Origin of the sequence: Spartinivicinus ruber (assembly GCF_011009015.1) — a bacterium.
GTDB classification, from domain to species: domain Bacteria; phylum Pseudomonadota; class Gammaproteobacteria; order Pseudomonadales; family Zooshikellaceae; genus Spartinivicinus; species Spartinivicinus ruber.
Genome location: NZ_CP048878.1, coordinates 1,986,372 through 2,044,042, shown reverse-complemented (window position 1 = coordinate 2,044,042; position 57,671 = coordinate 1,986,372). Strand labels below are relative to the sequence as shown.

General features: G+C 39.2%; 45 protein-coding genes, 3 tRNA genes and 2 pseudogenes (2 of these 50 cut by a window edge). 22 read left to right on the top strand and 28 right to left on the bottom strand.

Going from position 1 to position 57,671, the window contains the following annotated elements:
• Positions 1-413 carry the beginning of a glyceraldehyde 3-phosphate dehydrogenase NAD-binding domain-containing protein gene (locus G4Y78_RS09655; RefSeq protein ID WP_163832818.1) on the bottom strand. The gene continues 601 nt to the left of window position 1, outside the view, so 413 of the gene's 1,014 nt are visible here — the first part of the coding sequence; the start codon lies at positions 411-413; its stop codon lies beyond the left edge, outside the window.
• A gap of 555 nt (positions 414-968) precedes the next feature.
• On the opposite strand from G4Y78_RS09655, the gene G4Y78_RS09650 reads away from it, so the two are divergent.
• From G4Y78_RS09650 to G4Y78_RS09635, 4 genes are all read left to right on the top strand, one after another.
• Positions 969-1,949 (top strand): TAXI family TRAP transporter solute-binding subunit, encoded by a 981-nt coding sequence (locus tag G4Y78_RS09650; protein ID WP_163832817.1) that lies wholly within the window; start codon positions 969-971, stop codon positions 1,947-1,949.
• A 190-nt stretch (positions 1,950-2,139) separates the two neighbouring features.
• Complete coding sequence (locus tag G4Y78_RS09645; protein WP_163832816.1) at positions 2,140-4,797, top strand: TRAP transporter permease; 2,658 nt, start codon at positions 2,140-2,142, stop codon at positions 4,795-4,797.
• A gap of 153 nt (positions 4,798-4,950) precedes the next feature.
• A complete protein-coding gene (locus G4Y78_RS09640; RefSeq protein WP_163832815.1) occupies positions 4,951-5,376 on the top strand; it encodes a universal stress protein in 426 nt (141 codons plus the stop codon).
• Positions 5,377-5,685: 309 nt separating this feature from the next.
• Positions 5,686-6,063, top strand: a complete 378-nt coding sequence (locus G4Y78_RS09635; RefSeq protein WP_163832814.1) for a DUF3461 family protein — start codon at positions 5,686-5,688, stop codon at positions 6,061-6,063.
• Positions 6,064-6,120: 57 nt separating this feature from the next.
• Here G4Y78_RS09635 and dinB read toward each other — a convergent pair whose 3' ends face one another.
• Positions 6,121-7,215, bottom strand: a complete 1,095-nt coding sequence (gene dinB, locus G4Y78_RS09630) for a DNA polymerase IV (protein WP_222937674.1) — start codon at positions 7,213-7,215, stop codon at positions 6,121-6,123.
• Positions 7,216-7,459: 244 nt separating this feature from the next.
• On the opposite strand from dinB, the gene G4Y78_RS09625 reads away from it, so the two are divergent.
• The gene (locus G4Y78_RS09625) at positions 7,460-8,134 is read left to right on the top strand and encodes a response regulator transcription factor (RefSeq protein WP_163832813.1); all 675 of its coding nucleotides are present in this window, start codon (positions 7,460-7,462) and stop codon (positions 8,132-8,134) included.
• Positions 8,135-8,144: 10 nt separating this feature from the next.
• On the opposite strand, the gene G4Y78_RS09620 is transcribed toward G4Y78_RS09625, so the two are convergent.
• On the bottom strand, positions 8,145-11,669 hold the full coding sequence (locus G4Y78_RS09620) for a PAS domain-containing hybrid sensor histidine kinase/response regulator (protein WP_163832812.1): 3,525 nt from the start codon (positions 11,667-11,669) through the stop codon (positions 8,145-8,147).
• 197 nt (positions 11,670-11,866) lie between these two features.
• Between G4Y78_RS09620 and G4Y78_RS09615 the strand changes: the two genes are divergently transcribed.
• Positions 11,867-12,454 (top strand): endonuclease dU, encoded by a 588-nt coding sequence (locus G4Y78_RS09615; protein ID WP_163832811.1) that lies wholly within the window; start codon positions 11,867-11,869, stop codon positions 12,452-12,454.
• 276 nt (positions 12,455-12,730) lie between these two features.
• Here the strand turns inward: G4Y78_RS09615 and G4Y78_RS09610 are convergent, their stop codons facing one another.
• A complete protein-coding gene (locus G4Y78_RS09610; protein ID WP_163832810.1) occupies positions 12,731-15,607 on the bottom strand; it encodes a response regulator in 2,877 nt (958 codons plus the stop codon).
• 204 nt (positions 15,608-15,811) lie between these two features.
• Between G4Y78_RS09610 and G4Y78_RS09605 the strand changes: the two genes are divergently transcribed.
• The 3 genes from G4Y78_RS09605 to G4Y78_RS09595 all read left to right on the top strand — a co-directional run bounded on the left by G4Y78_RS09605 (position 15,812) and on the right by G4Y78_RS09595 (position 16,384).
• A tRNA-Met gene (locus G4Y78_RS09605) sits at positions 15,812-15,888 on the top strand.
• A gap of 305 nt (positions 15,889-16,193) precedes the next feature.
• A tRNA-Met gene (locus G4Y78_RS09600) sits at positions 16,194-16,270 on the top strand.
• A 37-nt stretch (positions 16,271-16,307) separates the two neighbouring features.
• A tRNA-Met gene (locus tag G4Y78_RS09595) sits at positions 16,308-16,384 on the top strand.
• A 66-nt stretch (positions 16,385-16,450) separates the two neighbouring features.
• On the opposite strand, the gene G4Y78_RS09590 is transcribed toward G4Y78_RS09595, so the two are convergent.
• The 11 genes from G4Y78_RS09590 to G4Y78_RS09540 form a co-directional block, all read right to left on the bottom strand.
• On the bottom strand, positions 16,451-17,260 hold the full coding sequence (locus G4Y78_RS09590; RefSeq protein ID WP_163832809.1) for a hypothetical protein: 810 nt from the start codon (positions 17,258-17,260) through the stop codon (positions 16,451-16,453).
• A 214-nt stretch (positions 17,261-17,474) separates the two neighbouring features.
• A complete protein-coding gene (locus tag G4Y78_RS09585; protein ID WP_163832808.1) occupies positions 17,475-18,497 on the bottom strand; it encodes an AAA family ATPase in 1,023 nt (340 codons plus the stop codon).
• Positions 18,485-21,007: an AMP-binding protein gene (locus G4Y78_RS09580; protein WP_163832807.1), complete on the bottom strand. Its 2,523-nt coding sequence runs from the start codon at positions 21,005-21,007 to the stop codon at positions 18,485-18,487. Before G4Y78_RS09580 ends, G4Y78_RS09585 begins: the two co-directional genes overlap by 13 nt.
• Positions 21,004-21,414 carry a hypothetical protein gene (locus tag G4Y78_RS09575; RefSeq protein WP_163832806.1) on the bottom strand — a complete coding sequence of 137 codons (411 nt, stop codon included), beginning with the start codon at positions 21,412-21,414 and terminating at the stop codon, positions 21,004-21,006. The genes G4Y78_RS09580 and G4Y78_RS09575 overlap by 4 nt, the downstream gene beginning before the upstream one ends.
• A 117-nt stretch (positions 21,415-21,531) precedes the next feature.
• Positions 21,532-21,861, bottom strand: coding sequence for a hypothetical protein (locus G4Y78_RS09570; RefSeq protein ID WP_163832805.1), 330 nt, complete (start codon positions 21,859-21,861; stop codon positions 21,532-21,534).
• On the bottom strand, positions 21,858-22,631 hold the full coding sequence (locus tag G4Y78_RS09565; RefSeq protein WP_163832804.1) for a class I SAM-dependent methyltransferase: 774 nt from the start codon (positions 22,629-22,631) through the stop codon (positions 21,858-21,860). The genes G4Y78_RS09570 and G4Y78_RS09565 overlap by 4 nt, the downstream gene beginning before the upstream one ends.
• Positions 22,631-24,529, bottom strand: a complete 1,899-nt coding sequence (gene asnB, locus G4Y78_RS09560) for an asparagine synthase (glutamine-hydrolyzing) (RefSeq protein ID WP_163832803.1) — start codon at positions 24,527-24,529, stop codon at positions 22,631-22,633. The genes G4Y78_RS09565 and asnB overlap by 1 nt, the downstream gene beginning before the upstream one ends.
• Positions 24,517-25,410 carry an alcohol dehydrogenase catalytic domain-containing protein gene (locus G4Y78_RS09555; RefSeq protein ID WP_163832802.1) on the bottom strand — a complete coding sequence of 298 codons (894 nt, stop codon included), beginning with the start codon at positions 25,408-25,410 and terminating at the stop codon, positions 24,517-24,519. Before G4Y78_RS09555 ends, asnB begins: the two co-directional genes overlap by 13 nt.
• A 233-nt stretch (positions 25,411-25,643) precedes the next feature.
• Positions 25,644-27,425 carry a reverse transcriptase family protein gene (locus G4Y78_RS09550; protein WP_163832801.1) on the bottom strand — a complete coding sequence of 594 codons (1,782 nt, stop codon included), beginning with the start codon at positions 27,423-27,425 and terminating at the stop codon, positions 25,644-25,646.
• A 441-nt stretch (positions 27,426-27,866) separates the two neighbouring features.
• Positions 27,867-29,513 (bottom strand): SWIM zinc finger family protein, encoded by a 1,647-nt coding sequence (locus G4Y78_RS09545; RefSeq protein WP_163832800.1) that lies wholly within the window; start codon positions 29,511-29,513, stop codon positions 27,867-27,869.
• 11 nt (positions 29,514-29,524) lie between these two features.
• Positions 29,525-32,614, bottom strand: a complete 3,090-nt coding sequence (locus tag G4Y78_RS09540; protein WP_163832799.1) for a HEAT repeat domain-containing protein — start codon at positions 32,612-32,614, stop codon at positions 29,525-29,527.
• Between the two features lie 276 nt (positions 32,615-32,890).
• Here G4Y78_RS09540 and G4Y78_RS09535 point away from each other — a divergent pair, with 276 nt between their 5' ends.
• Positions 32,891-33,307 carry a hypothetical protein gene (locus G4Y78_RS09535; protein ID WP_163832798.1) on the top strand — a complete coding sequence of 139 codons (417 nt, stop codon included), beginning with the start codon at positions 32,891-32,893 and terminating at the stop codon, positions 33,305-33,307.
• Between the two features lie 15 nt (positions 33,308-33,322).
• Positions 33,323-34,744 (top strand): hemoblobin-interacting domain-containing protein, encoded by a 1,422-nt coding sequence (locus tag G4Y78_RS09530; protein WP_163832797.1) that lies wholly within the window; start codon positions 33,323-33,325, stop codon positions 34,742-34,744.
• A gap of 262 nt (positions 34,745-35,006) precedes the next feature.
• Here the strand turns inward: G4Y78_RS09530 and G4Y78_RS09525 are convergent.
• Positions 35,007-36,469 (bottom strand): ISNCY family transposase gene (locus G4Y78_RS09525; RefSeq protein WP_408022081.1). Its coding sequence is split into 2 segments (ribosomal slippage): positions 35,007-36,011 and positions 36,014-36,469, totalling 1,461 coding nucleotides; the frame shifts between segments, so codons are not numbered across the junction.
• A gap of 224 nt (positions 36,470-36,693) precedes the next feature.
• Between G4Y78_RS09525 and G4Y78_RS09520 the strand changes: the two are divergent.
• Positions 36,694-37,410: pseudogene (locus G4Y78_RS09520) on the top strand (IS1595 family transposase); the annotation flags it as partial.
• 9 nt (positions 37,411-37,419) lie between these two features.
• Here G4Y78_RS09520 and G4Y78_RS31355 read toward each other — a convergent pair.
• Positions 37,420-37,932: an IS630 family transposase gene (locus G4Y78_RS31355; protein WP_163836355.1), complete on the bottom strand. Its 513-nt coding sequence runs from the start codon at positions 37,930-37,932 to the stop codon at positions 37,420-37,422.
• 38 nt (positions 37,933-37,970) lie between these two features.
• Positions 37,971-38,477, bottom strand: coding sequence for an IS630 family transposase (locus tag G4Y78_RS31350; RefSeq protein ID WP_163831121.1), 507 nt, complete (start codon positions 38,475-38,477; stop codon positions 37,971-37,973).
• A 72-nt stretch (positions 38,478-38,549) separates the two neighbouring features.
• Between G4Y78_RS31350 and G4Y78_RS09505 the strand changes: the two are divergent.
• A pseudogene (locus G4Y78_RS09505) lies at positions 38,550-38,777 on the top strand (transposase); the annotation flags it as partial.
• Between the two features lie 91 nt (positions 38,778-38,868).
• Here G4Y78_RS09505 and G4Y78_RS09500 read toward each other — a convergent pair.
• Positions 38,869-39,177, bottom strand: coding sequence for a DUF2288 domain-containing protein (locus tag G4Y78_RS09500; protein WP_163832795.1), 309 nt, complete (start codon positions 39,175-39,177; stop codon positions 38,869-38,871).
• A complete protein-coding gene (locus tag G4Y78_RS09495) occupies positions 39,177-40,016 on the bottom strand; it encodes an isopenicillin N synthase family dioxygenase (protein WP_163832794.1) in 840 nt (279 codons plus the stop codon). The genes G4Y78_RS09500 and G4Y78_RS09495 overlap by 1 nt, the downstream gene beginning before the upstream one ends.
• A gap of 131 nt (positions 40,017-40,147) precedes the next feature.
• Here G4Y78_RS09495 and G4Y78_RS09490 point away from each other — a divergent pair, with 131 nt between their 5' ends.
• The 6 genes from G4Y78_RS09490 to G4Y78_RS09460 all read left to right on the top strand — a co-directional run bounded on the left by G4Y78_RS09490 (position 40,148) and on the right by G4Y78_RS09460 (position 47,220).
• Complete coding sequence (locus G4Y78_RS09490; protein WP_163832793.1) at positions 40,148-41,338, top strand: M48 family metallopeptidase; 1,191 nt, start codon at positions 40,148-40,150, stop codon at positions 41,336-41,338.
• Positions 41,328-41,990: a TIGR00266 family protein gene (locus G4Y78_RS09485; protein WP_163832792.1), complete on the top strand. Its 663-nt coding sequence runs from the start codon at positions 41,328-41,330 to the stop codon at positions 41,988-41,990. The genes G4Y78_RS09490 and G4Y78_RS09485 overlap by 11 nt, the downstream gene beginning before the upstream one ends.
• Positions 41,991-41,999: 9 nt before the next feature.
• Complete coding sequence (locus tag G4Y78_RS09480; RefSeq protein WP_163832791.1) at positions 42,000-42,677, top strand: TIGR00266 family protein; 678 nt, start codon at positions 42,000-42,002, stop codon at positions 42,675-42,677.
• Positions 42,678-42,745: 68 nt separating this feature from the next.
• On the top strand, positions 42,746-43,780 hold the full coding sequence (locus tag G4Y78_RS09475; protein WP_163832790.1) for a TIGR00266 family protein: 1,035 nt from the start codon (positions 42,746-42,748) through the stop codon (positions 43,778-43,780).
• Positions 43,781-44,190: 410 nt separating this feature from the next.
• Positions 44,191-45,957: a trypsin-like peptidase domain-containing protein gene (locus G4Y78_RS09470; protein ID WP_163832789.1), complete on the top strand. Its 1,767-nt coding sequence runs from the start codon at positions 44,191-44,193 to the stop codon at positions 45,955-45,957.
• Between the two features lie 552 nt (positions 45,958-46,509).
• Entirely contained in the window at positions 46,510-47,220 is a 711-nt protein-coding gene (locus G4Y78_RS09460; protein WP_163832788.1) for a substrate-binding periplasmic protein, read from the top strand.
• Positions 47,221-47,532: 312 nt separating this feature from the next.
• On the opposite strand, the gene G4Y78_RS09455 is transcribed toward G4Y78_RS09460, so the two are convergent.
• The gene (locus G4Y78_RS09455; RefSeq protein ID WP_163832787.1) at positions 47,533-48,246 is read right to left on the bottom strand and encodes a L,D-transpeptidase family protein; all 714 of its coding nucleotides are present in this window, start codon (positions 48,244-48,246) and stop codon (positions 47,533-47,535) included.
• Positions 48,247-48,628: 382 nt separating this feature from the next.
• Positions 48,629-49,483 (bottom strand): alpha/beta fold hydrolase, encoded by an 855-nt coding sequence (locus G4Y78_RS09450; protein WP_163832786.1) that lies wholly within the window; start codon positions 49,481-49,483, stop codon positions 48,629-48,631.
• Positions 49,484-50,226: 743 nt separating this feature from the next.
• On the opposite strand from G4Y78_RS09450, the gene G4Y78_RS09445 reads away from it, so the two are divergent.
• The gene (locus tag G4Y78_RS09445) at positions 50,227-50,670 is read left to right on the top strand and encodes a GNAT family N-acetyltransferase (RefSeq protein ID WP_163832785.1); all 444 of its coding nucleotides are present in this window, start codon (positions 50,227-50,229) and stop codon (positions 50,668-50,670) included.
• A 104-nt stretch (positions 50,671-50,774) separates the two neighbouring features.
• On the opposite strand, the gene G4Y78_RS09440 is transcribed toward G4Y78_RS09445, so the two are convergent.
• Together G4Y78_RS09440 and G4Y78_RS09435 are read right to left on the bottom strand one after the other, a co-directional pair.
• Positions 50,775-51,176 carry a MoaF-related domain-containing protein gene (locus tag G4Y78_RS09440; protein ID WP_163832784.1) on the bottom strand — a complete coding sequence of 134 codons (402 nt, stop codon included), beginning with the start codon at positions 51,174-51,176 and terminating at the stop codon, positions 50,775-50,777.
• A gap of 48 nt (positions 51,177-51,224) precedes the next feature.
• Positions 51,225-51,521, bottom strand: coding sequence for a DUF1330 domain-containing protein (locus tag G4Y78_RS09435; RefSeq protein ID WP_163832783.1), 297 nt, complete (start codon positions 51,519-51,521; stop codon positions 51,225-51,227).
• Positions 51,522-51,692: 171 nt separating this feature from the next.
• On the opposite strand from G4Y78_RS09435, the gene G4Y78_RS09430 reads away from it, so the two are divergent.
• Positions 51,693-52,595 (top strand): LysR family transcriptional regulator, encoded by a 903-nt coding sequence (locus G4Y78_RS09430; RefSeq protein WP_163832782.1) that lies wholly within the window; start codon positions 51,693-51,695, stop codon positions 52,593-52,595.
• 222 nt (positions 52,596-52,817) lie between these two features.
• Positions 52,818-53,456: a hypothetical protein gene (locus G4Y78_RS09425; RefSeq protein WP_163832781.1), complete on the top strand. Its 639-nt coding sequence runs from the start codon at positions 52,818-52,820 to the stop codon at positions 53,454-53,456.
• Between the two features lie 195 nt (positions 53,457-53,651).
• Here G4Y78_RS09425 and G4Y78_RS09420 read toward each other — a convergent pair whose 3' ends face one another.
• From G4Y78_RS09420 to G4Y78_RS09405, 4 genes are all read right to left on the bottom strand, one after another.
• Entirely contained in the window at positions 53,652-54,830 is a 1,179-nt protein-coding gene (locus G4Y78_RS09420) for a glycoside hydrolase family 5 protein (RefSeq protein WP_163832780.1), read from the bottom strand.
• A 92-nt stretch (positions 54,831-54,922) separates the two neighbouring features.
• Positions 54,923-55,735: a DUF2861 family protein gene (locus G4Y78_RS09415; protein ID WP_222937673.1), complete on the bottom strand. Its 813-nt coding sequence runs from the start codon at positions 55,733-55,735 to the stop codon at positions 54,923-54,925.
• 44 nt (positions 55,736-55,779) lie between these two features.
• Positions 55,780-56,421: a response regulator transcription factor gene (locus G4Y78_RS09410; protein ID WP_163832778.1), complete on the bottom strand. Its 642-nt coding sequence runs from the start codon at positions 56,419-56,421 to the stop codon at positions 55,780-55,782.
• Positions 56,418-57,671, bottom strand: partial view of an ATP-binding protein gene (locus G4Y78_RS09405; protein ID WP_222937672.1) — the 3' portion only. The gene runs 165 nt beyond the window's last position; 1,254 of the gene's 1,419 nt are visible here — the last part of the coding sequence; its start codon lies off the right edge, out of view; it ends in the stop codon at positions 56,418-56,420. Before G4Y78_RS09405 ends, G4Y78_RS09410 begins: the two co-directional genes overlap by 4 nt.

The following is a 57,671-nucleotide window of genomic DNA, read 5'->3' as shown; positions in this document are numbered from 1 at the left end:
GAATATAAATGATCATTCACTCCCATTACCAAAGCCAGCACTTGCTCAACAGGACGGGTTAAGACTGCCTTGGGTAACAACATTTTTAACGCATGCAAGCTCACTTCTTCCGGCCAGGGCTCTGCAACCAAAACAATGTCCACGCCTAATTTCCGCCAAGGAATTTCAGAAATTTTAGCAAACTGGGTACAAGCAACTAACTTTCCATCAATACTGATCGCTTTTTCTTCAGCCACTACCGACTTTTGCCAACAGCCACGGTTACTATCCTGCTTTAATAACCAGCCAATTTGTTCAGGGGTAGCTGAAGCATCGTTGACTAGCACAAATTCCACTTCAGGCCAATCCCAAGCGGCCCTTATTGCTAATCGACTCAGGCCATTAAACCCATAAATCCCAACCTTCACTGCCATGGTTTATACTCTCTCCCCCCCCACAATTTTCACTCCAGGCATTTTTTCCAGTGATTCTCAATAATTTAATTAACCAGAGCCTATAACCAATGTGAATTTTTTCAGGTATCCCGTCAAAAGGATAAAGTGAAGAAGTAACAAAGCCTAAAAATCATTCACGAAGGGTATATCATCTAATTTGGGGCGGTATGTTAAGCAAGTTTCTGTTAAAAAGAAAACGATTGAATTATATTCAGAAAGGCAAAAGCTAACAGCCTGGTCAATTAGTCAACAAAAATTTACCAAACCTGCTAATTAGGACTAACAACCTTGTTTTTAAGTATTTTTCATCACGTAATAGCAATTCAAAACACTTATGTAGGTAAAAATACTTATAGTTATAAGGGGTATTTGGTAATTAAATTGTTCCTTTTTTGTCAAACAGGCTGCGATTGACAGCGATTTGACTATAGTTAAAGCCATATTTGTATAGTCAATGCATCACTGTTTTAGCAAAAAATAACCAATATACCCGTCATGGGTATACCTACATAAAGTAAAAGAGACGAGGTAATCATGTCCGTGCTAAAAAAACTTTCCTATGGTTTAGTGGGTGTTAGCTTAAGTGTTGTAGGTTTATCAGCAAGCCATGCTGCAGAACAACAATTTATTACCATCGGTACTGGTGGTGTTACCGGCGTGTATTACCCCACTGGTGGTGCAATCTGTCGTTTAGTCAACAAAGGTCGTAAAGAACACGGCATTCGTTGCTCTGTAGAAAGTACTGGAGGGTCTATCTACAACCTCAACACAATGCGTTCTGGTGAATTGGACCTAGGTGTTGTGCAATCTGACTGGCAATACCATGCCTATAATGGAAGCAGCCAATTTAAAGCCCAAGGGCCTTACAAAGATTTACGTGCAGTTTTCTCTTTACATGTAGAGGCATTCACGGTTGTTGCTCGTAAAGATGCCAACATCAAAAGCTTTGCAGACCTGAAAGGTAAACGGGTCAACATTGGTAACCCTGGTTCAGGCCAACGCGCCAATATGGAAGTGTTGATGAAGCAATATGGCTGGAATAAGAAGGCTTTCTCTTTAGTATCTGAGCTGAAGTCTGCTGAACAAGCCAAGGCACTATGCGACAACAAAATTGATGCATTTGTTTTCGTAGCTGGTCACCCAAGTGGCTCAATCAAAGAAGCGACCACTACCTGTGACACAACTATTGTGCCTGTTCAAGGCAAAGAAATTGATAAGCTAGTTAATGATAATAGCTATTATGCTAAAACTGTTATTCCTGGTGGTTTATATGCAGGTAATGACAAAGACATCCCTACTTTTGGTGTAGCTGCTACCTTGGTTAGCTCTACTAAAACCAAGCCTGAAGTGGTGTATAACTTAGTGAAAGCTGTTTTCGACAACTTCAATGACTTCACCGCTCTACACCAAGCGTTTTCTCACTTGAAAAAAGAAAGTATGGTATCTGATGGTATGTCTGCACCATTACATGAAGGTGCTAAAAAATACTTTAAAGAAGCCGGCTTAATTAAATAACATCGGCTACTGTGTGAATTAGCCTAAAAGCATCATTTGGATGTCATAAATGATAGCTGTCAAATGTGAAAGTTTTATTATCTTTATATGAGACAGCTGTCATTTTACATGGCATCTTCGCTGTGCTGCTGTCATTGGCTCAGCAGCCCTACCAGCTTGTTCTCTTTCGTATCTAAAGGCAAATACTGATATGACATCGAAAGACCAAGATCAGTCTCTAGACCAAAACCTGGAGCAAATGATCGCCGAAGCTGATAGTGGAGCCAGAGCACCAAGAGGAATTCCTGCTTATGTGCTGTTACTGGTCCCTATCTGTTGGTCGCTATTCCAATTATGGATTGCTTCCCCACTACCCAGTGGTATTAATACGTTTATCTACAACAACATATCCCAAGACTTCAGCTTTGGTTTATTTAACAGTACTGAATCCCGGGCTATCCACTTAGGCTTTGCGCTATTTTTAGCCTTTACAGCCTACCCTGCATTTAAACGTTCACCACGCTATTATATTCCTATTCAGGACTGGTTTTTTGCTCTTATTGGGGTCGCATGTACCCTTTACTTGGTAATCTTCAAAGATGACTTAGCCAACCGCGCGGGCGCGCCAACCACCGCTGACCTAGTGACAGCAGGTATTGGAATGTTGCTACTGCTAGAAGCGACTCGTCGTGCGTTAGGGCCTCCACTCATGATTGTGGCAGGTGTCTTTTTAGTTTACACCTTTGCTGGCCCCTATATGCCGGATGTGATTGCTTACAAAGGTGCCAGCTTACAAAAAGCCCTTTCTCATTTCTGGATTACATCAGAAGGCGTATTTGGTGTTGCTCTTGGTGTAGCCACTGACTTCGTATTTTTATTTGTCCTCTTTGGTGCATTGCTTGATCGAGCAGGTGCAGGTAGCTACTTTATTCAAGTTGCTTTTTCATTGTTAGGTCACCTTAAAGGTGGTCCTGCGAAGGCAGCTGTTGTTTCCTCAGGCCTAAGTGGCATTGTTTCTGGTTCATCAATTGCCAATGTGGTAACAACAGGTACTTTTACCATTCCACTAATGAAACGAGTTGGCTTCCCAGCAAGTAAAGCGGGCGCTATTGAAGTAGCAGCGTCTACCAATGGCCAATTAACACCGCCTGTAATGGGTGCAGCGGCCTTCTTAATGGTAGAATATGTAGGTATTGATTATATTGAAGTTATCAAACATGCTATTTTACCTGCCTTAATTTCTTATATTGCCCTGTTTTATATTGTCCACCTTGAGGCATTAAAATCCGGTATGCAAGGCCTGCCAAGACCTTACAAGCCCACCTTGGTCCAGTCATTACTTACCTTTATCGGCACTATCCTTGGTTTGTGTTTACTCAGCCTAGCAGTTTACTACGGTATTGGCTGGACCAAGTCGCTGATGGGGGATACTGCTATTTGGGTCATCGGAGCGATAACGTTTATCACTTATGTTGCACTGGTTGCTTACTCCACTAAGTATCCTGCCCCTCATTTAGATAACCCTGATCAGGAAGTTATTGAAATGCCTCCGGTAGGCCCTACGGTTAAAAGTGGACTGTACTTCCTATTACCGATTGTAATTTTGGTTTGGTGCTTAACCGTTGAGCGTTTATCAGCCTCATTATCAGCTTTTTGGGCAACCGTCTTTATGATTTTTATTGTGGTTACCCATCGGCCGTTGAAAGTATTTTTTGCTCACAAAAGCAATGAACAAACAGCCGCCAACGAATACAAACAAGCGCTACGTGAAAATACCAAGCTTGGCTTTAGTGATTTAATGTTTGGTTTTGCCAATGGCGCACGTAATATGATTGGTATTGGTGTAGCTACTGCAGCAGCTGGCATTATTGTGGGTGTGGTTACCTTAACAGGTATTGGTCAAAAGCTAACTGAGGTAATTGGATTACTCTCTCAAGGTAGCATTCTGTTGGTACTGATATTTACCGCAGTAATCAGCTTAATTCTTGGAATGGGTTTACCTACTACCGCAAACTATATTGTGGTATCAAGCTTGATGGCACCCGTAATTGTATCATTAGGTGCAGAAAATGGCTTAATTGTGCCGCTAATTGCAGTGCACTTATTTGTGTTTTATTTCGGTATACTGGCCGATGATACGCCACCTGTCGGGTTAGCCGCTTATGCAGCAGCAGCCATAGCTCAGAGTGACCCCATAAAAACAGGGATACAAGGCTTTATCTATGATATTCGTACTGCCATTCTTCCCTTTATGTTTATTTTTAACACACAATTGTTATTAATAGACATTGGCGGTCCACTTGATCTGATATTGGTTATCCTCAGTGCATTGGGAGCCATGTTGGTTTTCTCAGCTGCAACCCAAGGGTTTTGGCTTGTTAAAAACCGTTGGTATGAAACCTTGGGGTTATTACTAATTGCTTTCACCCTATTCCGCCCAGGCTTTTGGTGGGATTACATTTATGAACCAATCAACTTTGTACCCGCTAAAGAAATCTATCAAATGGCGGAACAAGTAGGTGAAGGCCAAAAACTTCGACTGAGAGTACAAGGCGAAAACATTGACGGTAAGCTCAAGGAAAAAACCGTAATGTTAGCCCTACAAAAAGGTGACAATGGCGAAGCAATGGTCAAAGCCAGTGGTCTGGAATTACTCATTGAAGGCGAAAAAGTCACTGTTGATATGATTGATCTCAGTTCCCCGATTGGTAGACAAGGTTTAGACTTCGACTGGCAAATATTACACATTGAGCAAGAAAATACTGACAGCCCAGATAAGCAGTGGATGTTTATTCCTGCCCTCTTATTATTAGGTGGTGTTTTCTTAATGCAACGCCGACGCAAGCACAACCAACTGGCAGCTGCTTAACTCACTTGTAAAGTAGCGAAAAATAGCTAGATTATCAGAATCTAGCTGTTAAATGACACATGTCAAAGCAGAAGCGCTTCTGCTTTGACAATCTCACTACCATTATCCCAGTGAGTTACCGCCTGCTTTAAGGTAGTTATTTAAGGTGTCCCAATGTATAAAAATATATTACTTCCTGTCGACTTAAACGAAACCGAGCTAGCCCAAAAAGCTATTGATACTGCCGTTTTCCTCGCCCAGTCATGCAATGCAACACTGCATGTATTTACAGTCATTCCCGGCTTCAATATGCCAATGGTATCTAGTCACTTCCCTCCGGAAGTAATGCGAGAGGCTCTAACTGACTTACAAGTTCGCTTGAAAAAATATGCAAAACAGCATCTACCAGAAGGAGTTAACTACCAAACCGATGTAGCAGAAGGAAAAACCTATAAAAAAATTCTTAAGAAAATTACCCAAAGCAATATTGACTTGGTTGTTATTGCCACTCATAACAGCAAGCTTAACCATTTTTTTCTCGGTTCAGTAACAGCTAAAGTAGTAGAACATAGCAACACCAATGTACTTGTTATAAAGTAAGCACTTGCATTTAATTTTTATCTAATAGAAACTACTGTAGCTTCTTCCACAAAGAGGAGGCTACAAAGTGGTTTTACATAACATACTTATTAACCATCCTTGATATATAAGTATTTATCTCTTCAATATCGTCTCCTAATAACAACTCACTAGCAAATGATACCTACTTCATAAGTACCCTTAACAAAGTGATAAAACAATTTTTCGTATTAGTCCGGAGTGACAAAACGCCATAAGCCAGTACACTTATTAATATACCTAACGCCAAAGGTATTAAGTAAGCAATAAAGATCAGGTTCAGGTGGGATTATGTACGAGCACTTAAAAAGTATGGGTATTACAGCTATCGAAAATATTGATCGCTACAGCCTTCGCTCAGAAGCTGAGTACGACATACTTAAAATTTACTACAAAAAAGAAAAAGGCACGCTGTTTGCTCGTAGCGAAAAATTTAAGTACCCCCGCCAAAAGAAAACCGTATTGGTTGATAGCGGTACTCACAAATATAAAGATGTAACAGAGATTTCTCCTATTTTACGGCACGTGGTAGATGAGCTAGATCGCGTCACTAAACACGATAAAGAAATCATTGATCACAAGAAAAAAATTCTTCAGGATCTGCAGCATCTAGAGAAGGTTGTTAGTAATAAAATTGCTGAAATTGAAGAGCAGCTCAAGCATCTTTAAGGCAGTTTATTCAGGTCTTTTTGCACAATAACACGTACTTAACAAGTTAAGTACGTGTTATTGTTTATGCAGCGGAAATAGCTCCAACTGCTCGACAGGGTGTCTGGCATACAAGTCAATTAACCCCACACCAATGCCCAGCAATCTTACTGGTTTTTTCCCCCGTTGAAATGCTTTGGAAAATAACCCTTGATAATTATCAAGGGTTAACACCTCTGGTAATGATAGGGGCAGGCAAGCTTCTTCTAAAGTAGTTTGAGTAAAATCGTAAAACTTTACTTTTACCTGCCGTTTACCAATTGCATACCCTTCTGCTAACTTAGGTGCTAGTCTTTTCTCCAAATCTGCCAATAGCGTTGGAATTTGTCCTTGTACAGCAAACCAGTCAACTAAGTCATTAGGGTAGGTATGCTCAACACTTAACCACTTTCGTCTCCTAATAGGCTGCACCTGACGGTTATCAATACCTTTTGCTAGCTCAAATAAGCGTTCACCAAATACACCAAATTTACTGAGTAACGTATCCAATGAAATTTGTTGTAAATCACCACAAGTAACTACTCCCATTGCCTTCAGCTTGGTTGTTGTAACTTTACCTACCCCATAGATTTTGTTAACTGGCAGCTGTTGAATAAACTCTACTACCTGTTCTGGCGTAATTACAAATAAACCATTTGGCTTTCGCCAGTCACTGGCAATTTTGGCTAAGAATTTATTGGGTGCCACCCCAGCCGAAATAGTAATATGCTGCGTTTCAAACACTCTCTGGCGAATTTCCTCAGCAATTAGCGTAGCACTACCTTTACAATGAACACTGTCAGACACATCTAAAAAAGCTTCATCCAAAGAAAGTGGTTCAACCAAATCCGTATACTCATGAAAAATTGCCTGGATACCCTGGGATATATCGCGGTAATAAGACATCCGAGGTTTTAAAATAATCAACTGAGGACAGCGTTTTTTCGCATAGACAGAAGCCATTGCTGAACGCACTCCATACTGACGTGCTTCATAATTACAGGTCGCGATAACCCCTCGCTTCTCTGGCGCGCCTCCAACCGCTACTGGTTTGCCTGACAATTGAGGGTTATCTCGCACCTCAATCGCGGCAAAAAAGCAGTCACAATCTAAGTGAATAATTTTCTGCTGCACTACAATTTGTCACCCGTTGCTGGTCTAGCTCGAATATCTCAGCAGACCACAGAAACTGTCCATCCCACCCTGTGAAGTTTAGGAATACTTCATACACGACAGTACTATCTATTTTTTTAAATAAGAAGCATAATATCTTTACATAAGTCTATAAGTAGTACCCCATGGTTGCTACATCAACCATGCCAAGATTCACTACCCATGGACTAACTGGCTACAGGACACGACACTAGAGGTAAGAAGGATGATAACTCCTTACACAATTGCCATTGCAGATGACCATCCTTTATTCAGGTCTGCTTTAAAGCAAGCCTTAAGCCAAGGTTTTCCAGAAGCAACACTATTGGAAGCAGACTCAATGCTAAGCCTGCAAACAGTAGTGCGTCAATTTCAAAATATCGATTTAATTTTATTAGACTTAATGATGCCTGGTGCTGATGGTTTATCAGGGCTTATTTATTTACGCAGCCATCATCCAGCCATTCCTGTTGCTGTTGTATCAGCATCTGAAGATCAAAGTGTTATCCAGCAGGTGATGAACCAAGGGGCAGCAGGCTTTATTCCCAAGTCTGCTCCGTTGCCTTTGATTAATAAGGCACTGACATGTATTTTTAATGGCGAAATATGGCTGCCAGAACAATATGCAAACCAGGTGACTAACACTAACCCTGAGCGACACAATTTAACAGACAAGCTGGCCTCATTAACCCCCCAACAATATCGAGTATTGATCATGATGACCGAAGGTTTGCTAAATAAGCAAATTGCTTTTGATCTAGGGGTTTCTGAGGCAACAATTAAAGCCCATGCTACGGCTATCTTTAAAAAACTGAATGTGCGTAACCGCACTCAAGCTGTTATTTTAATGAAGCAACTTGCTGTTAAATTGCCTGAAGTCAATACCGCAAATGCCTCCTGACGGGGGCATTTTAGTTTATTTCTACAGCCTCGATTATCTGCTTTGCCATTAAGGCACGTAACGCAGCAGGCTTAATAGGTTTAGCTAAATAACCAATACCTGCACTTTTTGTTCGTTGGATTACCCCTTCGTCATTATCAGCTGTAATCAAAATAGCTGGTATAGTTTGTTGATACTGTTTCCACAACTTATCTACCACTTTCAGTCCATTAGTAGAATCAGCTAAATGGTAATCCACTAGAATCAAGTCAGGTGTAAAATCAGGCTCATTTTCCAACTCTTCTTGCAATAAAGGCCAATTAGGAGCGGCTACAGTCTTTAATCCCCATTTTTCCAACAGTCCCATCATTCCTTCTAAAATCAATAAATCATTATCAACACAAATAACTTGTTTACCCGCTAATGTGTTAGTCCAATTATTGGCAGGTGATGCTTGGGGAGACAGAGCAGTGATACACTGCTGCGCCTGTACAGGTACTTCTACCGAAAACACTGTACCTTTATTAACCCACGAGTCTACTGACAGATTATGCTCCAATACCGTAGCAATTCTTTTGGCAATGGCTAAGCCTAAACCTAGCCCTTCAGCTTGCTCATGTTGAAGGGGGTTGAGCTGCTTAAACTCTTCAAAAATAATCTCGCGCTGGTGATCTGGAATACCCACACCATTATCCCATACCTGTAAACTTAACATCGTTCCCTGCCTTCTAGCTCCTAGCAACACCCTCCCCCGGGAATAGCGAAAAGCATTGGTTAGATAGTTCTGTAACACTCGTCGTAATAACCGTTTATCACTATAAATACAGCTATGACAAACGACTACTGCAAAATCAATTTGCTTTTCTTGCGCCATTGCTGAAAACTCAATGGTTAACTCCTGAAACAACTCAGCTAAACTGAACACATTTTTATTGGCTGTTGTGACACCGGCATCTAACTTCGAAATATCCAATAAGTCATATAAAATACCTTCTGCACTCTTTAAAGCACTATCCAAATGGTCTGCAGTTTGTTCATATTCTGTGCCCACTAATTGCTGGGTTAGCATAGCTGCAAATAACCGGGCAGCATTTAAAGGCTGCATCAGGTCATGACTGGCTGCAGCCAAAAATCGGGTTTTACTATGGTTAGCTCGCTCTGCCTCAGCTTTGGCTTGCATTAATTCGTGATTCAGTTTGGACAACTCTTCGGTACGCTGCTGAACTCTTATTTCCAGAGACTCATTGGTTTCTTTTAACACCTGCTCAGCACGCCGGAAAGGGGTAATATCTGTATAAGTAGAAACAAACCCTCCCCCAAACAGCGGATTGATCTGCACTTCGATTACCGTGCCATTATCCCAACATAACTCAATACGATGGGGCAGCCCCTGCTTGAAGTAATTAAGTCGATTGGCCACATATTCTTCAACCATCACTGGACCACATAACCCTCTAGCCGCATTATAGCGAATCACCTCCGCTATTGATTTGCCCACATGAATAAAACTTTCTGGGTAATCAAAAATTTCCAAGTAACGACTATTCCAAACCACTAAACATAAGTCTTTATCTAAAACAGTAATACCTTGACTGATATTTTCTATCGCAACATGCAGCATTTCCCGACTGAAATGGATAGCAGCGGATGCTTCATCAACGATCATAGCCACATCCGATAAATAAATATGCTGCCGTTTAGTGGCTAAATCCAGAATTAAGCGTGCAGTAGCTGAACCAATATAGCTAGCCAGTAAACGTTCAGTATGGACAACCAGCTCTGGGGAGGCAGGTTGGTTGAGATTCAGTTGCTCATGATTAATGGCTTCAAAAAATTGAAAGCTAGCATTAGCTTTTTCTTCCCCAACAAATCGTGTCGCTAATGCCAATAAGTCATTGGAACTGATTTTACTGGTCTGCATTTTTGGCGGAAGCCACTTAGTGGTATTTTGTTCAAGTAAACTTAACGGTGGATGTATTCGTTCACTTACAACCGATTCAGTTAATAAAGAGCCAACCAAAAAGCCAACCAAATTCATACCCAGGCTTACTAAAATGCCATGATTCAAGGGATCTAGCGAGGAATAAAATAAAAACTGGCTTGGGTTCAGCCAAGTGTATTGAACCAAAGCAAACCACTTACTGGTTTCTACACTACCCCCTTGTTCTAAAAACAGTGGGATAATTAAGGTATAAAGCCAAGTTAACATGCCTAATGATAGGCCAATAATGACACCTTTTTTATTCGCTTTATGCCAATAAATAATGCCAATTAATGCTGGTGCTAACTGACCTATCCCTGCTAACGAAATCAAGCCAATGGATGCCAATGATTCGACTTTACCTAACGACACTTGAAAAACAAAAGCCAGAAATAGAATGAGTACAATTGCTACACGACGGGTATTTAATAATAAACGGTTCATGGCTAATGGGTGGTATTGGTTATTTACCCGATTACGCAGTAACAATGGATTGACCAAGTCATTACTTACCATTGTGCTTAACGCAATCGTTGCCATAATCACCATGCTAATGGCTGCTGAAGAGCCGCCAATAAACCCAATTAATGATAACTGTTCATAACCAAGCGCCATTGGTAAACTAATTAAAAATGTATCTGGGGATACCTGGCCATCAAAATACATTTCCCCCGTTAAGGCCAAGGGGATAATAAACAGTGGAAATAGACATAGATATAAAGGAAACAGCCAACGTGCACGACTCAAGTCCTGACCAGAAGTATGCTCAACCACCATCACATGAAACTGTCTGGGCAAACAAATAATAGCCACCATGGCTAATAGCATATGGCTAGTAAAGGTCATCGGATTGATCGCTTGCTGAAATAAGTCAGACGTCATTTGATGGGTTTTGGCTAATTGCCATGCCTCACTCATACCACCATAAATCGAGTAAGTAACCACCCCACCCACTAACAAAAAGGCCACCAGTTTCAAAATAGATTCAAAAGCAATAGCTACCATCATTCCAGGGTGATGCTCAGTCACATCTAGCTGCCGGGTTCCAAATAAAATCGTAAATACTGCCAACATGATAGTGACAATTAGTGCTGTTTGAGTGCCTGCTACATTTTCTGCTGAAGCATGGGCAGTACCATCCGTTAAAATGGTGTACCCCATAACTATTGATTTGAGTTGCATTGCAATATATGGAAGGATGCTAATAACTGCGAGCAACGTGACCATCACTGCTAAAGACCTAGATTTGCCATATCGCAAAGCAATAAAATCAGCAATAGTGGTAATGTTTTCAGCTTTGGCAACAGCAATAATTTTGGCAAGTAATGAATAGCCAAAACAAAATACCAAAATAGGTCCCAAGTATAACGGCAAAAAAGACCACAAGTTATTTGCTGCTTGCCCTACAGCACCATAAAAGCTCCATGAGCTACAATATACAGCCAACGATAAGCTATACACTAACCAACGATTTTTAGGCCAACGCTTAAACTTACTGTCACCCAAGTAGGCAATTAAAAATATAAACGACACATATAAGATCGTTATGGCAGCTAGCGACCATCCAGAAATCATTTCACTTAACTATTAAACTTAATACTTAAACATGGCGAGTATACATAACACAGCTACCTGATAAATCCCAGTAAATAAAAGTCTAACTGGTGATACAACTGCACTATAGGGTTTTACGCTATATTCTCATCCAAATCGATGAGCTGTTAAACCAGTATTTTGCTATCATCCTTTTAAATAGTGATTATTCACATCAAATGAAGACACTTGAACAACTGATTGCATTAAACAAACACATCCGAGCAATTGGATTTGATGATGCGCCTTTTAAAAAGCACCAACATCAGCAAGTTAACATCAGTGGTATAATCTGTAACAACACCCGTTTTGAGGGTATGTTATGGCAAACGATTACCCGAGATGGTTTTGATTCAACTGAAGTGCTAATCGACTGTGTTAAGGCGAGTAAATTTCATCCACAAATTAATGTCATTTTACTTGATGGTATTGCCTTCGGTGGTTTTAATATTGTGGATTTGCCTCGCTTAGCTAATGAATTGGAACGCCCTTGTATTACCGTCATGAGAAAACAGCCAGATTTAACAGCAATTAAACAAGCACTACAAAACCTATCTAACTGGCAAGCCCGTTGGCAACTTATTCAAAATGCCGGGCCTATTCATGCGATACATCCTTTTTATTTTCAAACTCAAGGGACATCTCCTAATATAGCAGCACAAATTCTCTCTAGACTAACAGACCAAGGGCATGTTCCTGAAGCATTGAGAATTGCACATCTAATAGGTGCAGCCATTAAAACAGGGGAAAGTAGCCGTCAAGCTTAAATCTACGCTAGGGCCTGTTAACACTATTTGAAATCACCGTTGTAACTGTAACAGCACTAATCGAGGCGCGAAGAGAGAAATTTAGTGGTTCTAAATGAACAATGAGCTACAACGAGTCTTGCTTTTACAGTCATAACCCTTCGGGCCGTGATTATTTTTTCACCCAGCAGTGTGACAAGTCATTTATGTAGAATGACTACACGTCATTCCTTGTGCCTTACTGGGCGACGGCAGTAGTAATTCAAATAGTGTTAACAGACCCTAGGCAACTTTTAGTTAATTAATCGCAGTTTGTTTGCAACAATACTGTTCGATAGCCTCAATTGTCTTCTTACTGGTATCAATTAAAGCAGCTAATATCTTCTCACTTGGTAATTGCTGCTCTCTTAACTGGCGTTCAACATTGGACGCTAGCTGTTGTAATTGAATGGCAGACAAATTTGCTGCAACCCCTTTTAGCGCATGGGCTTTATCTACTGCTTGTGTTAACTCATTAGTATGAATATCTTCAACAATCATTTCAGCCATTTGAGTATATTCAGCAATGAACATTTTTAGTAGATTACAATACATCCCCTGATCACCTGCTAACCGGTTAATAGCATCCTTGATATCCAATAAAGGATATAACCCATCACTCTGGTTGTTAGAATACTCTGTATAAAGCCTAGCAGCATAGACATTATCAATGCTGCTATTGCTCATGGGTTTGTCCTCTGTGTTCACCTGTGATGATTTTGTTTGTAATGCCACCGATAATTGTCGTTGCAGCACTTCAAATAATAAGTCTTTTTTTATTGGTTTTGATATATAATCGTTCATTCCAGCAGCTATACAACGTTCTCTGTCACCCTTCATTGCATTTGCAGTCATAGCAACAATAGGGAGCAATTCAGCAGAGTACATCTCACGTATTTTTCGGGTTGCTTCATAACCGTCCATAACAGGCATTTGTACATCCATTAAAATAATATCGAATGAATGTTGCTCAACCATGTTCACAGCTTGCAGACCATTGAAAGCCACATCCAATACAGCACCAGAATTATTTAGAAACTCTTTTACTAACAACTGATTAATTTTATTATCTTCTACTAACAACAGCTGAATGCCTTCTAAACTTGTTACCTGTTTTGCTGTTGGCTGGTTTACTTGAGTCTTTCTCCACAAACCAATCGCTTGAGAAATAGACTGCCAAAGTCCATAAGTCGTGAAAGGCTTAACCAAAAAATCTTTGGCACCGACTTGAATAGCCTGTTGCTGAACCTTTTCATTACCAAAAGCCGTTATTATCACAACAGGTAATTTTTGATAGATAGGGATAAGTCGTAAATGCCTAACTAACTCAATGCCATTCATTTCTGGCATACACCAGTCAATAATCAATAAGTCACAAAGAGGTTGCTTAGCCAAATAAGTCAAGGCGGCGGCGGCAGAGTTAAAGGTTATTACATCTGCTTTAGTCGCTTTTAACATATGTTCCACAACATCACTGACCAATGAATTATCATCAACCAAGACAATATGCTTGTCAGCTAATTCAGGCGCTCTCAGGCATATCACTTCCGTTAGTTCCATTTTTAAAGGCAGACAAAAACTAAACTGACTGCCCTTACCAAGCTCACTGGTAACACTGATTCCCCCCCCCATTAGCTCAACTAACCTTTTGCAAATACTTAAACCTAAACCCGTCCCCCCAAATTGTCGTGTCGTAGAACTGTCAGCTTGAGCAAAAGCTTGAAATAACTTATTCTGTTTCTCTGGTGGAATGCCAACCCCTGTATCACTCACACTAAACCGCAAATAAGCTCTGTTTTCAGTTGGTGATTCTCTTTCACTAGCTTGACTTTTATTATGAATTAGTTGATCAAAGGCCTGTTTATCCAAATTTTCGATTGTAATAACGACCTGCCCTTCTTCGGTAAATTTTATTGCATTACTTACTAAGTTAATGAGTATTTGGTTAAGTCTTAAGGGATCTCCAATAAGCTGATGAGCTAGTTCTGTTTTATCATCAATAATCATTTCAATTTGTTTTTGCTCACAGCGACGTGCAAACATATTGCATAATATATCCAGCTGTTTAGTTAAATCAAAAGTGACTTGATCAATCTCTAACTTTCCTGCCTCTATTTTTGAAAAATCCAAAATATCATTAATAATCAGCAATAATGACTCTGCAGAGATTTTTATTTTACGCACAAAATCAACTTGTTTTTTATTTAAACTACTTTGTAATACTAGCTCGGTAAAACCAATAATTGCATTCATTGGTGTGCGTATTTCATGACTCATATTTGCCAAAAACTGGCTTTTAGCCCGGGTTGCAGCTTCTGCTTGTAAACTTTTTTGTGCCAACTCACGGTTTTTTCGCAAACTAAAAACAAGTACTAATCCCAAAATAGTTACAATAAAGGCGCTTACTATAATGGTCTCTAAGCGCTGATAGCTTTGTACATTTTTGTCGTGATAACTTAAAATTTGAGTTAACAAATCTACCATCGGGTTATTTTTCAGTTTAATAAGTTGCGCCTCTTGTAGCTCCAAGTTTTCTAGCAAAAACCCCGTGTAAGATACCATTTGCCACAGATTATTAGAGAGCGAACGAAACCCCGGCTCATCTGCCGAGCGAGCTAAAAACTGGGTAACCTTTTGCGCTTGCTGCTTAGCAGTAGGAAGTAAACGTAATTGATACAACAGTAAGCTACTTGAAAGCTGTACAATATGAGGCGCTAAATGTCTGTTATTTTTAAGCTGAGTGCTGAGCTGAGAATATTGTAAAAAAGCCTGATCGATATCATTTTTTAAATCATTGAAACGCTTATACTGCTCCAAAAACTCATAGCTTGCAGCTAAAAACTGTTGATGTTTAACTTCATCATGCCATTGATAAACATCATTTACTTGCTGCTGATATTGCTCGATGACCAGCTGTAACTCTTTCAACTGTTGGATTTGACTATTAATATTAGGCTGCTGCTTGGGCGATAATTGAATATCTTGAGCCATTAGCAAGCTTATGTTTCGCTCAATTTGCATCAACAAGTCAGCATGTTGGCTATTATCACCCGCTAACTGGTGTTTAAACCAATACCCCCCCCCTAAAGCAGCAAACAAGCTGATTAGAGAAATATACCAAATCTTATTGTTCATAGTCTTTTGCTCTAGCCCTGAGCATTATCAGCTTCTTTGTCCTTGCCAAAAATTGCTATTACCTATAAAAAGGCCGCTACAATAACTACTTCTTGAGCAGTAAAGATCAGCACTTCAAAGCTGACTATTTACCGATCATTTTTTTAATTATAGCTATCTGTGTTGACATTCAATTGTAATGTCTTTAGTATAGCCCCATATTGATGCGGGGTGGAGCAGTCTGGTAGCTCGTCGGGCTCATAACCCGAAGGTCGTTGGTTCGAATCCAGCCCCCGCTACCATTTAGTATAAAGCTATCCAAATAGGATGGCTTTTTTTATTGCTGTATTTCCTTGAAACGAAGTTGTTCTAGCTCAATCTCCTACACACTAATTGTGTTATTTCTCATCTAACTCAGTATTGTTACCTTTTAATCTCAGTCTCTGTACTGAAATATTATCTTTTATGAGGCATAGTCGCTTTCTTACTGTTGACTATGTAACAACAGAGATTTTTAAAGAAAATGGCTTAAAACCTACAACCTATTTTCAAAAAAGGTTGACATAAATACTTGCAGCCAATATGATCAGCACCCTCATAACGTTGGTGCGGGGTGGAGCAGTCTGGTAGCTCGTCGGGCTCATAACCCGAAGGTCGTTGGTTCGAATCCAGCCCCCGCTACCATTATTCATTTTATATGAATAAAAGTGTTATTTATCGGTGCGGGGTGGAGCAGCTTGGTAGCTCGTCGGGCTCATAACCCGAAGGCCGTTGGTTCAAATCCAGCCCCCGCTACCAATTTTATTGTTTTCACAAGTTGCCCTTTCCCCACAAAAGATTTTCAAATCATAGAGTTAATTTCAGTTAACTCTCTTGAACTTGAAAAAAAGGCAGCAACTTCTCTACTTCATCCCTTACATTTTTTTCAGCCACTTCTAACACCTCGGTGGAGTCATACCTATCGCCTGGAGTACTATAGAAATACTCCTTAAAAACAAACTTATTATTTTTCAGCTCAAGACAGCTGTTTTCACTCAACTCCACAATAAAAGAGGGTTGTATTTTGATCAACGTTGCATCCTCTTCATAAGAAGAGCCTGTACTTATTTTCATATCTGGAGAAATATTACTTGCACAGTATCCTTGACGCTTACTGTTCCCAATTACACTATATAGCTTTTCATATGTATAAATATCAATGCCATTTTTTTCAAGTATCACACTTTCACTCGTAAAAGCACTTGAAAGACTGTATATTGGCATATACTTCCCATAAAAATCCCGCTTTTGCCCAGTCACTTCAACATGATAAGCAGGGCATTCATACTTAACTACGCGATTCGTTTCAATATTTAATTGCTTGGTTACAACATTTAATAAATGATTACCTATTTTATGGCTAAATTCTTTACTACAATCATTTAGTTTTTTAACCTCTAAGCTAGAGTGGAAAATGGCTGGATATTGGATTTTATATGTTTTATTTGATTTTTCATCTTTTGTCTTAAGCTGTTTAATAGTAATCTCTATAGGTATTTTTTTCTTACTTTCCAATTCGAGTTTTACTGTAACCTGCTCACCAATATAATTATGACTACTGTTAATTTGTACCGGGCTAGCAAATACAGGCATTGAAGCCCAAATAGTCAACAATACACTCAATCTACAATGCATTTTTATATCCTCATGTTATTAAATTGAAATTATCTTCACCATTCAATCATATCAATACGTATAAATCCCTAGCCAAAGAAAGTCAGCATAACTTCATTCACAAATTTTTGTAAATATCTTAAGTATAATGAGCTATTCTGCTTTAGCTGCTTGCTCTATTTCCTTATTAGTTGCTGAATATGCCTACTATTAAAGTGATAAATAGATATTTAACTCAGTGATTTAATACCAGTTTTAATAGAGCTTTTAATGCCATCTCCTGCCTTTGCTGCCAATTTCCTCTGATTACAACTACTTGCTTCCTTTCATCACTCATTAATAAGCATTGTATGCGATCAAAAAATGCTTGGCCTTGTTCAGGTAAATAACGCATAGCATCTTTCACCCAAGGAACATCAGGATAACACAACAAATATAAGTCATATTGAGCTTGCTGAAAAAGTACATCAAGGGTTGATGTACTACAGTTAAATAAAAACTCACTCCATACTTTAGAAGCAATTACACCAGTATCTATAATCTGCAATGGACCTGCTCGGCTTTTAAGTATCTGTTCACTGGCTGCCTGGCCTTTAGCAATTGTTACTAAATCCTCTGTCGTTAGTTCAGCATGGTGATGTTCTAAAAATGTTCGGGCATATTCAGGTACGAAGCTGTCACTCCCTGGATAGCGTGAATCTATCTCCTGTGCCAACCACTCACTTAAAGTGCTTTTGCCCGTGCTTTCTGGCCCACAAATACACACTTGCTTGCGATAATAATTTTTAACTGGCTCAGGTAAATACTGCCAGTTTAGATAAGGGTTTTCCCTAATTTGAGTGGCAGATATTGGGTTTAGCTGACGGCTTGGATCAACAGGTACAAACACTGCCCCCAAACAGTCAGCTAATGGTTCTCCGTAACGCTCTGATGCAAATACAACATCAGGTGCCTGAGGCAACAGCCTCATTAAACTGTTTTGCCAAATCTGCCAAAATTGTGACGTTTCTCCTGGGTCTTGTGGATTATATTCCTCCAGCAATAAAAATTTGACCCCACCAAATAACGATTGCAGCCATTCAATGCGCAGACTTGCAGGTATCTGTTCTTCTGGCATAGCCTCTACCACTACAGTTAACTCATCAACATAGGCATTAGCAAAGGCAATTAAATATTGATGCCCGACATGTGGTGGATAAAATTTACCCAACACCAAACCATGCTTAATATTGTGGGTTGTAATAGTTACTGTTGCCATAAAGATTCCAAATATACTTGCAGATAATTATTATCTACTATAGGAAAAGCTAACTTTAATACTTGAGCATAGTGATCAGTAACATCCGACACTATTTTCATATTTGTCATTTTAAATAAACGCAAGGGATCCGTAGGGTTTTCAGGCTGCCAAATAAGCTGGCTTCGATTGTTTGATTGAGCACCAATCAGTAATGCTAAATCACTTGCTAACACAGGATTGGAATTGCAAATATGAAAAGTGCCCGACTCACTTTGCTGGCTAATACCCAACATTAATTTTGCAGCATAGTTAACTGGAGTAAAATCAACACAGACATTGGCAGGCAATTGACTAAAATCTGGCTTTAACAGTAAACGGGAGTTAAACCAATCTTTAATTGGTAAAGCACCTTGGTTGATGTTACCTGTTGCCATTAATTGCAATACATAATAGGTACCAGTAACATTCGTTTTTTGTAATTGCTGATAGTCTTTTAGCAGACTGGTATCTGCCGCACAGAGGTAAATATCACTGACTTGTTCAGCAACCGTCGTCCATTCTCTTTTAGTTAAGTTTAGGTATGGCTGACAAATATCTCCTGCTAAGATTACCACCCTACTCCAATTAATATTTACTCCTTGATTTTGACAATGTTGATACAGCCTTGATTTATCACCACGCACCAGACAATAAATAGTTCGTTCTTGCAAACTCAATAAACTAAGTAATTCAGCCCCTAACAACCCTGTAGCGCCAGTTAATAATACAGCATTATACTGTTTTTTTTTCGTGGTTAGCTTAATAACGGGGTATTGTAGTAACATTTGATTTAACAAATCAGCACTTATCCCGTTACTATTATTAGTTACACCTTCAGGGCGATTCTTACGTTGTATACTATACCACTCAGTAATTGCCTTTATGGATACATTTTTCAATAATTGCTGATAAGATATTTGTAAACCCAATCGCTTTAGTCCCATTAATAATTCTAACCATTGCATTGAGCTGAGTGACCATTTTTGTAAATTATCTTCAAGCTGAATGGCAGGTTGCTGCAACACCTGTCGAATCAGTGTGAGTTCAGGACAAGCAGGTGTTTTAAGTTGTTGTTGCTCATAGCCACTAACAAGTTCTGCTTGACTGATTTTTTGGTTTTGACTTCTGGGTAACTTTGGCAGCAGCAGCCATTGCTGAGGACACATCCATTGGGGAAATCGTTTTAATAACCAAGCCTGCAGCAACTTATAATCCAACTCAGGTGCAACAGCAGCGACTAGTTGTTGTTTATATTTAAAGACATAAGCTTCCGATACATAAGCATAGCGTAACAACATCTGCTCAATTTCTTCAGGACAAATTAATTGACCATACAGTTTGAATTGACGATCGAGTCTTCCTAAAAACTGAAAGTTTTGCTCAACCTGACGTACTAAATCACCTGTTCGATACCCTTTTCGTCCTTTAAATTGAACAAACCGCCTAATACTTCTATTGCCATTTAAATAACCTACAGCAACACCTAAACCAGTAATTAACAGTTCACCCTGTTGCCCTGGAGATACTGGTTGCAACTGATCATCCACCACCCAATACTGTAGGTGTTTTAGTGGTTGACCAATCCAGTTAGCAGCTGACTCTTTGCCTGATACCAAATACATACTACTACAGATTGTTGTTTCTGAAGGACCATAAGCGATCACCAAACGTTTTAACTGTCCCCAATTGCGTAATGCTTCAAAGTCACAAACTTCTCCACCCACTAACAGAGTATGCAAACAATTCGGAGCCAATTGAATATCAAGGGTAGATAATAGCACAGCAGGCAAATCAACATAGTTAATATTATTATCTGCAATAAACTGCAATAGTTTGTCAGGTGATATATTATTATCAGCAATTAAAGTTGCTCCTGCTAATAAAGTTACCCAAATATCGGCAATTGAAGCATCAAAACCAGGATGATGAAGCCATAAACAACGTTCACCGGGTTTTAGCTGAGTAAAGTCGATTTGTTGGGTAATAACAGCAGGCAAACCAGCAAATGGCACTAAAACTCCTTTGGGTTCACCACTAGACCCTGAAGTAAAAATCACATACGCTATATCACTTGAGAGCGGTTCTCTATAACTATTATTTGTAACACTATTTTTCCCATTATCAATATTAACAACCAGCCACTGTTTAATACCATTATTCATTAAATCAATTACAATTGAATCGGTAATAATACCAACTGCTTGAGAATAAATGAGAAATTGCTGTTTTCTTTTGACTGGCCAGTCCGGTGGAAGCGGCATAAAAGCAGCTCCTACTAACCAACAAGCTAGTTGATTAACAACCAAGTTATTGCTTTTAGACAAGTGTAAACCTATGACCTGCCCCGGCTTAACACCCTGCTGTTTTAAAAAACAGGCTATGGTATTGGCCTGATTCCATAGTTCATAATAAGTCAGTTTAAACCCACCAATAACTAAAGCTAATCTTTCAGGATGGGCCAGTACTTGCTGATAAAATAAGCTGATCATAGCCTAATATAATCTTGTAAAGCAGCACCATGGGAACGATTATCAACATTTGGCGCACCCAAGTGCTGTTGTTCATCTATCAAATAAACTAAGCGAAAGTCAATACTAAAACGTGACAGGTTACGTGTTTGCTTAAGTGTACGGTGATAGTGCGCACCAGAAAAAAATAAAACTTCAGCTTGCTTACAGCAAATATTTATTCGCTTTCCTAATATTACATCTGTCGTAGATTGGGGATAAACAGCCGACAAACCAGTATCTTTTTTTTGCCAGCCAATTATTTTATGATTATTACCACTACGCCATTGGTCATAGTTAAATACTTCAGAATTGTTTGGTACAGACTGGCTAAACCAATCTGGATAAATTTCAAATGTTTGATGGCTGGCTTGATCATGTAAAGGCAACCAACCAACAATTACACTTTGACCATGCCCATACCAAGTATCTCGATAGAGATAATAAACTGCTTTTGCTTGCTCTGGGAGATGTACATTATGGCGAATAGCACGTAGCCTAAGTGGTTAAAAAGCCACCTCACCTGACTTAAAACCCAAACTTAACAAGAAATCTGACAATAGCCCATTATATTTTTGTTGTTCAAAAAGTTTACGTCGAATGCACTTCATACCAGCAAAAAAATCAGCTTCAGATAATAGGCTATGGATATTTACCAACTCACTAAAACCAAACACATCAACCTTAAATGTTTCCAATAATAATTGCTGAACAGAATTCACTAGGTCAAGCGAAGTTTGATTGGCGGGTAGCTTATATATTTCCCCTTGATATAGACTGCTCCTCCATACTTCATTGTTTGTAACAACATAATCATGAGTAATAATGTTGATCATAGCCGCTGTCCTACTACAATGCACCTTGGACTATCCAACGACAATGGCTGCCCATCAACATCACCAAATAATCTCACCCGAGAAAAGCCAGCCACTTCAAATAATGACATCAGTTGAGCAGGAGAATACAACTTTACTTCACTCTGATAATGAACACGTTCACCTTCTTCTATAAAGTAGTACCAATCTTTTTTGAGAATATCATGCTCAAAGTCGATCTCACTATGCCGAACAAGCACAAGTTCCTCACAGTTATTATTCCTTTTGATTTTTGTCATCACATCAGCTTGAAAATCTCGATATAGCTTAGGCACATTCATAAAGTCCAAGGCAAAATGGCCCTCTACTTTTAAAGATTCATAGGCTCGGTTAATCATCTGTAGGTTAAGGTTATCATCTGCCGTATAGCCAAAACTTGTCCACCAATTGATGGCTACATCTGCTGTCTTTGGTAAAGCGAAGTTAAAAGCATCATCACAATAAAGCTGTATTTCCAGTTTATGTTTATTGGCTTTTTTGGCTGCAAGCTCAATATATTCAGGGACTATATCAACACCAACTACTTCATGTTGTTTCGCAAGTTGCAATGCGAGCCGACCAGTGCCACAACATTGATCTAAAACTTTCTGACCAGAATGTAAACCAAGCTCCTGCTGTAAAAAATTTATTATTTTTTTAGCATTTAGCGAGTCAGTATTTTCTAACAAAATATCAGCTAAGTTCTTGTCGTATAGCTGGTACCACCATTTTTTTTGGGAGCAACCAAACACTAACATAGCTCCATATCAGTTAATTTAAAACGATTTTGTAGTGCAGCAAATGACAGTAGCATCATTAAAACAGGGTCTCGCCGTTTTTGCTCGGACACAGGAGCTACCCACCCTTCCTTTAGCCAGCGTAATACTTTTGCTTGATCAAACACAGGGTTATACTTAAATGATTCGGTTGATAAACAATCAATAATTCTTTCATAACGCGAGTAGCTCAATCCGCTCAAGATAGGTGGTGCAATAAATGGATGTTTTTGCCTATTGATGATGGCACTTGGCAATACACCAGCTAAACTTTCACGCAAAACTTGCTTAGTATTCAAGCTATTAAGTTTGCTTTCAGTACTCAATCCTGCAGCAAATGTAAATAGTTGGTGATCCAAAAAGGGTAGTCGGCCTTCGATTGAAAAAGCCATTTCCATTCCATCGCCTAAGGTACGCAAAATATAATTAGCCAATGCAAGCTCAGTCCAGATTAAATTTGCTAGTTGACTAGGAGGCAGTTTGTTCGAATACTTGGCTAATAAGCGCTTTTGGTAAAAATGTTGATTAGTGGCATCAGCAAATTCCCCCTTAAAGAGTTCACCCAGTATTTGGATAAAATTAAATTTTGCTGCTAAAAAACTAGGAACAAACTGATTAAACTTTTTTTTATCATGATTATCAGCAAGCATTAATCCTGCTTGTAACGAGTGTGTTGTTGTCAGCTGAGCAAGTTTATCTTTACTTTCACTACCCACCAGCTCATGACGACAATAATCTTGTAGTAAGTGTGCATACCCCATAAATGCCTCATCAGCACCTTCACCAGACATCACCACTTTAAAGCCGTCAATTGCTATTGCTTTATTTAACAAAAATTTTCCCACATACTGACCATTAATCGCTAACCCTTCTGAAAAATATGCCGCATCTTCAATATAATCAATTAGGTCGTCTCTACTAACCTTAACCTGATGCAAACGATAACCTTGTTGTTTAGCGAACTGTTGAGCTAACTGATATTCGTTATAATCATTCTCATCAAAAGCAACACTATAACAATCTGGTTCATAAGTTAATTCTCTAGCAGCTAATGCGACAATAGCACTGGAATCTAATCCACCACTTAAGCTAAAGGCGCAACGTTTTTGTGAAGGTATACGAATATTGATAGCCTGAATAATGCGTTCAAGTGTCTGTTCCGGTTTTGACTTTTGTGAAAAGTCCATTATCCAATACTGATACAATTGAGCATTACCTTGTTTGATAAGCAACATATGGCCAGGGGGTAATTGCTTTAAACCAGAAAATAAACTGCTACCTGGTAATAAATATTGGTGGCTGAAGCTTTCCGCTAATCCCTGTTGACTCCATTTTCTGACAAACCCTGCTGCAAATAATGCTTTTGCTTCAGAGCCTAAATACCAACGCACATGCTTGTTACTACTATTTTTTTCTCCATATTCTGCTTGGCCATATAACAATGGCTTAATCCCAAACCGATCACGCACGGCAATTATTAATGCTTGCTTTTTATCCCAAAGTACTAACGCAAACTCTCCACGCAAATGATGGACAAAGTCAAGTCCATAGCATTGATAAAGTGCAATAACCAATTCACTGTCGCATTGAGTTTGAAATTGATAGCCTTTCTGTTGAAGTGATTGCCGAAGAGCTTGATACGGGTACAGCTCACCATTAACTACCGCAATATATTGGCCGTCTGCACTATATAGCGGCTGTAAATCTTCTTTAGCACCCTCAATCGCTAAACGATTATGACACATCAATAAATCAGGCTGATAATAATGAGCACAGCCATCTGGACCACGATGATGCATAGCACAGTGAATAGCAGGAATGAGTTTTCTATTAATCCGATGATAACTATCTTGTATAACGACTAACCCGCACATGGCATTAAAAAGACTTTTTTTGCTGAGTCAGCCTTAAATGCCTCAGCAAATCGATCCAGTGAAAAGCTAGGGCCAAGAAAGGACATAAGCATCTGGTGGTGACTTTCAATAAACTTTAGCACTTTAATAAATGGTGCATAGTTTACGCCTAACAAGGTCAATCGTCGTTGCACAATTTCGGCATAACACACTTTAGATAAAAAAGGTGAACGGCTCTTAATAATTATTAAACCACCTGGCTTTACCAGGTTTATGGGTAACTGCTCATTGATAAATGAGGTAATTATCAGTACATCTACCGGATATTCTTTGTTTGCAGTGACAACATCCAAGCCTGCTGTTGATAAAATAAACTGACATAACATTGCAATACGGTCTGAACCAATTACACCAACTTGTTGCTGTGATTGAATACCACAGTTTAAAATAGATAACATTGCCGCAACCGGTTCAGCATAAGCAACAAGCTTATCAGGTATATTATCTGACACCTGATAGCATTGAGTTGCTGATACCTTAATATATTCAGCAAATGCGCCAGGTGCGTTAATTCCCAGTAAGCCACTGCTACCGCATAAATAGTCATTACCAGACTGGCAAACACTACACTTACCGCAAGCTAATACTGGGTTAACAGCCGCCCGTTGCCCAGGAAAAAAATTAGTTACCTTATTTCCTGTTGCGATCACTTTACCACAAAACTCATGGCCAAAAGCACTTCCCTCACAACCAGGAATAGCACCCTCAGCCACTAATAGGTCAGTTCGACATAACCCCGCTTGCAAGACTTGTAGCAATACTTCATCGTCACCTGTTATTGTGGGCACAGGTAGCTGAGTAATAATAGTCTTACCTGACTGATATACCAACGCTTTCATCATTTGGTATCACTACTCTCCTTGTCAACATATGCATGCTTTTAATAATTTTATCTTAGGGCCTGTTAACACTATTTGAATCACAGCCCTAGTTACAATAAAAAATCCTTTATCTTAAAAATTCGCAGAAATAGGTTGTAAATGTATTTATAACATAAAACAACTATGTTCAACGGTAAATTTAAAAAAACTAAAAAGTTATTACACACTTTATATTATAACTTTAAAGGTCAGTTTTAGTTAAAAATCATCAGTAGCAATAACAACAAGCCAATCCAAAAAATGACCCAATAATGATGTTTGTCAAACTGAAACTGTTGTGTTTTTGGTTTAGTATGTATTTGTACTGGCGGCTGAACTTGCTCAACTAAAGGCTGTTTTTTATCAGCTTGCTGCTCTGCTGAACATTCAACTTTTTCCTGTTGTTTTTCAGCTTCTAGTTGCAGTGATGTTAATTCTTTTACTGGGGGCTGCTTTTCAGCAGGTTGCCACCAACTATCACGTGGTGCCTCACCTTTCATTGCTTTTTGTTTAAATAACTTACGGTTTAAAGCCATTACTCGTTTTGGACTTACTTGAAAACCCTGTTGCTGTTTTATTTTTGCCACTTGCTGTTGTAGCTTTACTCCTTTTTCAGGTGAAACCATGGCTACATAATTGGCATACCCATCAATCGATGGAATTAATGCTGCAGACTCCTTCCCAGATTTTGTTCCCCAAGATTTCCCCGTGATACCATCCTTTTCAATTTGAAATAATAACGCACGGAACCTCTTTAAAGTCCGCCGGTCAACCGAAGGTTTATCATTTACTACCACCCCCGTAACCTCCTGTCGTTTATGTCGGTACATCACTCGGGTTTTATTAGGGTGAACAGCAAACCCTTCTTCTTTAACAATTCGTTTAATTCGCCACAGCAGTTGACGTACTTTTGCTGGTTCTCCCTGCTCACTGGAAAAGCTCAGATCATCAGCATATCGCGTATAAGCAAAGCCCAGCTTTTGTGCAGTCCCTAAAATGCGTTTATCCAAACGGCGGCAAATAATATTGGTTAATGCTGGGCTGCTAGGGGCACCTTGTGGTAAATGTCGTACTCCTTGCCCAACAAAGTACTGCTTACCATCCAGTTCTACCGGGGTGACTGTTTGTGCGGTGGTGATTAAGGCCAATACAGTTGCAATACCTTCCCCATAGCCCAAATGACTAAAAACACCTTTCACTCTTGGGTAGCTAATAGTTGGGAAAAAATCAGCTAAATCCATATTAATCACTACCGCTTTTCCTACATGGGGTTCAGCATTTGATACGATAGAGCGCTTGGTAACAAAGCCATGGGCAGCATCATGTAATGCAACAGACTCTAAAATATTAGCTTGAACCCAATATTGAACTCGTTTTAACCGTGGCATTGGTGCTGATATAAGTCGGGTACCACCGTTTTTTTTAGGCAACAAAAAGTGTTGATAATGGGAAACTTGACTGACATTACGTGAAAATGCCAAAAATCTTAATTCAGCCAAACTAACACCCATCATGGTTGCTAACTGCAAGTAACTCTTAATGATAGGTAAATGATTGTCTAATAAACGTGCTTGTTGGGCTTCTACACTATCCAGCCGACTGGATACTTTTTCGCCTAAATATGACAGCGTTTGTTGGCTTTTATTATACCAGGCAAGGCTTCGTTGATAACGCTCCTCTGCTTGATGTTGCCGCGTCACCTCACGCTTATCTCTTGCCTCCTTCATACGTTGTTTATGCATTGCTTTCAATGCTTTTTCAGGATTTTTTAACTGCCGCTGCTTCGCCAGTAGTTCACGCAGTTCCCGCTCTAACTCACCCTGCTTTATGATTAAAGATTCCGATAAGCTAGGACGATCTTCTGATGCATCCCAAAAACCCAGCCGCTTCATTTCCGCTAAAATATATTCATCTTTACTGCTTTCACGAATTCGGTCGTACAACTGTTGACGAGTCAGCCTAGAGGGTGATGCTGGCGTGGATTGTTGGTCAGACATAACAAGCACTCCGAAAATAACTGGCTTTTAGAAATAATAAAATGGAGAAAATAGTAATCAAACAGTGCAATAAAGGCCTATAAAACCGCAGAAATTTTAGCCAGCGAGAAATAAAAGAGGGAATAAAGGAGAATAAATAAGAAAAAACTATAGCGCAGCGAGCAGCCTTCGTAGAATCCTGAAGACTGGATTGCTCAACTCGACGCCGAACTGCACTACTATCACTCATTCGCTTCAGGGAAGCCATACCGCAATAGTGATAGTAGTGTATGTTCGGCCCAGTTAAGAGCAAGCCAGTGATGCGTGGGCTGTCATTAAGTAAGAACGGCGATCCACCGCTCATAACGCAAGGTAGTTGCTCTACTACACTACAGTTGTTATCTAGTATATCAGTCTTTTGCTGACCTCGCAAAGCCTGGGTGGAGAACATAGCGCACATCATCAGCTTTCACTACCTTGCTCTGCTTGTAACAACCTTAATGCCAAGATGTGTTCACATGGTCCCTTATACAACTTATTGCGTATATAATGACTACACTCACAGGTGGCTTGGGTTAAACGGCGATCACCATCAATGACTAATTCAACAGGTAATAGTTTGCCATTATCTGTCACTTGGCCTACTACTTTAATACCATCTGCATAAGCTTTTTTCTGTTTCAATTTTACCAGATGCGCTTTTAAAAAACGTTGTGCTTTTTCCTCTTGCGGGCTGGCAAACCGTAGGGCATCAACAGGTAAAGGATTTCGACTTAACTCTCGACAACGAAATACATCAGCAGCCAAGTCATAAATCACTTTACCTGTCTGACTATAGGCACTCAAAGCACTGATAATAACGCTCCGTTCAAGTTTCAGACTTGCAGCTAATTGGTCAGTGCTTGCTGCCCAACATTTTTGCAACTGTTTAAATACCATTGCTTTAGTTTCAGTATCAACATCATCTCGGCTGGTCATTAGATTAAATTCACCCATGCGAGACCAATCATTACTGGTCCAACCAGATAGGCCTAAAGTAAAACGTAAATCGCCTAAGTCAGCAATAAAAAAAGAAGGCAAGCCTGTGCCCAGCAAACGCATTTTAAATTGCCGGGCATAAGGTAACAAACGCTCTAACATAAATAAGCGTCGACGCCCCCAAATGCGTATTTCCCGTTCCTCTGTTCCTTGGTAAATGGACCGATGAAAGGTAATTGCATGCTCCCAAGGTTCTAAAGTCACTTTTACAGGTTGACCTGGTAACAGTTGAAAGCGTAGTGACCTTGGTCCATGCCGTTCTTTATTTCGTTTGAGTTGAAATAACAGGTTATGTATGTCCATTGTGTGTAAGTCGGCTTCGACCATCGGTAATGTCATAGCAGAACTGACTTGTAAAAAACCTCTCACCCAACTTTCTGGCAAGTCAATTTTTTCTTCAATAAATTGTTCAGATCCAGTGGTAGCCACAGCAAAACCTGTAGGATCTATTTTTAGCTCTGTTTTGCGGTAATCACGAATTTTTTGAAACTCATTATAAAGCCCGGCAGAATAATCAATATTAGTTGTACCATAAGCATGGTCAGTAATATTTTTAAATACATCATAATTACAACTTAAACAGCCGTAGGCAGACTCATCCTGACTAAAACACTCAAACATCACCTGGTCTGGATGAACAGTTATCACCGGATCAAGTACAAACCAAGCATCATAATCATGTTTATAAAGCCACTTAAAATAAGCATTTTGGGCTTTATAATAAGGTGCCATCACTTTACTTTGCTGCTTACGAACATCTGCCAGCCCAGACCTGACTTCATCTATACGACGATTAACTACCTGTTGCTGAGCCAAATAATCAGCTAATAAATGTTGTTCATGTTGTTTTAGCCACTCAAAATATTCAGTGCGGTCTTTAGGATGAAAACGTAAATCAGACACAACAACTGCATTCAAAGCAGATATCGATTCCCTAAAAGGCAAATGCTGAGCTAGCTCTGCGACAAAATAGGTGGGTTCACGCAAGGTATCAGGTGCAAAACTAAGCTCACTTTGGGTAGCACTATGGCTTACTGCCGAACCACCAAAAAAGCGGTAATTAAATTCCATCCTCTGCCCTCTTATACTACAGACTTAATAGGAAAACTGTCTGCATTAATAACAGACGACAGCTGCGGATAATGCTGTTGCAGCCGCAATAATGCTTCAATAATAGTGGCTTTATCTTTTAACACCACAGTCAAAGACAAGTGATTGAATAGCTCAACAGCCATTTTGGCAACCTGTTCGTTGTCTAGAGCTTCTTTAATTAAGAAATTAAATATTCGTTCTTTCGTTACTCTGCTGCGATTGACTTGAGATAATACAGTTATAAAATAGTGTTTAAGCGCTAAAACTCGTTCAGGCTGCCCTGCCGCATAATCATCTAAAAAATTGCTGATAAACAATTGTATATTCGTTGCAGGATGTTGACTTAACTGCATTAGCAGCTGAGGCCCTAATTCTGGAGTAAAATACTGAGTAATTAGCTCACGACCAAACTGTTGTACCGTTTCTTCTACATGATCGACCAAATGCACTAATAGTTCAGGCTCCCAGTCACTCGCTGTGAACTGTTGGCGAAAATAATCCAATGAAAAAATCCTCACCTCATCCCATTCTGTTACTAAAATACGCAAAGCATCTATTTTGGCCGCTTTAATGCGTGAAGGATATTGCCGATAAGCTTGCATCACTTGCTGCCTGACAGCCGCCAGCGGGTGATTCCCTAGTACTGCCCATTGCCGAATAGAAAACTGCTCAAAATGTTGTTCAAATAGCAACACTCCCAATCGTTGGGCACCTCTAGAGCAAGCTTGCAATAAACGCCAAGTAATGTCCTTATCTAACCGCTGAATCGCTGAACTAAGCTGGTCAGACAATAAATAGATAACATCATCATGAATCCCTTCAGCAGTTTCAGACCGAAACAGCACAGGTAACAACTGTTGTACAACTTCATCAGCAAATTGCCGATCAGCCTGTGCTAATCGTACTAATAAGGGTATTGCTGCCTGACGCAAGTCTGTATCAGTTGATTGTGCATAATCCACTATCATGGCAGCCTGTTGACGTAGCTCATGATCAGTCATTTTAGCTAACAGTCGAATCCCCATTGCCCGAAGCTCAGGGGACTCGCTTTGAGCAATCCTCCTTAATAACTGGTCAGGTAAGTCAGCATAACTGATATTATTAGCTACTAATAATCGAGCACCGAATAGTTGTAACGGTGGTTGATCTGAAGCCAACAATTGCTCAATTTTATCAAGCGACAGTTGTCTACTAGTTGTTATTAACTTTTCGCAAAACAACCAGCTGATATCGTCAATAACATCTATTAACAGAGCATTTTCCATATTGTTCAACACTGCTAACAGCTCGGGAAAAAGCGTTGTAGCATTCAGCTGCTGAATTTGATATTGCTGATCTTTTGCCCATTGCCGCACGTCTTGATAAGGGCTGACAATCAAAACTACCCACAGCTGAATTAATGTAACAAGTTCTGGTTGCCTAACAATAGCTAACCAACTCAAAGCTTGTTCCCTTGCTTCAACAATGGATGCATTTAGAAACCCGAAAATAACTCGCCAGTCAGGCTGGTTAGTATCAAAGTGGCTTACCACGTGCTGAAAAGCTAACGTCACTGTTTCCTGATAAGCAGATGCCAGTAAACACAACCAGTCTTCTATTAAGATTTGCTGACAAAATGTGGGATGTCTTTGGATAGCTCTCACGGCAAACTGATGAACCAGGATACAGTGGTTATTTTGTAGTAATCCCAACAGTCGTTCTGGTTGACCATCCCACAATTCCGGAAATGCTTCACCAGTCAATTCTTGCGGTTCTGATGCATCAGTTGTAGATACTCTATGCCAAGCTCGTTTACTGGTACCTAAAGCATACTGCTGATTATGGCGGTGTAAAATAAAGTTAAATGCTAAATAAGTAGCAAAACTATCATAATATTTACTGGCTACCTGCACTCTGCGCCAGTGATGACCTTCCTGAGACCAATGATAATTTTCTGATCGACGTTCATCCTGTCCATCAAAATCTGTTACTGCATTTAATACACCTACCGCTACATCAAGGTAACGACTGTCACCCGCCTCCCCTAAACGCTTCAATAGTCGTATACTACGTCGACGTAAATAGTCTCGGGTACGTTGAGAATAGGCTAAACGACTATCTTTTTTATTTACTTCACTGGCCACACTGACCGATTGCCAAGTACCTGGTAAATACGCTCTCCCATATTCTGAATAAAAGAAAGCGCTGGTTTGATCAAGGCGTTTAAACAGTACTCCCAACATCTTGCCATCTAAACGTAACTCGGCCGCTTTTAACAAGTGACGAAAAGCCTTGAAAAAATTGGGCTGCATTGGCAAACATCCCATTACTAACAATAATGCTTGGTGCCAAATAGGGTTGTGGCTTGCTATTTGATAGGCAGGTAGCAGAATATTAGCCTGTTGTCCTTGTTGACCAATAGTTACTAATAGACAGTCTGCCAGTGTTTTTTCCTGATCAGCCCCCCAAGCAGCTTGTAAAATCTCAGGTAATTCCTTAATCAAATCTTGTAAGTACTTAGTACGGTCTGTAGGGCTAGCACAAAGCAACCACGCTTCACGCGCAATTCGTGCTACTGCTTCATTTTTATGCTGACACAAAGTAAGTAGTACATCACTGACTTTATTATTGGCCAGACGGCCTAATGCCCAAGCAATACAATAATCTTGTCGTGGTTTACTCTTACCTACTAGAGTAACGAGGTGATCAGACGCTTTAACTAAACCCAGCTCACCAATTCGCCAAATAGCACGAGTACGCACTTTTGCAGACTTATCATTAAGCTTGGTTAATAAATGCTGCTCTCGGCTAACACTTTCTGAAGCAATAGCTACTTCATCAGTTTGGCCAGTCTCTTGAGCAATATAACCTTTGTTCTGTTTGTTAACGACTATACTGGTGTAAATTTCCTCAGCTACTGCAAGTGTGACAGGGCTAGGTGTTTTGGTACCCTCCCGCAGTCGTGAGCCTCGTCTTCCATAACGAAAATTGATTAAATAACGTTCAGCACTGGCTGAACCACACTCACACAAGTCTACTTCATATACTTTATCTGAATTACCTTGCTGGTAATACAACGTCACTTTACGCACAAGCTTCATAGGATAACCAGTTGTCAATGGTTTAATTAAACTGCCTAGTATAAGACAAATGAGGTCAGCATGTATTAGTTTAATCCTCGTAAATGGAGAAAAAGGTTTCAAAACCAAATGATAATGATTATTATTGAACTGTTAAAATAGAGCTAATCCACTATGGACTTCTGAAGTAAATAAAAGGATTTTTAACTAAGCAATACAAAACAAACCGCAGATAAATAATCACTCACACACTATCTATACAATTTCTCTTGTATAAAAAACAACAGCAAAGGAGTCATGATGAATTGCCTTAAATCGATCAAATTGAGCAATGGACTGCTATTTATATCCACTCTCACGACAGTATCTTTTCCCTTTTACGCTAATGCAGAGCTGAATAATAATGTTATTGCGCAAAATACAGAGTATCACCAAGATCTTACCGTGAATAACCACTTCGATAACAGCAGCTATTTAGCCACTGATGACTCTGGCATTCTTAATATTGAACACACAGCATTTGCCGTTATTCGACTAAAAAAAACACTACCAGCTGGCGTACAGTTTTCCCTGAATGGTGAAGCTGTTGTCTTCCAAAAGGTCAATTCAGCTGGAACTGTATTAAAGTGCGAAGTAGATAATTTTCGGGATAAATGGCTAGAGATTACCGGGCCACAAATTGATATTCGCCAATTACTCTCATTTAAAGACTGATATAGAGGCCCTATTATGATCAGCAAACTCAAATATCTAGTTACTTTTTTGTTGTTGACAGATCTTCCTTTTGCGTTTAGTACTCCTTATGAAATACACGGCTATCTTCGTATGTCTGTTTTTGAGTACCACACCCGTTATTATGATGAAAATGGTAATATTAAAGTTTATCCCCGACAAACGCAGATTGACTTAACTGCTGATAACACAGAAATTCAATATTTGTTTAGTGATGATACACCTCTTGGTCAGGATATTGTGATTAATTTTACAACTGACTCTAAGTGGGAAAATGCGGTATATAAAGTAGCTAAAACTGATGATCTGAGTAATCCTGCAAGAGAAAGGGAACTCATTTGGCGATTACAGGATAACTCGATAATTATTGATGCTAACTCAACACCTTTAGCTGGTTATAATGGACAACATGAAATCGTGGTCAGAGCTCATGGTTATGCTCCTCGTTATCTGAATATACACCTGGTTCAAGACGCACCTCGTATTTATGTATCTAATGGTAGAAAGCCTACAACCGGTGAAGAGCTTCGACTTAAATTGAAAGATTTTTCCTATCGACTAGTAAATCCCATTTATGAGGTAAAGCTTGATGATCAAGTACTGAATAGTACTGATTATCGGGTGATTTCAAACTTGATTACCCTTGAAAAACATGTCGTGCGTACCCCAGGTTTACACACTATTATTATTAAAGCATGGGGCTTTAAAGATGCCAAAAGAACCTTAAAATTCTACAAAGATCACCCCCCTTTGTCAGGAGCTTCCCTTACAGCCTCCGAAAACTCTGCAATTGATGCCTCCTCTGTAACTTCAGCTGAGTCAGGGCCTTTTATGAATGCAGCGGTGGTATTTAATTTTGACTTGATAAGCAATGCACTTATTTTACAAAAACTAGGTCTGGATACTCAGGCAGTCAATCAAATCATTGATGCTTGGGAAAACACAGATAAAACCATGGTAAGAGCAGCAGGGCAAACCCAATTTTATAGCTGGGAAGATTACACTTATGAAGCCATGGAAGCAGAAGTAACCGGTGATTATCTTAGCTTTGAAGACTTTTTAACGCTTCCACCCAATGAGTATTTAGGTAGACCTTATCAGATTAAGTTTATGCTCAATGATGGACATTTTGGCGAAGCCATTGCATTTAATCAGGCAATTGCGATAGACCCTCCAGCAGTCGATTTTAATATAGAATCAACTACTGGCAATGTTGTTATTCGAGCTGATGCGCCATTCTGGTTAGAAAAAGTTCAGCGGATTAAAGTCGGAGCCACTCAGCTTTGGGACTACGAATATACCATAAATAATAGTGTTATTCGTATTCTTAACCAAGATCGATTTATGTCAGGGGATAATCTAGTGACAATTATCGCTGATGGTTATCGGGATTTAGAATTAACTATTGTTTTAGATTAAAATTACACCTTGTGTGATTATAGTAAAAGCTTTCCTAATTAGTGCCTGACAGAAAAAGCCGTAAATTGCTCTTAGGATTATAAATTGTTTAACAATATGCTTATTAACAATAGCTATTTTTGCTAGCAAAAATAGCTTTCCAGTAAAAATAGGGTTTTTTATCCACAAGAAAGGGTGGAGTTGCTTAATTTTAAGCAGGCTGCCCCCTCTAGAGTGACTTTATGACTAGATGATAATGCTTTGTTTATTGGCAAAATATTTATTACGCGGCTTTTCGACGTGAACTTTTTGCTTGGCGATAGCGTTTTTCTTTTTCTTGTTGGTAAAGAATAACCCCTAACTTTTGGATATTCCGTCCCAACACGGCCAGTGACACATAGCGCTTAAACCCACGAATGCTATGGTCAGGGCATCGATCAAGTCCATGGACTTCTAGGGCATTAATGGCAGACTCTACAGCTGAATGTTGTTTTCTTGCTTTTTTAAACTGGTCTTCATTTTCATCTGCTTTTTCTTTAACTGTTAAACGCCCTTTTTTAGGTAGCACAACCTGATCTAATTCTTTCTCCAATTTCAATTGGTTTTTCGATGAATAAAAGCCTTTATCAAAGCTACACTGACGGAGTAAAGGAAATTTAGCCTTTGTGGCTTTCACCATGTCTACTGCTACGTCGACATCTTGCTCATTTTCCATCACGCGATGGTACAGAATAAAACCTGCTTGGCTCTCTAGTACACAGACTTTGATGCCTAATTCAACAGGCACGCCAGCCTTACCTTTACTTATCCACTCTGTATGTGGTTGAAAAATTGAATACACTTTTTCATCTTGGGGGATGACTTCTCCTTCAATCACCCGTCGCCAGCATTGAGAGGCTTGGCGTTGCCCATGGCTCAGGTAATGATGAATGTTTCGTAACTCCCAGACCGGCGCAGACAATGCTGATAATTTGGCTAAGGTGTATTGGGCCTTTTGCATAAGCCCTTTGGCGTGGGTGACATAGTGCCGATAGGCAGCCTGCTTGGCTGCCGCTGATTTTTTACCTTTCGCTTGATTGCTTTTCTGCGCTTGTCTGAAACATCTTTTAAGTGCCTTTAAATTATACCGATATTGTCGCCAATCACTCAGCCCGTAGCATTCACATAGCCGACTGATCAGCAATATCACTTTTCGTAAAGCATCCCATAATAAATGAATATCGGTAGGGTAATGGACCGTCGTTTTAACTACAAATGAGTCACAGCGGCCCCGCAAGCTTTCTTCAGTGTTTTTTTTAACAGGGCATGACCTGACTCAACCACGAGGGTATTAATTTTATCTAGCATCTCCGGGGTTAGCAGCGGGACATTATCTTTGAGTGTTTGGATATGGTAGGGCGTTAAATCTTCCCAATGCTCTCCATGACCCAACATGGCCCTGATGGTTCGATGTTGATTCACCAGTTCATGCAAACGGTCAAAATCACAATTTAAATTCAGCCGGAGTATCCCCATCACCAGTATTTTCCACCAATCCATCCCAGGGCGCCCTAGCATTGGGTTGGCCCGGCTGGCCATCTCCTCTTCAATAATGCTAAACACCTGGTTTCGAAGCTCATCAGTACAATACAGGTGTTGCAAGCCTCTCAGCGCTTGGGGAATATCATCTCGGGATTTAGGGTCAAAATGAATCGTTGAGATGTCTGTTTGACCAAACTGAAGTTGAGGGTTGTGTACGTGCCGCATACTGTTGTATCCACCGAAGTTTTGCCTATTTTAACTGAAAAATGGCTGATTTTAAGCATTCTCCAAACATAAGGCTGTAAACTTCAGGTGGTGTTTACGTATGGTAAGCCTTGTCAATGAAGGGATTAAGGAGTTTTCGGTCAGGCACTAATTATCACTATACCTAAGCCATTAACTGCTGTATATTTGAACAGCATGGAAACTTAATTGAGAAGGTATAAATAATGGCTATCAACAAAGTTCAATTTCAAAAAGGCCTGAGTTTAAACGAGTTTCTCAAACAATATGGTACAGAAGAACAATGCTTTAATACCTTATACAAATTGCGATGGCCAGAAGGTTTTCAGTGCCCCAATTGTGGATACGACAAATGCTGTCAACTCACTACTAGAAAGCTTCAGCAGTGCTATAAATGTCACCAGCAAACATCTGTAACTGCAGGTACTATCTTTGAATCAACCAAATTACCATTAAAGACTTGGTTCCAAGGGATGTATTTGATCTCCCAAGACAAAAAAGGTATATCAGCCATAGAATTACATCGCCATTTAGGTATTTCCTATCAAGCTGCCTGGAGAATGAAACATAAGCTCATGAAAGTGATGCAAGAAAGAGAAGGCACCAAGCAATTGTCGGGTTTTATTGAAATTGATGATGCCTATCTTGGTGGCGAGCGTACAGGTTGCAAAAGAGGTAGGGGAGCAGATGGGAAAATACCTTTTGTAGCAGCCGTAGAAACAACAAAACAAGGTCAACCGACACGAATTAAACTGAGCATTTTAAAAGGGTTTAATAAAGAAGAAATAACGGCTTGGAGTAGGCAGAATTTGGCCAAGGGCAGTACCGTAATCTCCGATGGACTGGCCTGTTTTAATGGTGTCATAGAAGCAGGTTGTCTTCATGATAAAATTGTATGCGGTGGTGGTCGTGCATCATACCAATCCTGTTTATTAGCTTGTTAAAACAGCCCAACATCTGGAGCACAAGCTTTTAATGTTATTTTTCTTATTCACAAATACATTCCATGCCTCACAACAAGACTCAACAATATCATTGAAATTTTTAAAACAACGGTTTGCCAGTGAATCCTCTCTCAGTTTTTCCCATATCCGCTCTACCGGGTTAAGCTCTGGGGAAACGGGTGGTAAATTTAATAGCGTGATATTCGCAGGTATTTCTAGGCGATGAGTCGTATGCCATGCCGCTTGATCAACGATAACCAGTCCGTGTCTTCCCTTAGAAATGGCTTTTGAAATTTCTGTTAAGTGCAACCTCATTGCTTCTGTGTTAGCAATAGGTAATACAAGAGCCACTCCTCTATCTTTAGCAGGACAAACAGCGCCAAAGAGATAAGCTGACTCAAACTGTTGTTGCTTTACCACTCGTGGACGCGTACCTTTCTCTGCCCAAATACGCGTACAGGTATTTTGCTGACCCACTCTGGCTTCATCTTGAAACCAAATATCAACTTTATCTGGAGAAACGCATGAGGGAAGTACTTTTAAGGCCTCTTTTTCAAAGTTTTTTTAAATGCTTGCTGTTTATCTGGGCTATGATTAGGATGTTTAGATCTTGATGTAATCCAAGAAAGTCCTGCTTTATGCAATACTTCATAAATACTACTTAAGCTGTAGTCTATATTAAATTGTTCCAGCAGCAACTGTTGTATGTCTTTACCCTGAACTCTACCGCCTTGACGATGGTTTTGTAAGGTAATAACGGCTGCTTTAAATTCATTATATTGTGAAGGACAAAGAAATGGTTTTTTTCCTCTACCGGGTTGTTCATAAAGTCCTTCAAGGCCATCTCGTCTAAAACGGTTGAGCCAGTCCTGAATGGTATTGTTTGATTTCCTTAATGCTCGTGCTATTTCAGTTTGAGACCAACCTGCTTGTAAATGAGCCATCGCTAATAAGCGAAGCCGTGTTCTTGGATGTGGCTCTCTGTTCAGTAAGGCATCAAAGTCGTAGTCATACAATTCATCTGGAATAGAAGCAATCCTTGCCATTATTAAATTCCTAGTCAAATTAAGTGAAATACTGTGACCAGGTATTTTACAGATTATTTACCACGATTGGTATCAGTAGAGGAACCTGAATTTTATTGGGTTAACACCATCCTTGGAAACTTAAAAAGTGCTTTACGTAGTACTTATCATGCTATTCGGGCTAAATATGCACAACGTTATCTTGCTGAATTTCAGTATCGATTTAATCGAAGATTTAGCTTAGTAGAATTTATTCCTAGGCTAGCATTTGTAGCACTGAGAACACCTCCACTACCAGGTAAGCTACTAAATATAGCTTAGGTATGATGATAATTAGGAAAGCTTTTAGAGCTTAGTTCCATCTCCTCAAGGGGAGATGGAACTAAAAATATAATAACTGCAACAGATAATTTTAATTTATTTTTTCCTGCACCAACACCCAAGGCCTCACCACCACAGCCCACACACTACTGTCACTTTCATACCATTTCATAGCTTGTTGGTCGGTTACTTTATTTATTTTTCCTTCTGCCAACCAGAATTCAATCTGGCTTTTATTATCTTGTGAAACCTGTGCAGCAACTTCAATTAAATCCAACTCTTCAGTAACCGCTATTACCTGCCCTGCCGCAAAAAAAGGTTGTAAATCTTTCCATGCGATTGTTGAGGTTTCAAGATTTAATTTGGCTTTTAGTAATTCCTGCTCATCAGGCCCAGTCATTATAACACTCCTAGTTCTTTCAACCGTTCTTGCAAATAGCTACCTGCCGTATAATGTTCTGACAATACAACATCTGGATTTGGGTGCAAAAACAGAGGTAAAGAAATACGCGATTTATCGCGTCGTCCCCCAGTAGGATTAATTACTCGATGGGTGGTTGAAGGGAAATATCCTTGTGAGGTTTCCTGCAGCATATCGCCAGTATTAATAATTAATGTACCAAAATCACAAGGCACGTTAAGCCATTCACTATTGCTGCCCTTCACTTGTAAACCAGGCTCATTAGCTGCCGGTAAAATTGTCAATAAATTAATATCTTCATGGGCAGCAGCACGAATGGCTCCCGGCTCTTCTTCACCAGTTAATGGTGGATAATGCAATACTCTCAGTAAAGTACCAACGCTGTTTTCGATCATTTTTGATAGCGGCATTGAGTAATGTTGGGCAATATCTGCTGGGGTATATTCCTCTACCCAACCTAATAGTTCCGTTGCTAGTTGATTGGCCATTTGATAGTAAGTTATGGCCTCTGCTTTTAACTGTGCAGGAATTTGCCCCCAGGGATAGATATGGTAATACTCTTTAATATCTTTAACTTGATGGCCTTTAGCTACCTCTGAAACATTCTGAGGAAAATAGCCATCCTGTGTCTCCACATTGTAATGATACTGATGCTTCTCATCACTGGAAAAAAACTCATACCAATTTTGATAAATTGACTCAACCAACGACTGGGAAATGGGATGATTTTTTAATACTCCAAACCCGGTAGTTCGCAAAGACTCGACAAATCGTTGGGCACAATCAGGGGCTAAATAATCAACAGTTCGTACTTGCATTATTATGGCTCAATTACTACAAAATCTTGACAGTTTAGCCAGGTATTGACTAATTCGCAACCAGCGTAGCTAGTTTATTAAGATCAACTCAGTGCTAAAATCTCACCATATAACATAAAAGCAGAATTAGTATGGTTAATACACAGTCACGCTATACCGCACATGCCTTTTATCAAGCATTACCTAATGGCCGTTGTTCAGGTACTTTAACAGTTGGCAAAGGACAGATTCTGTTTGAAGGAGGAGGCCAGAAAATAATCATCCCTATTGAAGGCAGCGAATTTAAATTGGGCGGTGCTAGCAATCGCTTAGTGTTTATTTCCCACCCAGATCAACCAGAATTTACATGTTATACCAATGACCAAGGGATTATGAAAAACCCATTACTCAACTGCCACCCAGCTATTGTCTCCCAATTTGCCAGCGTAAAACGCAAACGGACAAAAAACAATCTCATTTTTGTCACAATTGCTCTGCTAATACTTGCGAGCCCCCTTTCAGTCTATTTTGCAATGTCCCCTATCGCAGCCTTGCTGGCTCGACAAGTACCAGTCAGTTGGGAGCAAACCCTGGGTGAACAAGCTGTCAAACAATATCAACTCAATAGTAGTTTTATGCCTAACAAGCAAGCCCAACCTTTATTAAGGCCGTTGATCAAACCACTGATCAGTGCCACTCCTGATAACCCTTATCAATTTCAATTTTATGTTGCTAAAGATGAAGAAATCAATGCTTTTGCATTACCTGGTGGCTATATTGTTATCCACTCAGGACTTATTTTAAAAGCAGACAGTCCTGAAGAATTACTAGGAGTCGTTGCTCACGAAATCGCCCATGTTACTGAACAGCATGGACTGCGTAATATTATTAGTGCTGCGGGTACATTTATTATCGTCGATGCATTATTAGGTGATATGTCTGGCCTATTAGCTGTCATTGCTGATGCAGCACCATTATTAATAAACCAAAGTTACTCCCGCCAGTTTGAAGCAGACGCAGACCAACAAGGAGTCGTATTATTAGAGGCAGCTAATATCAACCCACAAGGGTTGCATCAGTTTTTTAAAAAAATTCAAGAGGAAGAAGCCAAGCGCTTAGCCCAAATTAGTAATGAAGATAGCCAAGAGATTGTCCAACAATCACTTGCATTATTAAGTAGCCACCCAGCCACATCAGATCGAATAAGTCAGCTAAAATTATTAGCACAACAAACGAACTCTTCTACCTTTCGCAATTTAAATAGAGAGTTCAAGCAATTGCAACAAGCCGTACAACAGTTTGTCACCAATAGCTCAGCGGAAACTACGGCAGATGAATACTGAAATTAAAGGTGGACGCGCATTTTCTTATTTAGATGTGCAACTGGATTCAGGTGAAACCATCACAGCTGAGTCTGATGCGATGGCAACCATGTCGGCTGATTTAGACCTGACCTCGCGGTTTAATGGTGGCTTTTTTCCCGCGTTGGCTCGTCATTTTCTAGGTGGTGAAACCCTATTTATTAATGAATTTGCCAATAACAGCCAAGGCATTCGACACATGACTCTTGTACAGCCCACACCAGGGGAAATTAAAGAAATTGAGCTAACTGGACAGAGCTTATACTTACAGCCTGGTGCATTTTTAGCTTGTACTACAGGCATCAAAATAGGCGTTAAATGGGCCGGCATCGTTTCTTGGATAGCCAAAGAAGGTCTATTCAAAGTCGTGGTAAAAGGTAATGGTAAAGTTTGGTATGGCGCTTTTGGCGCTTTGTTAGAAAGACAAATTGATGGTGAATATATTGTCGATACCAGCCACTTGGTTGCCTATGAGCCATCCATAAAGCTGAAGCTACAACTTGCTGGCGGCATTTTTTCCAGCCTGTTTGGTGGTGAAGGCTTAGTGACCCGGGTTGTTGGCAAAGGCAAAATTATCATTCAAACCCGTAGTCTGGCAGGATTAGCCGGTTGGATTAACCCTAAACTACCCTAGGGTCTGTGAATGGATATACAACTGTTACACCGTCCAGGCAATACTGCCGCTAAAGTCACCTTAAACCCTGCCGAAATCTGCACGGCAGAATCAGGTGCCATGATTGCCATGAGCAACAATATTGGAATTACCACTACCACCCATAAAAAGGGCAAAGGTAGTATTATGAAAGCAGTAAAACGGATGGTAGCTGGTGAATCCTTATTTATTAACCACTTTGAGGCACAAAAAACACCAGGTGAAGTATGGTTTGGTACTGCACTGGCTGGCGATATGGAGGTCATGCAGCTTGATCATGAAACCCTTATTGTGCAAGGCAGTTCATTTTTGGCGTGTGAACATAATATTGAAATCGACTTAGGCTGGCAGGGATTCAAGTCAATCTTTTCTGGTGAGCGAGTATTTTGGGTACATCTACAAGGCACAGGAAAAGTGATTGTCAGTTCCTTTGGCGCTATTTATCCAATTGAAGTAAATGGGGAATATATTGTTGATACTGGCCATATTGTTGCCTTTAATGAAACCTTGAATTTTAGTATTACCAAAGCAGGCAATAGCTGGTTACATTCATTTTTAGGCGGCGAAGGTTTGGTTTGTAAATTTTATGGCAAAGGCACAGTTTGGTGTCAGTCCCATAACCCAAGTAGTTTTGGCTCGTTACTAGGTAGAGACCTAAAACCCCGCTAATATACCAATAGTTGGTTCAATTGATAGGGTTGTTACAAAAGGATACCAGCCATAAGAGAGCATATAAAATGCCTGATAGTAATAATAATTCATACACAATCATTCTTACTGGAAAACTGGCAGGCTTTACTGACTTACAACAAGCAACCTCTGAATTTTCTCAATTGTTTAAAACTACACCGGAAGTTGCCAAACAAACCTTGCAAAAAGCCCCTGTTGTCCTGAAAAAAAACATCAACAAACCCACTGCACTTAAAATTCGTAATGCCCTTGATAAAATGGGGATTGGCTGTCGTCTTTTAACTGCTCAAGAAGCAGCTACCGAGACAGCAGCCGTTCCCCTCCAGCAAAAGATTCAAACTGAAAAGCCTGCCCCATCATCACCTACTCATCCTACAACATCAACAGATACATTTGAGCCACTGGCAGATCATCCTGGCTTGCACTTTAAAATAGAAGGCAAGCCCGATTACAGTTTTGTCACTGTGCAATTACCTGCAAATCAAACGTTAAAAGTGGAAGCTTCAGCCATGGCAACCATGGATACCCATATTGAAATGAAAACTAAATTAAAAGGAGGACTAGGACGGTTTGTTACCGGTGAGTCAATTTTTATAAATGAGTTTACTGCTGCACATGGCTCTGGAGAAATTGGCATTGCCCCAGGTGCTCCTGGTGATATGATGCATGTCTATTTAAATGACGAAACCCTATATTTACAAAACTCAGCATTTGTTGCCTCTGCCATGACCGTAATTATTGAAACAAAATGGCAGGGGTTTACCAAAGGCTTTTTTTCTGGTGAAAGTTTATTTTTAATCCGAGCCTCAGGCAAAGGTGATTTATGGTTTAACAGTTATGGCGCTATTATAGAAATAGATGTACAAGGTAACTATGTTGTAGATACCGGTAATATAGTAGCATTTACCGAAAATTTAGATTACAAAATTAGTAAAGTCGGTGGTTATAAGTCATTGTTCTTTTCTGGAGAAGGATTTGTCTGCCGTTTTTCAGGTCAAGGCAAAGTGTGGATTCAAACCCGTGGGGTTGATGCATTTGCTTGGTGGGTCCATGCTTATAGACCCAGCAGAAGTAGCGGGTAATATATAATAATTATTACACTTTGGCTTTATACCATTGTTTTGATAATATAAAATACGATATCTGCCAGATAGAATATTTTTCACAGTCTATTTGAATTCCCATTAATTTTCTATAAATACTATACCCTTCTTAAATATTTTCTAGCGATTTATATTTTATTAGCCGACAGTTATATTTAATCAATCTTTAATAAAAGCATACTCAACAATTATTAGCCAGATATCAATTTTAAAAAGACAACCCTAAAAATAACATTTCACATTTAATTAAAAAGCTATAAGCAGCTTAATAGAAGACAAACCGGTTCTCGATTTATCACACTATAAATTCGTTATAGTGCGCCAACATCATTAATCATTTTCATAACACAGTCCTTAGAATATCGAACTATATCATCAAGGCACTTACCATGATCACACCCAAGTTACATCCATTAGCCTGTTTAGTTACTACGCTTGTTACCATTTCACCTTTTGGCTGCCTTTCAGCTCAATCACAACATGAACAATCATTAATAAATCAACTAACAAGCAACTCTCCGATAGCTACTAATACATTAGAAAAAACCAGTTTATTATCCTCATTATTAGCGACTAACGAAAATTCAGTTCAAACTGAAGCAGAGATAGCACAACCCCAAATAATTAAAATTGCTGATAAAGTCGTTACAGCCACCAGTTTAGTGCCTGGCCAAACACTTAAGCAAGATCAGTCTCACACTATTCAGGAACCTGGTGCCAGCTTTATTAAAGTGCATTTCAGCGCCTTTAGCTTACCGAAAAATAGCCAAGTCATTGTCAGTAATCCTGATGGTAGTGAAGTGTATCGTTATGGCAATACAAAACGCGATAATTTTACTTTTGACCCTGATAATGGTGAAGACGGCAAACAGGCTTGGGCTAGTATGTCAATTAATGGAGATACAGCCATTGTTAAAATCGAAACGGATTCCAAATATCCCTGGGTAGAAGGTAAACATCAATTAAAAATCAGCCACTACTGGAAAGGCTACTCAGAAGAGGTGGTTGAAGCGTTAATCCAAACCCGTTCAACCTGCGGTAAAATGCAACGCAAAGATGCAGTTTGTTATAAGGACTCTCACCCTACCGAATATGCACATGCCAAACCTGTCGCCCGCCTGGTCATGGGTGGTGGTTTATGTACAGCCTGGCGGGTCAGTGCAGACAACCGGATGTTTACTAATAACCATTGCATGAGCACACAATCAAAAGTATCCAGCTCAGAAGTCTGGTTTAATTATCAACGCAGTGAATGTGGTAATGGACAAAAAACCAAAGTAGTCAAAGTCTCTGGCGACAAAATGCTTAAAACCAGCCGTAGCAGTAGCTTGGATTATACCTTATTTACCGTAAAAGATTTCGCATCCATCAAATCCTTCAATTATCTAGGCTTGGCAGTAAGAGAGCCTAAACAAAATGAAGATATTTATATTGCTCAGCATGGTGCAGGTAATCCTAAAGAACTCAGTATTGAAGACGACCAAAACTCACGTAATCGATGTCAAGTTGATCGTCCAAACAGCAGCACTAATAATTTAGGGTACAAATGTGATACAACAGGTGGTAGCTCAGGGTCACCAGTACTCGTTAATGATGGCCATACAGTCATTGGTTTACACCACTGGGGAGGCTGTCCTAGTGGCACCAACTCAGCAGCTAAAATTAAAGATATCTGGCCAGAAGTCTCAGAATTTTTTAATAATAAAATTCCTGATGATGGTGTAGGTGGTAACCCAAATCCCGACCCTGATCCGAATCCAAACCCTAGTCCTGATCCTAAACCAGATGATAAGTTTAAACCACTCGCTAATAAACTTAATGCTTGCCTAGGTGTAAATAGCAGCGCCAAAGTCAATGCAAGCAGCTGCCAAAACAGCAAGTCCCAACAATGGGAGCTAGATACGAAAGGTCTCTTACACCCAGCCAGCGCACCCGAAAAATGTTTACAAATGCCCCAGTGGTGGGAAGGCAGTAACCGGGCCGTAATTGGTAGCTGTGATAGCAAGCAATTGCACCAGCGCTGGCAATTAAATGAAAACCGCATTGAAAACCTGGCTTACCCAATGATTTACTTAAAACATTTTAAAGCCTATGGTGACTGGATTGGCGTATGGACTAAAGACAATTCCGAAGGCGAACAATGGCAGTGGAAATAACTTATGCTACTAGTTTTTATTTGATATAAATAAAAGAACTTGAGAAAACGGCTGAATAAAAATTTAGTCGTTTTCTTCAAAAATAAAAAAATTAAAATATTCCCTTTCAATCCCCTCATAAAAAGTAGCATATAACCATTTACTTTATTGAATATTTATATTTTATGCCACTTTAGGTACGAGCGTGGAGTGGTTATATGAGTTCTCATCTATGCACTAAACAGCGCTAAATACTTAATGCTCTTATATACCTCATCACCATTCCTATTCAATGCTGAATTACCTTTTTTGGTAAATATTTATCTGTATCTAACACAATGACGCGATTGTCTTAAAATTGTAACTCCCTCGAATACAATTCACGAAACGTATCAACGAGCTTCGTTTGACAATGAAAAGGTCAGCTTCCATATTAAACATGGGGTTCATATTAAAGATCACAATATCTATAACTTAGGTATGTGGTTGATCTCGGTCAGCTCTGAGAGTAATTCATATATGTTACAGGTTAGTTCTGTACAGTGTAGACATCCAATACTCCTGATACTCTTATTGTCAGCAACAATATCAGCAAAGGACATAACTGTTGTTCGGGGAAATGGCTCTTACCCACCAAACGAGATGGTAGTTGATAATGTTCTTACAGGCTTTCATATAGATTTGGTTGAAATAATAGCAAAAAGACTGGGGTATAATTGCAAATTCAGATCTTTACCTTGGAAGAGAGCTCTTGAAATGGTAAAACAAGGTACCGCAGAAGCAATTACTTATAGCGTGAAAAATAAAGTGCGTGAAAAGTACTTATATTTCTTAAAAGGTAATATATTAAGCACAGTCGAAAATAGGTTTTTTATACTAAAAAAACAACTTAACAGCATAGTTTACTCAGGAGAGTACAGAAGTTTAGTTCCTTATCGTATCGGTGTGCTCATTGCCTATTCTTACGAATCTGAATTTAATAAAGCTGACTACCTAAAAAAAATATATGTAAAAAAAGCAGAAAGTCAGTTAATTAAAATGTTAGTAAATAACCGATTTGACATTGCAGTCGGTGATTTTACACGAATAAAATACCTTGCAACCCAAAGTGGTGATATTAATAAAATCGCTTTCCTGGAGCCACCCATCTCTAAAAATGACGTTTATATCGCTTTCTCTAAATTAGCAGCTAGCGCTAGGCTAGCGAAACAGTTTAGTGATGAAATGCTTATTTTTAAAAAAACTCATACATATAAAGAGCTACGTAATAAGTATGGATTGTAAAATCTTCTATATTATTCAGTGGTAAAAGTGCAAACAATTCCTTAAATTTTCTGAGCCCAAACAAGAGGCACTGTACAAGCCAAGTTATTTGAGAGTTCTATAGCAAATAATTTTTAAATTTTAAGATCACCATCTAAAACCCAACCAAAACCTTATTTAAAATTTAATAAATACTATCCATACATTCCAACACTTCATATCAACCCTTATTTATTAATGATTTATTTTTCACTTTAAATTGTTTAACCTAAATATAGCTTACTCATTCATCGGATAAATTGAAACGTAGCTAATGTCCGCTTCAGTTTCTTATTATATACGTGTAATGTCTAAAAACGCAGATTGAATGGTTTTATATAGATCACCCACCCATGCAGCAGAATGTTGTGGTGGAATAAGTTCCTGAGTTCGTGGATCAACAGGTGAAATAATAACGCTAATATTATTCTTGCCGGTTGCATGCGCTAAAACAAATAGCTCCTCTATAGCTTCATCACCCATAGCCAAACAGCCAATTGATACCGCTTTGCCATGGATAAATATATTTGTGCCTGGAGTTGTTCTACCCTCTATCTTAGCCCAATTCAAATCATACTCGTTCGGATAGTTTAACTTTAGGGAAAGATGATATGAGCTGTTTGGATTCAAGCCTTCAATCTTGTAGACCCCTTCTGGAACCTGCCTATCCCCTTCATTAAGTTTTGGACCAAGTTTTCCACTTGCTGCTTGAACTTGATATGTATGGATTTTCTTCCACGCTCCACCATCGCTAGCCCAAACTTCTAATGCTTTTGATTGTTTTATAGCAAGTAAAGCCACTTCAGAAGGGGGATAGGATACACCAGCTGTTTCAAAGTAAGTCTCCAGCTTTTTCCTTGCATTCGGGCCATACTCATCAATGGCGCTTTGTACTGTACGCTTCCCAGTGATTTCATTGTATATCGGATACCATATCGAGCGCCCAAACACGTAAAACAATATGATGAAAACACCTACAGTGAGTAGTCCTAATATTCTAAACTTCATTTATTACTCCAATTAGGGTTACAGTGGTACATAAACTCATTAGGAACTTTGGTTGATTATAACGAAATTTACAGCCGCATTTCACTTAAGTTTGGCTGGTCAAGCTGCCTTACACCTAATGGTCAATGGAACTTACGCTCACTAAATACAATTTGAATTTTAAAGCCAGCATATGACTGGTCAAATTTGATAGATATAGAAACATTATGTTATTTGTTGAAACAACTATGTCAATTTAGACTGAGTACACACTAGGCTACGTGAAGATTTATGTAGCAGGTAACTGGGGAGAAAGTGAAACACTACAGTTTGATGACCTAATGCTAAAGCAAGTTAATGAAGAGTAATTTTCTCTTTAATAAATTGCAGATAGAATAACACTCTACCTGCCTCCACCTCTCTCGTTATTCAAAAATCCAAGAAGTACCTTATTGAAAATATCCGGCTGATCTATTAAAGGCAAATGCCCAGCTTCTTGAATACAATAAAGCTTCGCATTAGGCATAACCATAGCCGCTGCTTCAGCATGTTCTACAGAAAATAGCTGATCATTTTCTCCCCAAATTATCAATGTATCACTCTTTACCTGCCGAAGGGATTTCTCAGGCATTGGTGAAACGGCAGCACCTCTACCTTGCATAAAGGCATTTTTACCACCCTCTTGTCGTAGTACCTCAATGGAGTAATTACTATGATTTGGATCCCTTTTTGCGGGGTTGAATAGTAAATAACGAGAGAAGAATCGATTTGCTAGTCTAGATGGAGCACTATTCATCCAAAGCATACCAATAAAGGGCAAAAATGAGGGCTTTGCACCAAGTGCACCAGAATCAACCAAAACTAGCTTATCAACAAGCTCTGGGTAGTCCAGTGAAAACTGAAGTGCAATAGCTCCCCCTTGAGATAGACCCACTATATGCGCTTTGGGTATTGCTAAAGCAACCAAAAAATCTTTTAGCCATGCCGAAAAATATGGCCGATCATATGCCCCATTAGGTTTTTCAGACTCTCCATAGCCGACTATGTCAGGAGCAATAACGTGGAGTTTTTCTGAGATAGCGCTAATTGAAGGATACCAAGTAACTGCCCCAGCACCAGCTCCATGCAGTAATATTACTGGCATGCCCTTCCCTGCGGATAAGTAAAACGTCTTTACCGAACCAGCAGATATCTGACCTTGACGTATTGTTGTTGCAATTTTACCAATGAGTGCTTCTCGGTAGTTAACTTTGCTCATTTTTGTAGTCGTAATTTTTGAATAGCTGCTTCAAGACCAAATAGTCGAAGAAGTGGCCTTTAATCACCTTCCATTATCATTTTTACACCTGCTAAATTTACTAAATCGGTAAAGCAATAGGCAATCATTTTCCGATTGGAGCACAGCACATAGCAGTCAAATATTACATTTTATTACAACTAAAAAATATACAACTAAAGTTGCATGCTTGATTCCCTATCCTTCTGCCTTATCCACCACTTCAGTAAAGCTAGATTACTACTGTAAAATGACGATAGAGACGTGCTTTTGAACGGCTGCTTCAATATCCAGTGTAAACTCAAAGTCAATAGCAGCTTTTCGTGTAACGGTGAATCCAAGTTTCCTGTGAAATGCTACAGATAACCTATTTCTTCTCAATACATTACAGACCAATAAGAAGGACTAGATCAATATATTCCTTCATACTTACTGCTCATTGTTGATTGTTACTATTACAATGACGCAATATAACATTGATTTCGCTAAACCCCATCAGAACGAGTCTAATAAATACTAATTAGCAGGAAAGCCTATCCACTAATGTTCATTTCTTAGGCAAGTTATGACACTTTGAAAACAACATAACGGTGCCTTTATCATAGCCATAACTTATAATATGGATGTTTGCTTAAAATAAACGGAAATTGTCTATTTACCCAGGCTTGATTCAATACTAAAATTAATTATTATATTAGTAGTTTATTATTGAAGATATGATAAATATGATTGATATAAAAATTGAGCCGGCAACTCCAGAACATGCTGAGAAGTTATCAGAAATATATCTTGCTTCACTAAAAGAAAGTCTTGAGAGAGTAGGAGCTTTCAACCCTATAAAGTTAAAATCCCAATTTATAGATAATTATAGTCAGTTTAACTTTGAAAAAATAGTTACTGGCAATAAAACTATTGGGTTCTTTTCTATAAAAGAAATGGAGGATCATCTATGGCTTGTTCACTTATACATAGATATTCCACATCAAGGAAAAGGAATTGGGACTATAATACTTGATCGAGTCAAACGGTTATCTAAAGAAAAGAACCTTCCTATTAGGTTAACAGCTATCAAAAACAGTAAGTCTAACTCTTTTTACCAAAAACATGGTTTTATTAAAATCAATGATGATGATTCTAATATAGACTATAAATATGAGCCATCATGTTAGTTAATTTACTCTATTTCAAGCTGTTTATTAGCAGAGCCTCTATTCGTAACAATCGAGGCTCTACTCTAGTTCAAACATTTACAGTGTTGAAAGTTTGAACAAATTTACTCACTAGTTTTTAATGAAATTACTCCTACATTAACAAACAAGTTTTTCTCGCCTGTATCCGCATGAGTTGTTAATTCCCCTGTTTTAAGGTTCATTAAATTATAAAACTGATATCCGCTTTCTTCTTTCCAAGAGAGATAAATAATATTTTTAGCGATTCGACTCGCTACATAAGGGTTGCTTCCTGTACTAGGGCCTTCAAAACTCCCTTTAACCAATGCCCAGTGTAAAGTCTCTTTTGAAGTTATGGTGATTTCATAAGCATATGAGCCGTAATCATAAAGATACGTTTTGCCTACAATATTGGGAACTACGTTTTTCGCTTTACTATTACCAGCTATAAGATTCACTGAAAATAGACATAAAATTGCTACCAACAATGCTCGCATAATATACATAATAGTTTTCCGTTATTTTATTTACTCATCTTAACTGTGAATTTGAATTCACTTTTCTACTCCGTTCATAAAAACAGCACTGAACTCACCTGCAGACTCTCTTAGTTCCTTTAGAGGAGCATATTCTTCAGAGTTATACCATTCATTGGCTGCATCAATACTTGGAAACTTTATTATAACTGGTAGCATCGGAGACCAATCTCCCTCTTTAACCTCAGTGCTTCCACTCATAACAACATATTCCCCACCAAATGACTCAGTGATAGGTTTAACTTTTTCTGCATATTCTTGCATCTTATCGGAATTGGTAATATTTAGATTTTGAAATAAGCAATAGGCTGACATTTCTATCTCCTGGGATTTACTTTCAATTCAATGAGCATGCTGCTCATCCATAAAATGACCTTACAGACAGGGTTAGTCCCCCTACATCTTTTAATCACTATATTATTTTTCATTAAGAGAAAAAATATATAATATAATGCATTCTGCTTTCTCAAAATTAGAAAGGTGTTTATGAATCGATTTGCTGAGATGACAACGTTTGTTGAAGTTGTAGAAGCTGGATCATTGAGTGCTGCTGCCGATCAGCTGGGAATAGCCGTTTCAGCAGTCAGTCGCCGTATTCGGGAGCTAGAAACACGGTTAGGGGTTCGACTAGCGAATCGGTCAACCCGAGGTCTCTCAACCACACCGCTGGGACAAGCTTACTATGAGCGCTGCGTTCAGATACTGGCTGAACTCGAAAATACCGAAGCCCTGATCACAAAAAATGTAAATACATTACACGGAAGATCACGCTTTTCTATTCCTCAAGAACTTGGCAAACAATTCATGACGCCCATCCTCTTTAAATTTTCGCAAAAGCATCCTGATGCTGTTTTGGATATCGATTTAAGTGATAGAACTGTTGATCTGATTGCTGAAGGTTTTGATTTTGCAATCCGGATTGGGCAACAGCAAGACTCTAATTTGAACTCAATTAAAATAGGTAAAATAAGCTACTCTATTGCAGCAAGTCCGTCTTTCTGGGAGCAGCATGGACGACCCCACTCACCTGAAACCATGGCTGGACTGCCTTTATTAGCGTATAGACCAGCTATGTCCCAAGGGAAATTATTTTATGAGAGTCAAAACGCTCAAAGCCATTATGTCCAATTAAAACCTCGATTTTTGTCCAACAATGGAATGTGCTTAATCCAGGCTGCAGTTGCAGGCCTTGGCATCTGTTTGGAACCCGAATTTATGTTAACAACAGCTGTCAATGCAGGGCAGCTTGAACCTGTTCTAACAGACTACTCTTGGTTTAAGCGTGAAATATACGCGGTTTATCCTAAAGGAAGGCCTTTACCTATTTTGGCACAACGACTTCTGGACCAAATTGTCTTAGAGCTAGGACAATCAACAGCTTTCCAATAGTTTTCCATTACTAACAAAGAGTCCTTTTCAGGTACTTAACACAAGAGTCATGACCAACACTCCAGTTAACTTAATCATTAAAATAGGTTAGCTGAAGATACGTATTATCCCTTATGGTTCCCTGAGCTGTTAAACTGTTATGTTGCAATCACGTAACATACTAACAAATAATTTTGTTTATTTACCAAACAACCGTAAATTGCAGGGTAACATAGGTAATTCATGACTAGAGGAAAACATGATGTTATTCAGCTTTATAAAAAATACTATTTGGATAGAGAAAATGAACAAATTAATTTATTCAAGCTGTTAAAGCAAGAGCTCTCAATACTTAACGCTATATACCCAGGAAGCTATGTACACATATCACCTGCATTTATCTATCCTCAGGTAGTGTTCATTGATTCTGATAAAAACGCCATAAAATTTTTTAAAGAAGAAGATAGGGTTATTGATATCATTAGTAGCAGAAAGGAGTATGATGCTACACCAAGTATTTCATTTTATGGAAGAGATTATAATAATCCAATAGAAGAATTGCTTGGTGGTTTTGATCTTTTAATTTCACAATATGCAGGATTTATTTCTAGCCCCTGTAAGCAATATTTAAAGGTCGGTGGATACCTACTGGCAAATGATAGCCATGGTGATGCTGGGTTAGCATCAATTGATAATGACTACAAACTGGTAGCAGCTATTAACGAGTCAAACGAAGAGTATAAACTGTCTTTCAAAGATTTAGCTAAATACTTTATTCCCAAAAAAGACATTACTGTTACTAATGAGCATTTATATAAAACAGGTAAAGGCATTAGCTACACTAATACAGCTCCTTTATATATTTTTCAGCGCCTTTCGTAAAGAGCACAGCTGAATCATACTTTGCGCTTCTCCTTTCTTCTCCAAGGTGAGCAGATTAAGAACCAAGGTATTTAAAAGTCAATGATTTTAGATACAAGCTTTAAAAATTGTTAGTCTTAGTTACCTAAAATGAAGAGAGGAATAATATTATCACTCTCTTCAATTGTAATATTTAATAGTCTCCTCAACTATAACTTATAGTCTCTTATGTATAACTTCAAACAAAGGTGTTAATTTTCGTTTAATTGGATCAGGCTCGCCTTTTTCCATGGCCTCCCAATACTTCCAATGCACCTTTTCAGTCCCAAGTTCATAATCCATTGCATCCCAGTTGTCTTCTCTAAAACTGTAGAACGCCCAATGAAATTTCTTTTGATCCAACACCGTTAAAACATCATTCAAATAGTTTTTACAACCTGAAAGCTTACGAATACAGCCAAACTCACCTGCCACCACTCTGTTGGCAGGAATTTTATGCAATTTTGCCCACCTGCTAGGCAGCTCAAGATATTCTGCTACCCGCTTGGCTCCCCAGTATTCCAAACCATTCCCAAAAGGTACTTGACCAGGATAACTGTAAGGCTTTTTACGCTTCAAGTTAGGGCCGCTGGTAGCCGCATAAGGCTCGTACATATGAAAGCTATAGAGAATACGCTTATCGGCTAAAGGCGCAGGCCAATAACTGAATGCATCAGCTGCCGCATACCAGCCAGCATCGACCATAATCGGTGTCTCTGGATCTACCTGACGGATAGCATGAATCACTTTATCATAAAAAGCACGCAAATCTCTTGAGGTACCCTGTTGTTGCTTATACCAAGCTTGCATTGTTGGCAGGTCAGCATGTTCAGCCAACCCTCCCATTTTTTCTGGAGTTGGTTCATTAATAATATTGTAAGCGACAACGGCTCGATTATCTTTCAGTCGTTTAGCTAGGTCCTGCCAAAACTGCGCAGCCACATCCCAATGCTCTTTATTCTGCCAAAGCCGATCATCAAATTTTCCTCCATTATTTTGAGACCAACGCATAAAAGGAAGTGATAAGGGAGTAATAACAACCTTGACACCTACTTGATGAGCTCGCTCAAGGGTATCAGCAAGTGTTTTAAAATCCTTCGGGGAAATACCACGATAGTTGTCAGCATCTCCCATAAGAAAATCACGCTTTTCTGCTTGCCACTTATCATAGGCGAGTCTCACCCAACTAGCACCATACCCTCTTAATGCTGTGAAATAAGCTTGACTAGGCGGTAGACGATTAAAACTATTCCCACCATGTTGTGGGGTATCCCAAAATTTAATAGGATCCTCTGCAAAGCTATTACATGACACTGAGAGTAGAAAACAAATCACTACTATTCGAATACTATACATTTATTGCTCCTTCACATAAAAAGCAGGTTTTATGTATATTATTTAAGCCAGTAGTTGAGCTTGGTTTGTCATATGAAAGTAAAAAAGAAAAGTTAAAATCTTGTAATCTCAATGGGTAAACCTACTCCTTGAGCCCACTCGATAAGTATATCTCCTTGATAAAAACTTTTATTTACAACGAGACTGGCTCGGTGAGCATTAGGTGTATCATATTGCCATGTTAAAGGCTGGTTAGTTAAAAAAACTTTTTGCCACAACAGATCGAAGCGCTGGTCTAGCACCTGTTGCTTGACTTTTGATGGCGGACAAGCAGTCATTTGAGAGGGAATAGTATACTCAATTTGTGGCCTAATCGATGCCTGAGTACGCATCATTACCCAGTCCTGATTAGGTATAGGCGGCAAAATCAGGGCAACATGCCAACGATTCTCTCCTCGGCTTAATTCCAAATCGTAAACACCTGCAGCATAAGGTCGGGGAAAGTAGCCACTTTCTACTTCAGCATAACCATTTGCTTCTGATTGCTTAGCGATTTTATTATTAATTAATCGCTTTCCATTGCTATCAGTGAGTTTGACTGTAAAAGGGGTATCAACTCCTTCAAAACTCAATTTCACATGGTATTCAACTTGTTGAAGATTATAATGTTTAATGAGAACAACTCTGATAAAGTTCGCAAAAATATTATCTGTCTTTACTGGAAGCACTTGCCCACACTTGGTTTCCTGTATTATAACATCAAATATTAGTGGCCACTGTTTCTTCAGTTCACTAGTTAATGGTTTTTTCAGTATACCCGACAATTGCTGCCATGCCTTAATAGGCTTTTTATCAAGCAACTCTATATAAACCTTTTTTAGTGGTGTTTCTGGAAGCCAATTATTTGCACTAACATGGTCTACCATGAATAAACAAAAAATACCTGTAAACAAGCAAAAATTATTTATTTTCATACTCTTAGTCGATACCCTATCCCTCTTACCGTTTCAATAACTAAGCTAGGGAACTTCTGTCGTAGGTGCAATATATGGTTATCGATTGTCCGGGTTGTAGGAAACGACTGATATCCCCATACTTGGTTAAGCAACTCTTCTCGGCTGTAAACTCTATTTGGCTTCTGTATTAGCACTGAGAGTAACTTAAACTCTTTCGTTGTCAGTGTTACATCAATCCCTTGGTAAATCACCTGTTGTGTCGCCAAGTTTAGTTCCAAGTCATTGACATATAGTCTACTTTCCCCTAATGGTCGTAGCTGTGCTTGTACCCGAGCTAATAACTCAAGGTGCTCAAATGGTTTCAGCATATAATCACGAGCTCCCGCTTTTAACCCTTCAATACGGTCATTCACTTCTACCCTGGCAGTTAAGATAATTACAGGTAATGCTTTGCTTGCAAGCCATTGAGGCAATAGTTTTAAGCTGTCGCCTTCAGGTAGTTGACGGTCCAAAATAACTATATCGGCCTGTAACCAATATTGTTCAACCTCACTCGCTTTTGTTACCCATAAACACTGATACCCTGCCTGGGTAAATAGCTTAACTAAACCTTCCCCTAACAACAGATCATCTTCTACCAGTAATACAACACTCATAATGGATACTCAATTGTAAATCGGGTTGGGCATTTATTAATTTTAAGTTTTCCACCCAGCTGTTTAATAATACGTTTGACTAAACGCAACCCTATACCCATTCCGCTCAATTGGTGATTAGTTCTAATTAATTGAAATAAATAAGTAGAGGGGATATCACCTTCATCCTGAACGGTAATAACCAGACATTTGTTTACATTAGTGATTAAAAGACGGACAGGGGGTTTACCATACTCCAAACTATTCCTTATTAAATTTTCCAGACAAACACCTAGCCAATAAACAGGCAAATGACAAGCGTTATCTTTATCAAGGCAATACACCACATTATATTTACTGCATAAATAACTCAACCACTCCGATAATAGGGTTTGTTGACTATCGAGGAAAGACTTTTTACCCTCACTTAGATATCCCTGACTTCTATTAGTCAGCTGCTTTAAACGCTGATAATCAAATATTAACCGAGAAAAAGTATCTTGCAGTGAAGGTGGCAACTCATCAAACGCATCACGAAATTGTTCAACTGTCATTGCTAAACTCGCTATTGGAGTACGCAGTTCATGAGTCAGCAGTTGCAAAATAAAGCGGCGCTCCTTTGCTTCCAAGTATCGATTCAGCAGTAATTTAACCAGCAAAAAAATACTGAGTAATATCAAACCACTTTCTAAAATAATTCTGATAAAATTAACCGAAGGATTTTCTTGTATACAAAAATTCCCTGGTGCTAATTGACATATATTAGTGTTGCTTTGAAGTACCAAATCAATAACATTATTTTTAGCTACCACTTGCCAAACTTTATTTTCATATTTTTTAATACCACTTTCATTATAAAGCCATAGAGAACCATCAAAGTGTAAATACCACTGGTGCAGGTTAAGCAGACTGTTTAAGCCTTCCTGGCCTAATGGGATCAGTTGTGTATGAAGAGGATGATCAGAATTGCTCAGTAACAACAACTGGCTTAACTTTGCTTTAACTTCTGCAGATGGCAGTGTTTGTCCAGACTCAACAACATACTTCAAATAGCGACCTGCGTAACTTCCCCCGGCAGGATGGATGAGCGCCCCCTGCTCAAACCAGTCTACAGGCAACACCTGTTGTCTGCATAAAGCTAATTCAAATACTTTAGCACGAACGGGTAGCTCAATGTTTTTGGGTTCAATACAGGTTTTATTGAGGTGATGCAATCCTGCTATTTGCTGCCAGCTATAGTGGGTTAGGTCAGGATAAAGCGCCGCCGGCAA

Coding starts and splice junctions, on each gene's coding strand:
- G4Y78_RS09500 (WP_163832795.1), bottom strand. CDS start 39,177: ATGACTGGGCCTGATGAGCAGGAATTACTAAAAGCCAAATTAAATCTT.
- G4Y78_RS09420 (WP_163832780.1), bottom strand. CDS start 54,830: ATGTATAGTATTCGAATAGTAGTGATTTGTTTTCTACTCTCAGTGTCA.
- G4Y78_RS09635 (WP_163832814.1), top strand. CDS start 5,686: ATGTACGAGCACTTAAAAAGTATGGGTATTACAGCTATCGAAAATATT.
- G4Y78_RS09645 (WP_163832816.1), top strand. CDS start 2,140: ATGACATCGAAAGACCAAGATCAGTCTCTAGACCAAAACCTGGAGCAA.
- G4Y78_RS09580 (WP_163832807.1), bottom strand. CDS start 21,007: ATGATCAGCTTATTTTATCAGCAAGTACTGGCCCATCCTGAAAGATTA.
- G4Y78_RS09590 (WP_163832809.1), bottom strand. CDS start 17,260: ATGCATTGTAGATTGAGTGTATTGTTGACTATTTGGGCTTCAATGCCT.
- G4Y78_RS09615 (WP_163832811.1), top strand. CDS start 11,867: ATGAAGACACTTGAACAACTGATTGCATTAAACAAACACATCCGAGCA.
- G4Y78_RS09425 (WP_163832781.1), top strand. CDS start 52,818: ATGACTAGAGGAAAACATGATGTTATTCAGCTTTATAAAAAATACTAT.
- G4Y78_RS09530 (WP_163832797.1), top strand. CDS start 33,323: ATGATCAGCAAACTCAAATATCTAGTTACTTTTTTGTTGTTGACAGAT.
- G4Y78_RS09475 (WP_163832790.1), top strand. CDS start 42,746: ATGCCTGATAGTAATAATAATTCATACACAATCATTCTTACTGGAAAA.
- G4Y78_RS09555 (WP_163832802.1), bottom strand. CDS start 25,410: ATGATGAAAGCGTTGGTATATCAGTCAGGTAAGACTATTATTACTCAG.
- G4Y78_RS09610 (WP_163832810.1), bottom strand. CDS start 15,607: ATGAACAATAAGATTTGGTATATTTCTCTAATCAGCTTGTTTGCTGCT.
- G4Y78_RS09625 (WP_163832813.1), top strand. CDS start 7,460: ATGATAACTCCTTACACAATTGCCATTGCAGATGACCATCCTTTATTC.
- G4Y78_RS09440 (WP_163832784.1), bottom strand. CDS start 51,176: ATGTATATTATGCGAGCATTGTTGGTAGCAATTTTATGTCTATTTTCA.
- G4Y78_RS09430 (WP_163832782.1), top strand. CDS start 51,693: ATGAATCGATTTGCTGAGATGACAACGTTTGTTGAAGTTGTAGAAGCT.
- G4Y78_RS09535 (WP_163832798.1), top strand. CDS start 32,891: ATGATGAATTGCCTTAAATCGATCAAATTGAGCAATGGACTGCTATTT.
- G4Y78_RS09480 (WP_163832791.1), top strand. CDS start 42,000: ATGGATATACAACTGTTACACCGTCCAGGCAATACTGCCGCTAAAGTC.
- G4Y78_RS09640 (WP_163832815.1), top strand. CDS start 4,951: ATGTATAAAAATATATTACTTCCTGTCGACTTAAACGAAACCGAGCTA.
- G4Y78_RS09485 (WP_163832792.1), top strand. CDS start 41,328: ATGAATACTGAAATTAAAGGTGGACGCGCATTTTCTTATTTAGATGTG.
- G4Y78_RS09445 (WP_163832785.1), top strand. CDS start 50,227: ATGATTGATATAAAAATTGAGCCGGCAACTCCAGAACATGCTGAGAAG.
- G4Y78_RS09435 (WP_163832783.1), bottom strand. CDS start 51,521: ATGTCAGCCTATTGCTTATTTCAAAATCTAAATATTACCAATTCCGAT.
- G4Y78_RS09650 (WP_163832817.1), top strand. CDS start 969: ATGTCCGTGCTAAAAAAACTTTCCTATGGTTTAGTGGGTGTTAGCTTA.
- G4Y78_RS31350 (WP_163831121.1), bottom strand. CDS start 38,477: ATGGCAAGGATTGCTTCTATTCCAGATGAATTGTATGACTACGACTTT.
- G4Y78_RS09410 (WP_163832778.1), bottom strand. CDS start 56,421: ATGAGTGTTGTATTACTGGTAGAAGATGATCTGTTGTTAGGGGAAGGT.
- G4Y78_RS09495 (WP_163832794.1), bottom strand. CDS start 40,016: ATGCAAGTACGAACTGTTGATTATTTAGCCCCTGATTGTGCCCAACGA.
- G4Y78_RS09540 (WP_163832799.1), bottom strand. CDS start 32,614: ATGAAGCTTGTGCGTAAAGTGACGTTGTATTACCAGCAAGGTAATTCA.
- G4Y78_RS09545 (WP_163832800.1), bottom strand. CDS start 29,513: ATGGAATTTAATTACCGCTTTTTTGGTGGTTCGGCAGTAAGCCATAGT.
- G4Y78_RS09450 (WP_163832786.1), bottom strand. CDS start 49,483: ATGAGCAAAGTTAACTACCGAGAAGCACTCATTGGTAAAATTGCAACA.
- G4Y78_RS09570 (WP_163832805.1), bottom strand. CDS start 21,861: ATGATCAACATTATTACTCATGATTATGTTGTTACAAACAATGAAGTA.
- G4Y78_RS09470 (WP_163832789.1), top strand. CDS start 44,191: ATGATCACACCCAAGTTACATCCATTAGCCTGTTTAGTTACTACGCTT.
- G4Y78_RS09490 (WP_163832793.1), top strand. CDS start 40,148: ATGGTTAATACACAGTCACGCTATACCGCACATGCCTTTTATCAAGCA.
- G4Y78_RS09585 (WP_163832808.1), bottom strand. CDS start 18,497: ATGGCAACAGTAACTATTACAACCCACAATATTAAGCATGGTTTGGTG.
- G4Y78_RS09455 (WP_163832787.1), bottom strand. CDS start 48,246: ATGAAGTTTAGAATATTAGGACTACTCACTGTAGGTGTTTTCATCATA.
- G4Y78_RS09620 (WP_163832812.1), bottom strand. CDS start 11,669: ATGATTTCTGGATGGTCGCTAGCTGCCATAACGATCTTATATGTGTCG.
- asnB (WP_163832803.1), bottom strand. CDS start 24,529: ATGTGCGGGTTAGTCGTTATACAAGATAGTTATCATCGGATTAATAGA.
- G4Y78_RS09415 (WP_222937673.1), bottom strand. CDS start 55,735: ATGGTAGACCATGTTAGTGCAAATAATTGGCTTCCAGAAACACCACTA.
- G4Y78_RS09550 (WP_163832801.1), bottom strand. CDS start 27,425: ATGTCTGACCAACAATCCACGCCAGCATCACCCTCTAGGCTGACTCGT.